The following is a 53,331-nucleotide window of genomic DNA, read 5'->3' as shown; positions in this document are numbered from 1 at the left end:
GCATGCTGCCGCTGGCGCCCGACATGGCGTCGCTCTCGGTTGGGTCGAACAACTTCCCGACGCGGGTCTATGAAAACGACCCCGCGCTGGTGCAATGGTTGGCCTCCGAGATGCGCAAATACGGCGTGAAGCCCGAGATCGAGGCCTTCGACCTCAGCCACATCTTCCAGGCCAAGCTGATGCAGGAGCGTGGCGAGCTGGAAGGCACCCCTTACGTGCAATTCGTCATGGGCGTGAAGAACGCGATGCCCGTCGACCGGCGCGTCTTCGATTTCTATGTCGAAACGGTCCATCGCCTGTTCGGTGAAGACGCCCCGTGGTGCGCCGCCGGGATCGGGCGGCACCAGGCCGATCTGAACGAATGGGCGGCCGAGGCCGGGGGCCATCTGCGCACCGGGCTTGAGGACAATATCCGCCTCGACCGCGACACGCTGGCACCGTCGAACGCGGCGCTAGTCAAGCGCGCCGTGGACATCGTCGAAAAGGCCGGCCGCAGCGTGGCCAGCCCGGCCGAGGCGCGCGAGATCCTCGGGCTGCGCAGCGCAGCCTGAGGCGATCCACGAAGGCTCAGGGGGCTGTCTGCCCCCGAGCCGCCGCCAACCACAGATATCCAAAGACGACGCCCGACCGCCCCTCGCGGCGCGACTTTGTATGTCTCATCATATCAGGGGCATGGGGCAAGTGGCGGAGAGACAGGGATTCGAACCCTGGAGACGGTTTCCCGCCTACACGCGTTCCAGGCGTGCGCCTTCGACCACTCGGCCACCTCTCCGTGCGCGCCGGGATAGCGCCGGAGCGCGGTCTGTGCAAGCCTAAGAAGGGTGGAAAATCATGCGCCCGGGCAGAAGGCCGGGAAGCCTCTGGAGAAAGCGCGCTGAACCGGGGTTCAACGCGCGATGACCCGCAAGGACTGCCGCAAGACAGCAGGTGCGGAATACAAACGGGTGCACTGTCTTGGTCAGGTGAGCGCGATCGTCACGCGGCGGTTCTGCCGCCCCTTTTTCTCGATCTTCGTGATGGTCAGTTTGCCGATCTCTCCCGTGCGCGCGACATGGGTGCCGCCGCAGGGTTGCAGGTCGATCTGGTCCTTGCCCTCGCCGATCCGCACGAGGCGAATGCGCCCTGCCCCGCGTGGTGGCTGCACCGACAGCGTCTTGACCAGCGCCGGGTTGGCGTCGAGTTCTGCCTCGGTGATCCAGTCCTCGGTCACGGGCAGGTCACGGGTGACGAGCGTATTCAGCTGGCCTTCCAGAATGGCCTTGTCGCCCGGCGCGTCGGGCATGTCGAAATCCAGCCGCCCCTTGTCGGCGCCGATGGCGCCTCCGGTCACGGGCAGCGGGATCACGACCGACAGAAGATGCAGGGCGGTGTGGATGCGCATGTGCCCGTGGCGGCGCTCCCAATCGAGGTGCTGGTCGATCTCGGCGCCGACGGGCGGCAAGGCGCCGGGCTCGGACGGCACGAGGATGACATCCTCGCCCTCGCCCTTCACGGCCGTGGCGATGGTCAACTTGCCGCCTTCCCAGACCAGCCGCCCGGAATCGCCCGGCTGTCCGCCGCCGCGCGGGTAGAACACGGTGCGGTCAAGAAGGATGCCCCCCTCGTCCGTCAGGCCGGTCACCGTGGCGGTGGCCGATTTCCGGTAGGGGTCGGTGCGAAACAACATCTCTGTCATGGTCAGGTGTCCTCGGGGCCATCGGGTGCGGCGTCGTCCTGCGTCATGGCCTCTTCGATCTGGGGCTGCTCGGTTTCCACGTCGATCTCCTCGGCATCCTGCCCGACCGTCTTGGGGGTCGGGCGCAGGGCCTCGGGATTGCGCAACCAGATATCGCGCTGCGCGAAGGGAATCTCGATGCCCTCCTCGGCAAAGCGTTCCGCGATGCGATGGTGGATCTCGGTCTTGACCGAAACCAGCTGGTTCACGTCGCGCAGGATCGCGCGGATGCGGAAATCGAGCGAGTCCGCCCCGAAGCCGAGGAAGTCCACCCCCGGTTCGGGAAAGGCCGCGACGACCGGGTTTTCGCGCACGATCTCCATCAGGATGTTCTGCACCTTGCGGGTGTCGGTGCCATAGGCCACGCCCACGGTGATGACCGCCCGCCCGATCGTGTTGCCCCGCGTCCAGTTCGTCACCGTCCCGGAGATGAAATCGGCGTTGGGCACGATCACGTCGGTCTTGTCGAAGGTCTCGATCCGGGTCGAGCGCACCGAGATGCGCTTGACGATCCCCATGTAAGAGCCGACCTCGATCCAGTCGCCTTCGGAGATCGGGCGCTCGATCAGCAGGATGATGCCCGAGACGAAGTTGTTGACCACGTTCTGAAGGCCAAAGCCGATCCCGACCGACAGCGCACCCAGCACGAAGCCGAGCGCCGTGAGGTCGATGCCGCCCGCGGTGATGGCGATCATGGCCGCAAGGCCGATCCCCACGTAGCCCACACCCGAGGTCACGGCATTGCGCGCGCCGGTGTCGAGCTTGGTGCGCGGCAGAACGGTCGAGCGCAGCGCGCCCTGCAAAAGCCGCGTCGCCACGTAACCCACGGCGAAGAACAGAACGACAGCAAAAATATTGCCCGGCGTGATGCGCGCCTCGCCGATGGTGAAGCCTTCCCAGAACCGGGCATAGACCTCGGCCAATTGCTCGGGGCGGACGCCCCACGTCAGCGCGAAGAGCGGCAAGGCCCCGAAGGCGAGCAGGAAATTGACGACGATCGGCAGCAGCGCCTCGGAGGCGGAATCGTGGGTCGTGCGGAAAATGATGGCGTAGAGATCGCGCACCACCGGCTGCAAGGCCACCAGAACACCGAAGATCGCAAGGCTGAGCGCCGTGGGCACCATCAGCGACTCGGCCATGTTCACGTAGCCCACGACCGCCAGCGCCGGCCCCGCGACGCCCACGAGGAGCAGCAGCCGCTGCACGAGGCTGAGAATCCGCCGCATGAACCCGGGCGACTCGTCCTCGCCCGTTTCGGTGCGCCCGCTTTGCAGCAGACGCGAGGCGCGCCAGAAGAACAGCGCAAGGCCAACATAGACGGGCAGTTGCAGCACGCCCTGCGCTGCGGGCGGCACCTCGTCCATAGCCGCGATAGTCTGCATCACGACGGCAAGGCCGACGAAAAAGCCGATGATGAAGAAAATGCGCCGCGCACGGGCACGCTGAGTGCTGTCCAGCTCAAGCACCCCCATCGGCAGATCGCCCTCCGGGAACAGCCGCCCGCCCAGCCAGAGCGCGAAGTAGGACGCCGTCATGAGCGCCGCGAGCGCCTCCAGAAGCGATTGCGCCGACGGGCCGACCAGCCCCGAGGCGACAAAGGCCCCGAGCACCAGGATCAAGCCGACCAACGGGATCAACATCTGCAAGAGCGACACGAAGAAGACCAACGTCGGTCGCCCGCGCTCGCGCGTGCGCGCCTCAAGCCGGTCGGTCAAGCGATGCGTCCATAGCCGACCGCGCAGCAGGGCCACCAGCGCCACCAGCAGCATCACCACCAGCACCGGCGCGCTTTGCAGGAATTGCTCGCGCTGCGCCGGGTTGGTCAACCGGCCCATGAAATCCGATTGCAGCGACCCGGCCAGCGCGGTCAATCCCGTCAAAGCAGGCGTCCAGTTCACCGGATTTGCCGGGCTCGGCGCAAGTTCGAGCAGTTGTTCCTGTTGCCGCGCGCTCAGCAGGTTGTCGATCTCGGTGATCAGCCCGTCGGCGCGGGTATAGGCCTGGCTGGCCTCGACGCGGGGCACCTGCGCTTCCTGGAGTTGCGTGTTCAGCGTCGCGCGGCGTTGGGCAATGGCGTCAGGTTCGGTTTCACCTTCGGCCGGCGGTGCGCCCAAAGCATCGATCTGTGCCTGCAGTGTGTTGATCCGCGTCGAATTCGCGCTTTCGGCGTCAAGAAAGCGGGCGCGCCAATTGACGAGCGTCTCGCGCAGGTTCTCGAAGAACGCGGTCGAGGCCGTCCCGGCCTCGAGCAGGTTCTCGATGCGGGTCGCCTCGGACTCCCACGCCTCATAATCGATCCCCGAGGCCGTCGCGGTCGCGGGGGTTGCCTCTTGCGCGATGACCGGTGCGGCGCTGCCCAGAGCAACCAAGCTCAGCGCAAGCATGACCAACGCGAGGCGCAGAGTTCGCATGACTGCGTTCATGACATCAGTCCTCGAAAACCGAGGGAATGCCGCGCGGCTCGGCCACCAGCCATTCGGGCACCGGCAGGCCTTTTTCGCGCAGGAAGGCGGGGTTCCACAGTTTCGACTGATAGCGCGTGCCGTAGTCGCACAGGATTGTCACGATGGTATGGCCCGGCCCCATCTCTTGCGCCATGCGCACGGCACCCGCCACGTTGACCCCGGACGAGCCACCAAGGCAAAGCCCCTCTTCGGCCAAAAGGTCGAAGACGATCGGCAGCGCCTCGCTATCGGGGATCTTGTAGCAGGTATCGGGGGTGAACCCCTCCAGATTGGCGGTGATGCGCCCCTGCCCGATGCCTTCGGTGATCGAGTCGCCGCCCGCCTCCTGCCCGGTATAGAGCTTGTAGAGGCCGGAGCCCTCGGGGTCCGACAGCGCGACCTTCACGCCCTTGGGCTGGAGCACCATGCCCACACCCGCCAGCGTGCCGCCCGATCCCACGGCGCAGGTGAACCCGTCGATCTTGCCGCCGGTCTGGTCCCAGATCTCGGGGCCGGTGGTGTCGATATGGGCCTGGCGGTTGGCGGTATTGTCGAACTGGTTGGCCCAGATCGCGCCATTCTCCTCGGATTGGGCAAGGCGTTCGGCCAGCCGCCCCGAATAGCGCACGTAGTTGTTCGGGTTGGAATAGGGCACCGCCGGAACCTGGATCAGCTCGGCCCCGGCAAGGCGCAGCATGTCCTTCTTTTCCTGGCTCTGCGTCTCGGGGATGACGATGACGGTCTTGAACCCCATCGACGCGCCCACCAGCGCAAGGCCGATGCCGGTATTGCCCGCAGTCCCTTCGACGATGGTGCCACCGGGCCGCAGCAGGCCCTTGTCGACCGCATCGCGGATGATGAACAGGGCGGCGCGGTCCTTGACCGACTGGCCGGGGTTCATGAACTCGGCCTTGCCGAGGATCTCGCACCCGGTGGCGTCGCTGACCTTGTTCAGCCGGATCAGCGGCGTGTTGCCGACGGCGGCGGCGAGGTCTGCATGAACGGTCATGGCGGGCCCTTTCGGCTCTGGCGTATTGGGGTTCAAGGGATAGGTGCCGCGGGGAGGATGATCAACCCGCCGCAGCCGCGCGCAAGCGGTCGTGATGGGCGATCAGCCATTGCATCGAGATCACCAGCGGCGCGTTCACCATGTCGCCACCCTCCAGCATTTCGACGGCAAGATCGAACGGCACGAGATGGCTGAGAATGTCCTCGCCCTCCCCCGGATGGCCACCTGTGCCGGTCACCTCGTCGGGCAGGTCGGCAAGCCCGATATAGGAGTAAAGCACCTGCGCAATGCCGCCGGGGCTGGGATAGTAGCGCGCAACGAAATGCAGATCCCCGAGGTCGATCCCGGCCTCTTCCTGCGTCTCGCGGCGCGCGCTGACCTCCGGTGCTTCGCCCGCGTCGATCATGCCCGCAACCGGTTCCAACAGCCACGGCGATCGGTCGCCATGGGCCAGCGCGCCGAAGCGCAACTGTTCGATCAGCAGGATCCGGTCGCGCACCGGGTCATAGGGCAGCACGGTGACGGCATCGGCCACGTTGAAGACCGCGCGATCCACAAGGTGATCCCCCGCCCCGTCAAAGCGGCGGAAGCGCGCGCGCATCTCCTCGACGGTGAAGAACCCGTCATAGGGGTGGCGGCGTTCCTCGATCACGACATCCGACAGGTCGAGGCTGGCGCCCACATGGCCCGGGCGTCGCCAGCGGGACGTGTCGAGGCGTGCCTGGGCCCGCGAGCGGATCATGCCGACAACGTGCCCCATATCGCCTGGCGCGACCTTGCCGAAGCGGCGCATGATCTCCTCGGCGGCAAGGCGGGTCAGATCGCCCCATTCGGTCATCCAGTCCGACAGCGACCAATCCGGGCCGTCCAGCTGCGAGCTGCCGCTGGCCGGGCGCCAAAGCTGCGCTTTCACATGAACATCCGCCGTTTCGACGGGCACCTCGACACGCACATAGTCGAATATCGCCTCGTAGAAATCGAGGCGCGCCAAAGCGGTGTCATCGACGCGCACAAGCAAGCCATGCGCCCCGGACCCGGGCACCAGCACCGGCCAATCGCCATCCTGCGCGCGCGCCGCGCGTTCGCCTGGCAGGGTGGCGGCCTCGGCCTCGAGCGGTTGCCCTGCAACCGCCTCGAACAGCGCCGCGTCGCGCAGCGTTCCAAAAAGAAAGACAGGGGTCATGCGGCTATTTCCAGAGCTTCGAGGCGATCTCGACCAATGCCCCGGCGATCATCCCGCCGATCAAAAGCGTTCCCCAGATCGGGATCGTCAGCGATTGCAGGAAATAGTCGCGGAAGAGTTCCAGCGTCGCGATCACGGCCTCGCCCGGGCTGTCGTAGCGCAGGTTGGACGAGCGGCGAAACATCTCGCGCAGGGCAAAGAGCAGGATGCCGAAAAACGCCATCTGGACCGAGGTTCGCGCCCCCTGCCCGACCGAAGCCCCAATGCCGCTGCCCGCATTGCCACCGGCCACCATCCACCCCTGCCACACCCCGATCAGGCCGATGGTCAGGGGAAAATAGGTCGCTGCCATCTCGGGAGGAAACGTGTCGAGCACGAACCCCGCCGCAACCCAGCCGATGCCGAAAAACAGGATGGCCCCGACGAGTTTGGCAGCGGTGGGCATGTCAGGCGGGCCTCTTGATCGTGATCTGCGTCACATCCGTGTTTCCGAAATGAAAGGTCGCCGCGCAAGCGCAGAGATAGAAATTCCACATCCGGCGGAACCGATCGTCAAAGCCAAGGGCTGCCACCTCGTCCCAGCGTCCGTTGAAGGTATCGTACCAGCGCCGCAGCGTTTGGGAATAGCTTTCGCCAAACTCGATGGAATGCGCCACCTCGAGGCCCGCGCGCTCGACCTGTTCGCGCAGCACCTTGGGCGCGGGCAACATGCCGCCAGGAAAGATGTATTTCTGGATGAAATCGACGCCGCGCTTGTAGACCTCCCAGCGGCGGTCCTGCACGGTGATGATCTGCAAGGTCGCCTGTTTGCCGGGCTTGAGGCGCTTGCGCACCGTCTCGAAATAGACCGGCCAGTATTTTTCGCCCACGGCTTCGAACATCTCGATGCTGGCGATGCCGTCATAGGTGCCGGTCTCGTCGCGGTAATCCTGCATCTTGATCTCGACCATATCCGACAGGCCCGCGCGTTCCATGCGGGCGACCGCGTAGTCATGCTGTTCCTGGCTGATTGTCAGGCCGGTAACGCGCAGGCCGCGTTCCTTGGCGGCATATTCGGCAAACCCGCCCCAGCCGCAGCCGATTTCCAGCACATGATCGCCGGGCTGTGCGCCCATCTGGTCGACCATGGATTTGTATTTCGCGATCTGCGCCGCCTCGAGGCTTTCCTGACCGCTTTCGAACAGCGCCGAGGAGTAGGTCATCGTATCATCCAGCCACAGGCCGTAGAAATCATTGCCCAGGTCATAGTGGTGCGAGATGTTCTTTTTCGCCTGCTTCTTGGAGTTGCGCTGCAACCAGAAGCGGAATTTCTCGTAGGCGCGGATCAGGCCCATCCCCATGAACCCGTCGTAGATTTCCTCGTTCTCGGCATGAACGAGATCCATGAAGGCCTGCAGATCGGGCGTGGACCACCATTCATCGAGATAGGCCTCGCAAAAGCCCAGATCGCCCTCGCGGATCAGGCGGCCGAAAATATCGGTGTTGTGGATATGCAATTCGGCCACCGGGCCCGGCTTGGGCCCCTCGGCGCGGAAGGTCCGGCCGTCGGGCAGCACCATGTCCAGCCGCCCGCAATCCATCTTTTGCGCCTGATCGAATACGGCGGTGAAATAGCGCGGCAGGTTGTCTTCGCCCGTGGTCGTCGTCTTGATATCCATCTTGGTCCCTTCGTGCCCACCGTATCCTGCCCGGATCGCGGGTCGTTCCACAAGGGCGGCCTGTTGCATGGCCTGCCCCTGCCCTGTTTCAGAAATCTCGGTTTTCATAAGCGTGTAGCGCGCGTTTGCGCCCCTCGGCGGCGCTGACGATCGGCGCGCTCGGGTAAGCGTCGCTGGCCGACAGTCCCCAGCTTTGCGGGATCGCGTCGAAATAGCTGGTCGCCGTGTCGGGCGGTTGACTGGTTGTTTCGGCCAGCCAGCGGCGGCGATAGCGTCCGTGCTTGTCGAACTTCTCGGCCTGTGTTTCGGGGTTGAACACGCGGAAATAGGGCGTGGCATCGGGGCCGGAGCCGGCCGACCATTGCCAGCCCATCGCGTTGCTGGCCGGGTCCCAATCGACAAGGCAGTGCTCGAACCAATCCAGCCCGATCTTCCAATGACACATCAGGTGCTTGGTCAGGTAGGAGGCCACCAGCATCCGCGCGCGGTTATGCATCCGCCCGGTGACATACATCTCGCGCATGGCGGCATCGACGATCTGCATGCCGGTGCGCCCCTGCTTCCACGCCTTCACCTCTGCCTTGCGCTCATCCTCGTTCCACGGGAAGGCGTCCCATTCCTCGCGCCAGTTGCCCGACGTGATCCGCGGCGTGTGGTAGACGAGGTGATAGGCAAAGTCGCGCCAGACGAGTTCCTTCAGAAAGGTCTCGGCCCCTGTCTTGCCCTCGTCCATGGCACGTTGCCCCGCCCTCCAGCAGGCGCGCGCGCTGATCTCTCCGTAGGTCAGGTTCTCGGAAAGGTGCGAGGTGCCGTCCTTGGCCAGATCGTCCCGCGCCTCGGCATAGGCGTCGATGCCATTGGCCATGAACGCCCCCAGGCGTCCGTGCGCGGCCTCTTCCCCCACGGCGAGATAGGGGCGCACGATCTCCGCCCCGCGCCGCATGTCGGCAGCAAGCGCCCAGTCAGCGGGATCATCGCTCTCGGGCCAGCTTTGGGGGGCGGGAATATCAGGGGGGGACAGCACCGCGCCGGGATCGCGGCCCCGCACGGCTTTCCAGAACGGCGTGTAGACCTTGTAGAACCCGCCCGATCCCGTCTCGACCGTCCAGGGCTCGAACAGGATGTGGCCCGCGTGGCTGACCGCCTCGATCCCGTCGGCTTTCAGCGCGGATTTGACCGCCTCGTCGCGGGTGCGGCTGTCGGGATCATAAAGACGGTTCCAATGCACCGCGACAGCGCCCGTTTCCTCGATCAGGGCGCGCAGAACGTCCAAAGCCTTGCCGCGGCGAAAGATCAGGCGCGATCCGGCGTCGCTCAGCGCCTCGCCGAACGCCTCGGCCCCCAGCCCCAAGCGCCATTTCGGGGCCGCCCCGTGGGTTTCGACCACCTCGTCGCAGATGAACACCGGGATGACCGGCGCGCCGCTTTCGCAGGCGGCCACGAGGGCGGGATTGTCGGACAGGCGGAAATCGCGGCGGGTCCAGTAGAGGACGGGGGCTTGGCTCATGGCGGGGTGAACAGGTCCGTTTCCTTTTCGGTTCCCCGCTATCTAGCGCTCGGTGCGGGCGATCAAGCCGCCCGGCACCTCTTTGTCGCGTGATATCAATCAGGCGGTGACGTCGACCACCACCCGGCCACGCACCCCGCCTTTCAGGATGGCGCGACCCAGATCGGGCAGATCGGCCAGGCCCGCCGGTTCGATCATCGCCTCCAGCTTGTCCATAGGCAGGTCGCACGCGATCCGGTCCCACGCCCTCAGACGGTTGTCATAGGGTTGCATGACGCTGTCGATGCCCAGCAGGTTCACGCCGCGCAGAAGGAAGGGGATGACCGTTGCGGGCAGTTGCGCGCCGCCGGCAAGACCCACCGCCGCGACCGACGCCCCGTATTTCATCTGGCCAAGGACCCGCGCCAGCATGTCACCGCCGACCGCATCGACACAGCCCGCCCATGTCTCGGCCTCGAGCGGGCGCTTGGTGGTCTCCGCCAGCTCAGCGCGCGGCACGATGCGCGACGCGCCAAGCCCTTTCAGGTACCCCTCCTGCTCGGGGCGGCCAGTGACGGCGGCAACCTCGTAGCCGAGATTGGCCAGGATGGCGGTCGCGACCGAGCCGACGCCACCGGCAGCGCCAGTGACAAGAACTTCGCCTTTCTCCGGTGTTAGGCCATGATCTTCAAGCGCCATGACAGCCAGCATCGCGGTGAAGCCCGCGGTTCCCACGGCCATGGCCTGCCGGGTGGTCAGACCCTCGGGCAGCGGCACAAGCCAGTCGGCCTTGACCCGCGCCTTCTCGGCATAGCCGCCCCAATGCACCTCGCCGACGCGCCAGCCGGTCAGCACCACCTTGTCGCCGGGCTTGTAGCGATCATCTTCGCTGGCCTCGACCGTGCCGGCGAAATCGATGCCGGGCACATGCGGATAGACGCGCACCAACCCGCCACCGGGCCCGACACACAGCCCGTCCTTGTAGTTGAGCGTCGAGTATTCGACCGCGACAGTGACATCGCCCTCGGGCAGACAATCTTCGCCCAGCTCCTGAACCGAGGCCGTCGTCTTGCCCTCGTCGTCCTTCTCCACCACCAGCGCGCGGAATGTCATCTTTGCATCTCCTCGTTCATTTCATGGCTGAGCCTCGTCGCCCAACCATATGATATCAATTCCAGAAGCGCTCTTGAACCTGCGCCTCCCTCGGTCCATCGGGGGCCATGACCGTCAAGGCGGTTTCTGGATCCCAATGGGTCATGCGGATCATGGCAATGGCCACGTTGACGTCGAAATCGGGCGAGAAGGCCGCCGAGGACACGCGCCCAACCCGGCGATGACCGGCCATGACAGGCCAGAATTCCTCGACCGCGGGCACCGCTGCGCCGGAGATGGCCAGCGGTCGGATCTGCTGCACCGGGCCTTCCTTTGCCACGCGCAGCAACGCATCTCGCCCGATACAGCCGATGGCCGTCGCCGTGTTGCAAAAGCGCCCAAGCCCGCATTCATGGGGCGTGTTGTCATCCGTCATGTCGTTGCCGTAGCTCAGCAACCCGCTCTCGATCCGTTCGATCAGGTTGGGGCACCCGGCCCGCACATCGAGCGACCGTCCCGCCTCCATCAGGGCATTCCACAGCGGCATGCCCAGATCACCACCTTCGAGATAGATCTCGAAGCCGCCCTGCTTGGAATACCCCGACCGCGCGACGACCATTTGCCGCCCGCCGAAGCCGAACAGGCCAAAGCGGAAAAACCGCAGATCGCACACGGCGTCGCCGAAGACCTCGGCCATCAGGTCATCGGCGCGCGGCCCCTGCACCGCCAGCGGCGACACGTCAGGCTCGTCGACCAGCACGTCGAGGCGATAGCCATGGGCGATGCCCTTGACCCAGTAGAGCAGATCACTGTCGGCGATGGAGATCCACCACCGATCCTCGGCCAGTTTGACCACGACCGGATCGTTGAGCATGCCGCCCGTCTCGTCGACGATGGGCATGTAGTAGCACTGCCCGGGCAGCATCCCGCGCAGGTCGCGCGGGGTCAGCATCTGCACCAGCCGCCCGGCATCCGGTCCCCGCACCTCGACCTGCCGCTGGCAGGATACGTCCCAGACCTGCACGGCGGATTTCAGGTGGTGGTAGTCCTCCTCGACCGAGCGGAACACGGTCGGCAACAGCATGTGGTTGTAGACGGTGTAGCCGGTGACGCCAGCGGCCAGCACGCCCTCGGTAAAGGGGGTGCGGCGCAGGCGGCGCGACAGCGAGAGTTGAGCCATGGCGGGCCCCTTTTCGGCTGACGGGGCCCTAGTGCCCCTGTGGTCCCACCCAGTCGATCTGGCAAATCTCGGCCGAGCGGCCATCGAAATCCCAGACCCGGCCAAAGGCGCGCACACGGCCCTTGGTGGCGGTGGCGACGGTGATGTCGGGGCCCATCCAGTATTGCGTGTTCGTCACCACGATATCGCTGTCGGGATCGCTGCCGCCGACCGGCACGACCTCGCCCTGGATCTTCTTGCCCACCATCAGACGGCGGGCCTTGCCCTCGGTCTCGAACAGGACCGGCGCGCGCTCGGCCCCCAGAAACTCGCTGACCAGCAGGCTGAACAGCCCCGTCGTGCCGCGCGCCGCGCCGGAAAAGATCGCGACCAAGCCGTCATAGGCGGCCTCGCTCGCGCGCTCGTCGATGAAGGCCGCCGCTTGCCAGTTTCCGCGCGCCATCAGGCCGGGGATTTCCAGCAGCAGCCCCACGTTCAGCCCGCCAAGGTCTTCGTCGCCGTAAAACCCCTCGTCGATGCGCACCCCGGCCCAGGCCTGGCAGTAACCCTCGGTCGGCGGGTGCTTCCCAAGGCTGACGACGCAGGGGCAGAACACGGTGCAGTTGCAGTTCAGGATCAACTCCCCCTTGATCGCCCAGGGCGTCTTGCCCGGCTCGGTGCGCGGAGCAGCCTCGGCTTCCATTTGATCGTGCATGTCTTTCTCCTCCCTCTCAGAACCCGGCGGCCAGCATCACCAGCCCGCCCCCGATCAACCCGACGCCAAGGGGCGCGGTCACGTAGCGCCCAATGGACGGCAGCTTTTCCAGCGCCATCAACGCCATGCCGAGCGCCATGAACCCAAGGCTCATCACCCCGCCGACAAAGGCCAGCGCCATCAAGGCGGCGCAGCAGCCGAGGCAATCGGCCCCAAGGCGCAAGCCCTGGCGGAACGCGCCCTCCTCCCAATGCTGCATGAAAAAGGTCAGCGGCGCGCGACAGCGGCTGAGGCAGGCCTCCTTGAGGTTGCTGAACTGGTAGGCGCCGGCCACGACCAGCAACGCGCCGGAGAAGGCCATCGAGCGGCTCTCGCCCAGCACGCCCAACAGGCCAGCCCGCGTGAGCCCAAGTTGCGCCAAGGCCGCCACCGCCGCAAAGCCCACCCAAACCACGAGGTAGCCGCCGACCAGCGCGCCGAAATTCGTACGTCCCGCATGGCGCAGATCGTCATAGGTGGCGAAGGCCGGCAAGGCCGTGGGCGCCATCATGCCCCCTGCCATCAGCGCCCACATCAGCACCAGGCCCGGATACCCCGCGCCGTCCGGCCCTGTGGCGCAAAGCGCGGCGATCAACTCGGCCCCGTAGAGGCCCGCGGCGTCCCGCAGATCGGCAGGCACCGCCATCAGCCACAAAAGCGACCAGCACAGGAGGATGCCGCCATAAAGCACCAGCCAATGCGGCGCGGTCATGGCACGGATGCGCATGGCGATCATCGTGGCCCTCCCTTCCACACCGCGAGTCGTTTTCCCTTGCCAGTCAAAATGTCAGACCTTTAAATGTCTGACAAATGAAAATCGACCCATCCAGCCCCCGCGGCCTGCCCGCCCAGATCGCCGATGCGATCCGCGACTCGATCGTCGAGGGGCGGTTGATCGTAGATGAACGCCTGCCCTCCGAGGCGGAACTCGCCGAGCAGTTCGACGTATCCCGCCCCACGATCCGCGAAGCGCTCAAGCGGCTGGCCGCGCAATCGCTGATCCGCACCACGCGCGGGGCTTTCGGCGGGGCCTTCGTCAACCGCCTGTCCTATGAAGAGGCCTACGCCCAGCAGATCACCACCGCGACGCTGCTTCTGTCGATGAACGGCGTCGCCTTCGAGACCGCCTGCGAGGCGCGCTATGCCCTCGAACGCGCCTGCGCGCCCTTGGCGGCCGAGCGGCGCACCCCCGACCAACTGGCCACGATGCGCGCCGAGATTCACCGCCAGGGCCAGCCCGGCCTGACGGACGAGGCCTTTTGCGCCTCGGACGTGGCCTTTCACCGGGCGCTGGTGGATGCGGCGGGCAATCCGGTCCTGTCCTACCAGTTGGCCGGTGCGGTCGAGGCGATGCAGCCCCTGATGAACATGATCACCTTCACCGCCCGCTCGCGCGAGCGGATCGGCGCGCTCCATACCCGGCTGGCCGACGCGATCGAGGCGCAGGACGGCGCACAGGCCGCCCAAATCCTGAGCGCACTGGAGGCCTATACGCTGGAGCTGGGCCAATCCGTGCGCGCAGCCCGCGCTGCAAGGGCCGAGACGCGCTGATCACGGCGATTTCCCTTGCGAGGCGCCGGGGCGTTTCCTAACGTCCCCGCCAGTCTGTCACCGCAACACCAACAGGGACATCTTGCAGACATGAAAAAGACCTTCACCCTCGGCACGGCGATCACGCTCGCGCTGGCCGCCCCCGCCTTCGCGCAGGACCTGCTTGTTTTCGACTACTCGGGCTTCGAGGATCCGTCCTTCCACCAGCCCTATATCGACCAGCACGGCAGCGCCCCCGAATTCGTCTTCTTCGGCGACGAGGACGAGGCGTTCCAGCGTCTGCTGGCGGGCTTCCGTTCGGACGTGACGCATATCTGCGCAGGCTCCGTGCCGCGCTGGCAGGAGTCGGGCATCATCGAACCTTGGGACACGTCCCGCATCGCGGCCTTCGCCGACCTGAACTCCGATCTCGTCGGGGCCGATGTTCTGGCCGGGTCGTCCGACCTCTACTTCCTGCCGACCGATTACGGTTCCACCGCGCTGATCTACAACAGCGATGAAGTGGCCGACGACGCCGTGGCCTCGCTGGAGATTTTCAACAACCCCGAGTTCGCCGGCCGCCTGTCGATCCCCGACAACGTCGATGACGCCTATGCGCTGGCCTACCTGGCCACCGGCGTCAGCGATTGGTCCGACGTGACCGACGAACAGTTCGAGGCCGCCACCGCGTGGCTGCGCGGCATCCACGAGAACCTGCTGACCTACTGGGTGGACCCGGCCGAGATCCAGCAGCTCATGGCCTCGGGCCAGGTGCTGGCCGCCTGGGTCTGGAACGAGGTGCCGGTCGCGCTGGCCGAGGAAGATTTCCCCGTCGGCTTCGCCCGCAACACCGAGGAAGGCACGAGTGTGTGGCTCTGCGGTTACGTGAACATGACCGAAGGCGAAGGCTCCGAAGACCTCGCCTACGACTATGTCAACGCGCTCCTGTCCGAGGCATCGGCAGGCCCGCTTTTGGAAAACGGCTTTGGCTCGGCCAATGACGCGGCCCTTCAGGCGCTTGGCGCCGAGGCGCTGGAAGCATCGGGGCTTGGCGAAGTGACCGTCCCGGTTCTGGCCCAGTTGCCGATCTCCAACGAACAGCGCGAGCGTCAGGCCGAGGCTTTCGAACGGATCAAGGCCGGCTTCTGATCCAAGCAACCTGCAACGGAAAGGGCGCCCGTCGCGGCGCCCTTTTTCATGCGCATCCGTCGCGGCGAGCGGCCAGGCCGGGGCTTGCCTTGGCCCTTGAACCTGCCCCGCAATACGCCCATATTTGGCATGTTCCTTCGGGAACTATGGGCATAAACGTGCGTGAAATAAGCGGTTCGGACCCGGGGGCGGTACCCGGCGGCTCCACCAAACATCCCGTCGTTGGGGGATCATGGGGCCGAAACAGGATCGACGAGCGTGTAAAGACGTGGCTTTGTCCCGGTGAGGTACCACCGTTATCGGTCCGTAAAGCATAATTGCCAACGACAATCGTGCTCCGGTTGCTCTGGCTGCGTAAGCAGTTCGAGGAATCGAAATTTAAGCCCTTGCGCCTAGCCGCGTAAGGCGGGGTTCGCAGGCACCTGGCAACAGAAGCCTGCACTTCCCCCCCCCTCTCTGCTCTGTCCGGCCGTTACGACGATCGCGCCTCTGATCCGTCGCAGCCCTCCCGCATTGGTTTCACGCGCAAAAAAATCACGGTTGAGTGATCCGGTCCGGCCCGCCGCGCGTTTAAGGGGAAACAGGCTTTGAGAGAGTACCCCATGCTAAGCGCACTCACCGCGATCGATTTCATCAACATGGCCGTGGGCCTTTTGACCATCGGGCTGGGCCTGCTCGGCTGGCTGGCGCCGCGCTGGACGATGGAGCAACTCGACATGGTCGCCGGGCCGACCCACATGGCCTATACCGAGGTGTCCGCCGTCTCGGGCGCGCTGTTCGTCGGCATGGGCCTGGGTGCGATGGTCCTGAACGAACCGCTCGGCTGGGTGGTGATGGGCCTTGCCTATGGCGGCGCGGCCGTGGGGCGCGTAACCTCGATCTTCCGCGACAACGCGGCCTCGCGCCAAAGCTGGACCTTTTTCGGCGCCGAGGCGGCGCTCGCCTCCTGGCTGATCCTGGCCAATATCTGACGCGACATAACACGCCCCGATCCCCCGCACGCCTCGGTTCGGCCCTTCCGCCGTCCGGGGCGTCTTTCGAATCGGAACCAAATCTCTATGGTGGGGGCATCTGTTCCAAGGATGCTCTCAGACATGTCCGACAAATCCCAATCCATCGCCTATGGCCGCCTCATGCATCACGCGATGCGGGGGCTGATCCAGACGGTGTTGTCGGACGTGGCCGCGCATGGCCTGCCGGGGGATCACCATTTCTTCATCACCTTCGACACGCGGGCCGAGGGCGTGGACATCGCGCCGTGGCTGACCGAGCGCTATCCGGACGAGATGACCATCGTCATCCAGCATTGGTACGACGCGCTGGAGGTGGATGATGACGGCTTCGCGATCACGTTGAATTTCGGCGACAGCCCCGAGCGTTTGTCGATTCCCTTCGACGCGATCCTGACCTTCGTCGATCCCTCGGTGGAATTTGGTCTGCGCTTTGAAAGCATCAGCGCCGAGGATGACCCCGAAGACGAGCCGCCCGCCCCCGATGATGGGCCGGACGACCGCGACGAGGACACCGAAGAGCGCGCCGAGCACAAGGATGCCGAGGTGGTCAGCCTCGACACCTTCCGCCGCAACCACTGATCGCACCCGAAACGCCGCAGCGCCGCGATTGGGGGCTTGCCTTGCGCCGCGACCCGTGGCCTTTCACCGTCAAAGGTTTTTCGACGCGGCACAGGCGGATTTCCACATGGCCTCTTCCGATTTCGCGCTGTTCATGGGGCAGCTTTTCCGCAAACCGCACCAGGTCGTGGCGCTTGCCCCCTCGTCGCGATTTCTCTGCGCCGAAATGGTGGCCGAGATCGACCCCGAGGCCGGCCCGGTGATCGAGCTGGGCGCGGGCACGGGCAACATCACCAAGGCCATTCTGGACCGGGGCGTTGCGCCCGAAAACCTCCATTCCATCGAGATGAACCCGGAATTCTGCGACCGACTGCGCAACCGTTTTCCGGGGCTGAACGTCCACCAGATGAGCGCGGGCGACGTCGGCACGCTGCCGGTCGACAGCGCGCAAGCCGTAGTCTCGGGCCTGCCGCTTCTGTCCATGCCGGTGCCGTTGCAGCGCGATATCCTGACCGGCACCTTCCAGCGCGTGAAACCGGGCGGCACCTATGTGCAGTTCACCTACGGCCCGAAACCACCCGTCACCCGCACCGTGCGCGCGGAACTTGGCCTCGACTGGCGCGTCAGCGGCAAGATCTGGTGGAACATGCCCCCTGCCCGCGTCTATCGCTTCTTTCAACCATCCTGAGGCGCGGCCTGCGCCATTTGATGCCGTTGCGCTTGGACCCAACGTCAGGCTAAACGGCATGCAACCGCATACCGGAGAGAGATCATGACCGCGACCCGTACAGAATCCGACAGTTTCGGCCCGCTCGAAGTTCCCTTTGACCGCTACTGGGGCGCCCAGACCCAGCGCAGCCTGATGAACTTTCCCATCGGCTGGGAAAAGCAGCCCGTGGCCATCGTCCGCGCGCTCGGCGTCATCAAGAAGGCCTGCGCCCTGGCCAACAAGGAAAGTGGCAAGCTGGATGCCAAGCTGGCCGACGCCATGATCGAGGCGGCAGGCGAAGTGATCGAGGGCAAGCTCGACGACCATTTCCCGCTCGTCGTCTGGCAGACCGGCTCGGGCACGCAGTCGAACATGAACGCCAACGAGGTGATTTCGAACCGCGCGATCGAGATCCTGGGCGGCGTGATCGGCTCCAAGGACCCGGTGCACCCGAACGATCACTGCAACATGGGCCAGTCGTCGAACGACACCTTCCCCACGGCGATGCATATCGCGGCGGCCACCACCGCGCATGAGGTCCTGATCCCCGGGCTGGAAAAACTGGCCGCGGGGCTGGAGGCCAAATCCGAGGAATTCAAGGACATCATCAAGATCGGCCGCACCCATACGCAGGATGCGACCCCGCTGACGCTGGGCCAGGAATTCTCGGGCTATGCCAAGCAGGTCCGCAACGGGATCGAGCGGATCAAGCTGGCCCTGCCCGGCATCTACGAACTGGCGCAGGGCGGCACCGCCGTGGGCACGGGTCTGAACACGTCGAAAGGCTGGGACACCACCGTGGCCAGCCACATCGCGACGATCACCGGCCTGCCCTTCGTGACCGCGCCCAACAAGTTCGAGGCGCTGGCCGCCCATGACGCGATGGTCTTCATGTCGGGCGCCATCAAGACCGCGGCCATGGCCTGCTACAAGATCGCCAATGACATGCGCTTCCTCGGCTCCGGCCCGCGCTCGGGCCTTGGCGAGTTGATCCTGCCGGAGAACGAACCCGGCTCCTCGATCATGCCGGGCAAGGTGAACCCGACCCAGGCCGAAGCCATGACACAGGTCTGCGCCCATGTGCTGGGCAATGACGCGGCCATCGGCTTTGCCGGCAGCCAGGGTCATTTCGAGCTCAACGTCTACAACCCGATGATGGCCTATAACCTGCTGCAATCCATGCAGCTTCTGGGTGACGCCGCCGACAGCTTCACCGAGCGGATGCTGATGGGCACGCAGGCCAATGTCGAGCGGATCGATCGGCTGATGAAGGAAAGCCTGATGCTGGTGACCGCGTTGGCGCCCACCATCGGCTATGACAACGCCACCACCGTCGCCAAGACGGCGCACAAGAACGGCACCACCTTGAAGGAAGAGGCGATCCGCCTCGGCTTCGTCGACGAAGAAACCTTCGACCGTGTCGTGCGTCCCGAAGACATGATCGGGCCCAAGTGAGCGGGAAGATCGTCAACCTCTCCCGCGTGCGGAAAACCCGCGCGCGGGAGGACAAGCGGCGCCGCGGGGACGAGAACGCCGCGAAATTCGGCCGTAGCAAGGCCGAGCGTGCCATGCAGGACGCGCGCGCGGAAAAGGACAGCGCGCATCTCGATGCCCACAAGCGCGACGGGGCCGACCAGGAATGAGCGAACGTCCGCAGAAACGCTCGCTGACGTTGAAGGGGCATCGCACCAGCGTCTCACTCGAAGATGCGTTCTGGGCCGAGTTCCAGCGGATCGCGGCGGCGCGCGGGCAGTCGGTGAATGACCTCGCAGCCGAGGTGGACGCGGCGCGCGGCCTGAGTTCGGGCCTGGCCTCGGCGATCCGGATTTTCGTTCTCGAAGAAATAAAGGCCGGCCGCTAACCGGACCTTAACCTTTCTCTGGCAGGGTGACGGCATGGAAAAGCTGCCACCGAACCATTCGCCCGAGGCCTTTCTTGCCGACGTTTTCGGCACGCGCCTTGTCCGCGACGGCAAGGTCCTGCGGCGCAGCGCGCGGGATATCGAGCGCTATTTCGGCAAGGAGGCCTTCGTCGAAGAGGTGTATCGCCGTGGCTTTCGCGCCATCGAGAATGCCGGTCAGATCATCATCTTCTGCAACCGCGAACCGGTGCGCATCCTGCGCCCGAAGGAAGCATCGAAAACCCGACATGAAGCTTAGGTGCAGAAAAACTCGAGTTTTTCTGCCCGGAAAACTGCAGTTTTCCGCACGGAAATCTCGAGATTTCCGTTCCCTACCGTCGAGTCAGTTTCAACCAGATCCCGTCCTTCGCGCGCACCGTCAGGTAGGCCACCGGCACCGGGTCCTTGCCCTCGACCCGCTCGAACCGAAACGCGCGCAACAGCATCGCCAGCAACAACGGCCCCTCGACCATCGCAAAGCCCGCCCCGGTGCAGACCCGCGCCCCAACCGAGAACGGGATCCACGCCTCGCGCAGGCATTGTTTGCCGTTCTCCGTCGCCCACCGGTCGGGATCGAACCCGTCGGGGTTCTCCCACAAGCGTTCATGGCGATGCAGGTGCCAGGGCGACAGCACCACCTGGCTTCCCACCGGCAGATCGCGGTCGCGGAAGCATTCCGGCTTGACCGTCTCGCGCACCATCATCGGGACCGGCGGATAAAGCCGCAGGGCCTCGCGGAACACGTCGCGGGCCAGTTTCAGCTTCGACATGACGCCGAACTCCATCCCGCCCGCCAGCGCGGCCTCTGCCTCCGCCGAGAGCTTGTCTTGCCAGTCGGGATGCAGCGCCAGAAGGTACAGCGCCCAGCCAAGCGCGCTGGCACTGGTCTCGTGCCCGGCCAGGAAAAAGATCGCGACCTGGTCCACCATCTCTTCGGTCGAGAATTTCTCGCCCGTTTCGGGATCGGTCGTCGTCATGATCTTCGTCGCCAGGTCGTCCGGCGCGTCACCGGCCTCGATCAACGCCATCCGCTCGACCGTCAACTGCGCGATCAGCCCTCGGATCGCGCGCGCGGTGCGCTTGGTCTCGGCCGAAAACCCGCGCGGCATCCAGCGCGGCAAGGGCACGAAGGCCGCGGCATTCAGGATCGGCTGCGTGCGCTGGTAGGCGCGAAACTGGTGAAAGGTCTCGGCGGCGACCTCGTTCTCGATCGGGATGGAAAAGAGCGTACGGAAGATGACGTCAGCGGCCGCGTGGCTCATCTCCGCCTCGATCTCGACCTCTCCGGTCTCCATGCGGGCCACGGCGGCCTCCCCCGCCGCCCAAATGGCGGGAAACGTGTCGCGCAGCCGCCCGCCCTCGAAGGCCGGGTCGATGATCCGGCGCTGCCGCAGCCATGCCTCGCCATTGGTCAGGAAGACCGAGTTGCCAAGCAACGGGCGCAGTCCCTCGCCCACGCGATCCGATTTCGGGAAATCGAGCGGGCGGGCGCGCAGGACCTCGTCCACGAGGCTTGGCTGGTTCACCATGAAACTGCGGAAAAACGGCGTCCGGAACTCCGCCATCCACGCGCGATAGAGCCGCGCGGGCTGCGCAGACAGGATATCCTGCCGAAACAGCTTCATGTAGCGCCAAAGCGAGACGCGCTCGGGCCTTGCCTTGGGTTTCGGCGGCATCATGGTCATGCCTTGGCCCTCACCACCTGGTCCGTATGACGGTTCACCGGTCGTTCGATCCGGCTGGCCGAGGGCGCGCGCGCCCCGAACCGGTCCCACAGGGTCAGCGGCCCCGCCGTCACGCGGAAGTAGTCATACTCGTCCTCACGCCCCGACAGGTTGTCGAAGGCATTCAGATACTGGAAATGCAGCTCGAACAGGCGCCAGCGCAGGGCCGCCCATGTCTCGGGGCGGAGGGTCTGCGTATAGGCCGCCGAAATCACCAGCGGCCAGCGTTTGCCCTCGGCCGCCATCCCGCTGACCGCCACCGGGTCGCACAGCGCAAAGGCGCACCCGTCGCCCGGTGCGCTGACATCCACCCAGGACAGCTCCTCCCGCACGGCAAGATAGGCGAGGTCAGCGCGCAACCGACCAGCCTGCGGCAGGAACGAGACCATCGGCACGACATGCCCGAGTGTCAGCAGCGACAGGCACGGGCCGTCCGCCGGCACGCGCCCCGCCCGGATCAGGTCGGCCAGGATCGACACCGCGATATAGGCGCCCGAGGAATGGCCGACGACCAGCACCTCGTCAGCCCCGCCCTGCAGCGCCCCGGCGATCCGGTCACCGACCTCGGCCATCCGCACCTCCTGCTCGGCCGGAAACGCCCCGCCGTATCGCGCGGAAAAGGCGTAATCATGCATGAGATACCATTCGTAAAAGGCGTCTCGGCGCTTGAACCCGCGCAACACCAGCCACGCCACCGCGGGCAGAAGGACCAGCACGGCGAACGCCGCCCGGACGATGGAGCCGCCCTGCGCCCCTTCAACCTGCGTCAGCGCCCAGTCCGTGGCCACCATGAACCCCCAGGCGGCCGCATAGCCCAGTCCAAGGGCCAAAAGCAGTTCCAAGAGCAACAGAACAACCGGGTAGAGCGCCGCGATCACCGGCCCCTTGCGCAGCCGCATCAGCCGGAACAGGGCCCCCGATCCAATATAGGCCCAGGCCGTCCGCGCCAGTTGGCCATAGGTTGCCAACACACCCTGGTCCATCGAGTCGCGCACGATATCGGCCCAGTAGGCCACCTCAACCTGGGTCTCGACCGCCGCCCCCTCGATCCGGGCGCTGACATGCCAGCCAAAGCGCGCATCGCCCCGCGCCTTGCCCATCTCGATCCGGTAGCCCGACAAAGCAGCCTGTTTCGCGGCCTCGCGGCGGTAGCGTTCGCGGTACTTGCGGGGCGGCACGGGGTCATATCCGGGGATGTAGATCACCCGGCGGCGGGCCACGCGGCGGCGCGGCTGGTCTGCCTCAACCCTGCTCATGGGCGCAGGTTAGCCGCGAAATCCGGCAAGCCTAGGGCGCAAATCAGCCCAGGTTGCCAAGCGAGGGGAATGTTTCGAGCAGCCAAAACGACATGGCCGAGAACGCCCCGGTCATCAGGGCAAGCCCGACAGCGACCAGAAGCAGGCCCATGGCGCGTTCGATCATCCGCATATGCCGCTTCAACCGGGCCATCACCCCCATGGCCTTGTCGATGAACCCGGCCGCCAGGAGGAAGGGAATGCCAAGGCCCACGGCATAGACCGCCAACAGGACCGTCCCACGGGTCACGCTGGCCTCCGTCGCCGCGATGGACAGGATCGCGCCCAGTTGCGGGCCGATGCAGGGCGTCCAGCCAAAAGCGAAGGCAAGGCCCAGCACATAGGCGCCAAAGGCCGTGCCCCCCTGGTCACCCGCATCCAACCGCGCCTCCCGGTTGAGAAGAGGGATGTTGATCACGCCGAGGAAATGCAGCCCGAAAACGATGATCACCGCCCCCGCGATCCGCGCCAGCAGGATCTGGTTCTGCAAGAAAAACTGCCCGAAGATGGACGCGGTGAAACCAAGGAAGATGAACACGGTCGACAGGCCCAGCACGAAGAACAGCGCAGCCAGAAGCGCCTTTTTCCGGGCCGCGCGGCGCGCGTCCTCGGCGGCATCCTCGGCCATGTCGGCCATGGTGATCCCGCTCATATAGGCGAGGTAGGGCGGTACGATCGGCAGGACACAGGGGCTGAGGAAACTCAGCACACCGGCGGTCAAGGCCACCAGCATCGCCGGCAAAAGCGACGCATCGAACAGATCGATCCCGAACATGGCCCTGACATACGCGGGATTCGGCGCGGCGTCACGTCGCCAACGCTCACATTGGCGTGGACAGGGCGTCGCGCCCGGGGCTAATCGACCCCTCATGGAGTGGGATGTCGAAATTGATGCCGAAGGGTTGAAATGCCCGCTACCGGTATTGCGCCTGAAACAGCGGCTTCGGGGCCTCTCCCCCGGTCAGGTGGCCTGCCTGCGCGCGACGGATCCGATGGCCGCGATCGACGTGCCCCATTTCTGCACCGAAGAAGGCCATGACTTCCTCGGCTCCGACACAAGCGGCCCCTGCCCGGCTTACCTCGTGCGCAAGCGGGCCTGACCGGCACGATCCCCGCCCCCATCTTTATCCTGCAAATATGCAAACGCGCGTGAAACGCGCACGCGGGGCAAGGGGGTCAAGACCCCTTGCCCCGCGACACCGGGCGACGGCAACGCCGGCGCAATCCTTCAGGAAAACAGAACCATCGCCCGGGGATCCCAGGCCAGGTGCGCCGGCGCGCCCCGTTCGAGAACCCGCCGCCCCGGCATGTTGCGCATCGAGACCGACACCTTGTTCGGCGCGCCATCGATCAGCACGTCGTAATAGGTCATGTCCCCGTAATATACGACCTCTTCGACCACGCCTTCCGCGCTGCGCCCGCCCTCTGGGCTCTGGCCTTCGAACAGAATGGTCAGGCTTTCGGGGCGCAGACCGATCCGGGCCGCCCCGACGATGGCACCGCCCGGGCATTGCGCCGCGTCAAGCTCGGCCCGGCCCAGGCCCGCGACCTCCACCTCGGCCCTACCATCCGAGACAGAGATGACATCGGCGGGCAGGAAATTCATCATCCCGATGAACTCGGCCACGCGGCGTGAGTTCGGGCGCCGGTACAGCAATTCCGGATCATCAAGCTGCGCGATCTCGCCCTCGAACATCACCGCGATGCGGTCCGACATCACCAACGCTTCTTCCTGGTCGTGGGTCACCAGGATGAAGGTGATGCCCACCTCGCGCTGCAGTTTGATCAGCTCCACCTGCATCTGCTCGCGCATCTTCTTGTCGAGCGCGGACAGCGGCTCGTCCAACAGCAGCACCTTGGGCTTCAGGATCAGGGCGCGGGCCAGCGCCACGCGCTGCCTTTGGCCCCCGGACAGGGCATGGGCCGCGCGCCGCCCGTAATCCTTCAGCCCCACCATCTCCAACGCCTCGGCCACGGCGCGTTTCTTCTCGTCGCCGGACATGGATGTCCGGCGCAGGCCGAAGGCCACGTTCTGGGCCACGCTCAGATGCGGGAAGATGGCGTAGGACTGGAACACCATGTTGGTCGGGCGCTTGTTGGGCGGCACCCCCTCCATGTTGCGGCCGTTCAACTGGATATGCCCCGAGGAGATATCCTCGAACCCCGCGATGGCGCGCAGAAGCGTGGTCTTGCCGCAGCCCGACGGCCCCAGCAGCGAAAAGAACTCGCCCTGCCGGATCTCGGCCGAGATGCCGCGCAGCGCGTGGTAGTCGCCGTAATACTTGTGCACATCGTCCAGCGTGATGATGGCAGGCGGCGGTGTCGTGTCCTTCACAGGAACCCTCCGGTATCTTCAAGCCCCGCGCGCTTCAGGCCGCGGCGGCGGAAAAACTCGGCCACCACCAGCAGCAGGACCGACAGCGTCACGAGGATCGTGCCAAGCGCCATCACCACCGGCAGCCGCGCCGGGAAGCGCAACTGCCCCCAGAGATAGACGGGCAGCGTCGGCTCGTTGCCCGACAGGAAGAAGGCGATGATGAACTCGTCCAGCGAGATGGTGAAACAGATCAGAAGCGAGGCGATGATGCCCGGCAATACCAGCGGGAAGGTCACGAGGCGAAAGGTCGAGAGCGGCGTCTCGCCCAGGTCGATCGCGGCCTCTTCCAGGCTCTGGTCCATGTTGGCAAAACTGCCCTGCAGGATCGCGATGGAAAACGGCATGCACAAAAGCGAATGGCCAAGGATGATGGTCCACAGCCCGCTGTCGAGGCCAAGCTGCATCAGCACCGCCAGAAGCGAGATGGCGACGATCACCTCGGGCAGGACCAGCGGCAGCATGATGAAGCCAAGGATGCCGGGCTTGCCGGGAAACTTGTAGCGCGTCGCGGCACGGGCGGCGAACAGCCCGAGCGACGTGGCCAGGATCGCGACCGAGACCGCGATGATCAGCGAGTTCAGCGTCGCCTCGTGCAACGCGGGCGTGTCCAGCAGGGCCGCGAACCATTCCAGCGTGAAGCCCTGCAGCGGAAAGGCGATGACCGTCCCGTCGTTGAAGGCAAAGAGCGGCAGCAGCACGATCGGCGCATAAAGGAACGCCAGATACAGGATCGCGTAGACCTTGAGCCCCCCGCCCCTCATCGTTTCGGCCCCGTCCAGAGGCGAGTCAGCAGGATCAACCCGATGGAAATGACGGCCACCGTACCCATGGCGAGCACGGCCAGCGTGGCGCCCATGGGCCGGTTGTTCAGGTCGAAGATCTGCGCGTAGATCATGTTGGCGATCATCGTGCCGCCCGACCCGCCGACAAGGCGCGGGGTGACGTAATCGCCCACGGTCGGGATGAAGACGATAAGGGCGGCCGCCAGCACCCCCGGCATGGCCAGCGGCAGGGTCACGCGGAAGAAGGTCATGGCATGGCTTTCGCCAAGGTCGCGCGCGGCCTCCAGCAGGCTGCGGTCAATGCGTTCGAGGCTGACGAAGATCGGCAGGATCGCGAAAGGCGCGAAGGCATGGGCCAGTGTCACGACCACGGCATTGGCGTTGTAGAGGATGAAGCCAAGTGGCTCGTCGATGATGCCGAGGCCCAGAAGCGTGCCGTTTACCGGCCCGTCATAGGCCAGGATCACCCGCCACAGGAAGACGCGGATCAGGTAGCTGGTCCAGAACGGGATCGTGATCAGGAACAGCCACAGCGACTTGCGGTTCGGCGCCACGCGAAAGCTGATGAAATAGGCGATGGGAAAGGCCGTCACCACCGTGACCAGGGTCACCATCCCCGAGATCCGCAGCGAGCGGAACATCAGCTCTCGATATAGCGGGTCGCTCAGCGCCTCTTCGTAATTTGCGAAGGTGAAGGTGCGGTCGATGGTCAGGAATTGCTGCGTCCAGAAGCTCAACAGCACGATGGTCGCCAGCGGCGCCGCCAGCAGAAGCAGGGAATAGACCAAGGGCGGGCTGACGATGGTCAGGCCCTTTCCCGCTTCGCTGCGCAATGCTCGTCTCAGCCCCGAATGGCTCTCGCCCATGTTGCGGGTGTCCCTTTCCGCACGGGGCCTGTTCGCATCCCCGGTTCCCGACGATGGCGACATGCTGGCGAAGCTGCAAGAGGAAGCTTGCGGTGCAGGCTTTCTTCGACGGCGTTTTTCGGAGGGACCGGCGCGAAAGGATCACTTTTTGAGCGTCTCGAAAAGGGCTCCACCCCGGCAGGTTGCAACGTCGTGGACGGGGGGCTTTTCGTGGGTGCCGTGGCGCGCCCGGACGGGCCGGTGCGCGCCACGAGCATGGCAACGCGGTATCAGAGGCTGGTCTCGACCCGGGTCGGATTTGCCATCGACGCGTTCGGCTTCGGCAGATCGCTGTCTGCGTCGGTCAACAGGGCGTTGTCGAAAAGGCCCTTCTTGCCTTGCAGAGCCTCGGCCGCGTCCGTGGGAAGGGTCTCGACGGCTTGCGCGGGTTTTGCCAGGTTGCCCTGCTGGCCGTCCGGCATCGCCGACGTGGTAGCCAGCGCCAGGCCGGGCGCGGCAAGGATGAACAGAGAAGAAAGAACCATGCGTTTCATGATCATGTCTCCAAGGTCCAGAGGTGGTGGTGTTGAACCGGCGGAGCGATGGCACATCGGCCTGCTGCCCCGCACGCCGAAAGATTTGGAAAACAGTGCCCCGGGTTGAAGACCCGCTCACGCATCTGTGAGTGAGCATCCGGCTGCCGGGCAAAAGGCCGCTCACGACAGGCGTTCGGTGACGCACAGCACGGCCTGTGCCTCCTCCACGCGGGGATTGAAAGGGTATGTCATGGGGGCCGCCGCAGCCGGCGGCTCCCTGTGATCCCAATGAGCAAGCGTACCCGTTGACTGCGCGGGTCGCACAGGGTCAGAACGAGGGATGAAAAGCCCTATCGCCGTCGGTGCCGCCCTTCTGCAATGGCTGATCAGCGCGATGCTGCTGTTGCCGGCGCTCGACCCCGCCCTCGCCGCGCGGGTCGACATCGTGATGTTCCTCGCACCCGGCCTGCTTTTTCTGGGCAGTGGCCTTTACCTGTTCGTCCGGGCACCCAGACCTGGTGAAGATCCAAGGACTTGGCAGATGATCCTGGCGTTTTTTCCGCCGTATCTCATCTTGGTGATCACGCTGCCCTTCATCTTGACCGCAATCGCGCGCTAGCCCTCCCGATACACTCAAGTAATCGCTGTTCACGCATATCCCGAAGCGTTTGTTTTTCAAAAGAAAAAAGGCCGCCCAAACGAGCGGCCCTTTCCGAAATCTGTCTGACGCCGGATCAGCGCTTGGAGAACTGGAAGCTGCGGCGAGCCTTGCGGCGGCCGAACTTCTTGCGTTCCACGACGCGGCTGTCACGGGTCAGGAAGCCAGCGGCTTTGAGCGCGCCCCGCAGGGACGGTTCATAGAGCTGCAGCGCCTTCGAGATGCCGTGCTTGACCGCACCGGCCTGACCGGACAGGCCGCCGCCCTTGACGGTGGCCATGACATCGAACTGGTCCTCGACACCGGCGACGGTGAAGGGCTGGCGCAGGATCATCTGCAGCACGGGACGTGCGAAATACGCGTCCATCGGCTTGCCATTGACCACGACCTTGCCGGAACCGGGCTTGATCCAGACGCGGGCAACCGCGTCTTTCCGCTTGCCGGTGGCGTAGGAGCGGCCAAGCGCGTCGCGCTGCGGCTCCCGCGGGGTTTCGTCCATGGTGACGGCGGCGGGGGCATCCGCCCCGTCCACGGCGCCTTTCAGCGCATCGAGCGAAGAGAGAGTCTCGGCCATTGTCATGCGCTCCGGGTGTTCTTGGGGTTCATCGACTTGACGTCGAGCACTTTGGGCTGCTGGGCCTCGTGCGGGTGCTCGGCACCGGCATAGACACGCAGGTTGGTCATCTGCTGGCGCGACAGCTTACCGCCCGGCAGCATGCGCTTGACGGCCTGCATGACGACGCGCTCGGGATGCGCCCCTTCAAGGATCTGGCCGGTGGTGCGGGACTTGATGCCGCCCGGATAGCCGGTGTGCCAGTAGTTCGGCTTGTTGCGCTTGTTGCCCGTCAGCTGCACCTTGTCGGCGTTGATGACGATGACGTTGTCGCCCATGTCCATGGACGGCGTGAAGGTCGGCTTGTGCTTGCCGCGCAGCCGCATGGCGATGATCGAGGCGAGACGGCCGAGTACGACGCCTTCGGCGTCGATCACGATCCATTCCTTCTCGATATCCGCCGGGGTAGCGGTGAAGGTTTTCATCGGGTCAGTCCTTTCGGGGGCCGGGATCCGGCCGGAAACACATGGGGGCACGCATGCAAATACGCGCCCCTTGGGTGGATGGCGGTGTTCTAAGCATTTCCCGCGCCCCGTCAAGCGGCACTTTTTGCCTAAAATCACGCAATTTCCGTGGCTTATGATTACGGTACTATTTTACCCCATATCATCGCAGCCCTTTTTGCCTCCCAAAAGCAAAGCACCGCCCCGGTTTCGGGGCGGTGCGCTGCAGTCACGTCCAAATCAGGCCGGGGCTCAGTCGCCCAGTTTGTCGCGGAAAAACAGCGATTCCACGGTGTAGACGAGGATCGACATCCCGATCGCCCCCATGACAGCGATGCCGAGAAAGACGATGACGTCCACTGGCCCACCGATATCGCTGAGGTTCGAGCTTGTCATGAACATCACGAACCAAACGGCAAGGACTGCCCCCACCGGCATGAAGAGTTGCGCGATCAAAAAGCGCCGCATGCCAAGGTTATGATCCCGGATCAGCACGTACAGATATCCGACCGTGATGATGGCGGCGACAGCCACCATGCTCCAGAACAGGCCAGTTCCGAAGATCTCTTCGAACACGGCGATCATTGTCTCAAGGGTTAGTTCTTCCATGTTCCGGTCTCCTCAGGCCTGGCCGCGCAGCATGGCGTTATAGGTGGCTTTCAGGGCGACTTCCTTCATCAGCCAGCTGATCCACAGCTCTTCCAGCGGGGCGATCACGCCGGGGAAGGACGGGGTCAGGTTGTTGTTGTAGTCGAACTCGATCAGCATGGCGCGCCCGATCCGCGTGATCAGCGGGCAGGAGGTGTAGCCGTCATAGGTTTCCGTGCCGTCCTCGCCCTGGATGGCAGCGACGAGGTGATCCTCGACCACCGGCACCTGGAACTTGACGCTGGCTGCGGTCTTGCCCTTGGGCACACCCGCTACATCGCCCACCGCCCAGATATTGTCATAGCGATTGTGGCGCATCGTATATTGGTCGCAATCGACCCAGCCCTGGTCCGTCCAGCGATCGGCCCAGCTGAGGCCCGAATCGCGGATGAACTGCGGCGCGCGCTGAGGCGGGATGATGTGGATGTAGTCGTAATCCTGCTCTTCGGTGCCGTCGGGCGTCTCGAAGGTCGCAATCTTTCGCTCAGCGTCGATGGCGCGCAGCGTGCGCTGGTAGCTGTAGTCGATATCACGGTCGCCAAACAGCATGCGCACGCGTTCGGACACGATCGGCACGCCGAACAGGCTGGTCTGCGGGGCTGCATAGAGGATCTCGGCCGCGCCGCGATTGTCGGCCCGGCGCAGGCGGTCGTCGATCAGGAACGTGTGCTTGAGCGGCGCGCCGGCACATTTCATCTCGGTTTCCGGACGGGTGAAGAGCCCCCTGCCCCCTTCCTCGACGAAACGCGACGCCGCTTCCCAGGTTGCCGCGGCATCTTCGGGCCCGCCATAGAGCGCGCCGATGCCGTTGGTGCCGATCATGTCGCGCGAGAACCCCTCGATGGCCTCATGGTCGAGCATCAGGCCCGGCGCGAGCACAAGGAAATCATACTCGACGCTTTCGCCACCTTCGGTGTCCACGCGCTGCACTTCCGGGTCCACGGCCGAAACCGCGTCCTCGACAAGGGTCACGCCATCGGGCAACCATTCGGTCGTCGTGCTGACGACGTAGTCCGCCGGTTTCAAGCCCGCCGCGACAAGCGACAGGCCCGGTTGATACAGGTGGCGCACCCGCGGGTCGATCAGCGTGATCTGAGCCCCGTCCAGGCGGTCGACCAGCCGGTTGACCAGCGCCGTGCCGGCGGCCCCTGCCCCGATGATCACGATGCGGGCAGTGGTCTGCACGGTTTGCGCCCGCGCCTCGGCGCCCGGCAGGGTGGCGGCAGCGCCCCCCGCAGCGGCCATGGCCAGAAAGGCCCGGCGGCTGGTGTTGAAATTCTCTGTCATTCGCATGTCTCCCGAGTCCGTGACGCGTCTCTGATTTGGCATGCAATAGTGTGCAAGGTTAAATTACGACTTTGACATATATCAAATCACTCGCCTTCAGGGCGAATTTGTCGCGACCTGTGAAAATTCCCTCTTGATCCGACTCAGGCGCGGCCTTAGGTGCCCCCTCACGAACCGGGACCGATCCCAACTTCGGCAGCTGCCGGGGGGGCGCTAAGGACCCACCACATCACTCTACTGGTAAGAAGGGGGAGCGCCATGGACAGCGCCGACCTCTTCCAACTGGGGACTGGTCTGGAGACAGGCGCCCATGCGGAAGAATCCCGCAGCCAAACGGCTGCACGCGATATTTTTGACGACACCCGTGACGATCACTTCATCCGCCGTGATGGCGCGGTGTTTGCCGGCACGCACCTGATCATCGAAGTCGAGAACGGCCACGGGCTGGATGACGAGGATCGCATCCAGCAGGCGTTCCGTGACTGCGTGGATGAATGCGGCGCCACGCTGCTGCACATCCACACGCACAAGTTCTCGCCCCAGGGCGTGAGCGGCGTCGCCGTTCTGGCCGAAAGCCATATCTCGGTGCACACTTGGCCCGAGATCGGCTACGGCGCCTTCGACGTGTTCATGTGCGGCGACGCGCAACCGTGGAAAGCCGTGGACGTGCTGCGCCGGGCCTTCGGCACCGAGACCGTGCACGTCAAGGAACTGCGCCGCGGCGAAGGCCTCGTGAGCGAGGTCGTGGCCGCCTGATCGCGGCTGTCATCCTCGAAAGAACCGGGCCGCGCGCACCCCGCCGCGGCCCGCATCCGTTTCAAGCCATAACATCCGGGGGACACATCATGACCGATCGCACCGACTGGCCCGCCGACTGGAACATCGAGCGTCTGCACGACGATCACCTGCAGGGTCTGCGCATCACGACCGAGTTCTACGACAGCGCGACCGAGCACCAGCGTATCCGCGTCTTCGAGAACCCGACCTTTGGCCGGATCATGACGCTCGATGGTGTGGTGCAGGTCACCGAGGCCGACAATTTCATCTATCACGAGATGCTGACCCATGTGCCGATCCTCGCCCATGGCAACGTCAAGCGCGTACTGATCGTCGGCGGCGGCGATGGTGGCATGGCCCGCGAGGTGCTGAAGCATGACGGGGTCGAGCAGGTCACCATGGTCGAGATCGACGGCGGCGTGGTGGACTTCTGCAAGCAATACCTGCCCGGCATCTCGGCGGGGGCCTTCGACGACCCGCGCCTTGATCTCGTGATCGCGGACGGCGCGGGCTTCATGAAGGAGAACGCCGATTTCTACGACGTCATCATCGTCGATTCCACCGATCCGGTCGGCCCCGGCGAGGTTCTGTTCACCGACACCTTCTATGGCCACGCCCGCGCCCGCCTGGCCGAGGGCGGCATCCTCGTGACCCAGAACGGGGTGCCCTTCCTGCAGGGCGAAGAGCTGACCAACACGATGCGCGCCTTCCGCGCGTTGTTCTCGGATGCCACCTGCTACCTCGCCACGATCCCGACCTATGCGGGTGGGCCGATGGCCTTCGGCTGGGGCACCAACGGCACGGCGCGTCAGACGGACCTCGCCACCTTGCGCGCACGGTTCGAGGCGGCGGGACTGTCGACCGACTACTACACGCCCGAAGTGCACCAGGGCGCCTTTGCCCTGCCCCCCTACGTGGCGCGGCTTATCCCGTAAACGGGGCGTTTTCCTCGAGGAAAACGGACGAAAATCTCGAGATTTTCGGCGGGGCGGAGACCGGGAGGTCTCCGCCCCGTTCAGTCATTCCGGAACGCAGATCTCGCCCCGCCCGATCGCCAGCGCCGTGCGCAGGATCAGGCCCGCCACGACAAGCACCAGCACGCCCAGAACGATCAGACCGATGGCGTCATGCACCGTGCTCCCGGTTTGCGCGCCGTAAAGGAAGGACGAGATGGACAGCGCCGCCAGGGGAAAGCTCAGCGCCCACCAGCTGAGCGCGAACGGCAGTTTGGCAAGTTTGGGCAGTTCCATGAACACCAGCGCGGCAAAGACATAGCCCATGTTCACCAGCAGGATGCCGAACGTATCGACCTCACCCACCAGCCGGAAATAGGAGACGAAGCCCACGGCGGGCGGCGCAATCAGGATCAGCATGGTCGGCAACAGCTTGCCCGGCAGCGGATTGTGAAAGATCAGCCGGTTGAAGACCAGAACCAGCAGCACGATCCAGAAGATCAGACCGGCGGAAAAGAACAGCCAGCTGATGTCGGTATAGCCCATCTGCGCACCGGCCACCGGCACGATGATGTTGCCCACCGCCGGGATGAACCACGCGGGGTTCAGGTGCCCGACCTCGAAAGCGCGGTGGCTGATCCAGCTATGGATGACCGACAGCGTCAGAACGCCCTGCAGGACCGTCCCGATCACCCAGAAGATCCGCGCGATCGCGGGGAAATCGGTGTTCATCGCCGTCGCCATCAGAAGCAGCGAGATCGAGATCGTGGGGAAGAAGGCCAGTTTCACCGGGTGATGCCATTCGGCCACCACCGCGCTTGGGTAGCGCAGGACCTTGGTCAGGTAGACCAGCGCTATGGCGGCAAAGGCCGCGATCCCGACCCAGAGCATCCCTTGCGCCAGCGGCTCGGCCCAGCTGTGTGCGTGCGAGGCCGCGCGCAAGGCCAGCGTCAGGCCGAAAAGGCCCATCAGGATGGCGTGGAATGTCACGGGCAGATGCTCCAGCCGGCTATGGCTGGCGGCGGGGGCGGTGGTGTCGGTCATGTCGGTCCCTTCCCGGCAATTCGATTGCAGGTGTCAACTAGATCTTCTAGCGGGATTGTACCACGGGTGCAGCGTCACAGGGTGTCGCAGCCAGGACGGCTCAGCGTTCGGGCGGAATCGAATAGGTCAGGGAGGCGCGCGCGACCGGCGCGTCCGAGCCTTCCGAGAACATCAGGCATTCGCCCACCGCCAGCACGCGGCCCAGCTTCAGCAGGCGGCACACGCAGATCAGGTCGGCCCCCGCCGCCGGTTTGCGCATGAAATCGATCGAGCAATTGGTCGTCACGGCCAAGGCCTTGGGCCCGATCATCGCCAGCACGGCAAGGTAGACCGACACATCGGCCAGCGCGAACATCGAGGGCCCCGAAACGGTGCCGCCGGGGCGCAGGTGCCGCTCGGCCACGGGCAGGCGGACACGGATCGCCTTCTCGCCAACCTCTTCGATGATGAAATCTCCGGCGGTCTGCGGAAACTCCCGCTCCAGAAACGCGTGCAGATCGGCCTCGGTCATCACGACTGGCATGAATGGCTCCCTTCCTGTTTCCCCCACCCTCGATTGCCGCTAACGTGCCGCCGGGATGGGACGGTGGCAAGGGAGGCATCCACCATGACGGACGATATTCTTCTGCGCGAGGACCGGGGCGCGATCACGCACCTGACGCTGAACGCACCGGGCAGCCTGAACGCGCTGTCTGACGCCATGCTGGCGCGGCTGACCGAAACCTTCACGGACCTGATCCAATCCAGGACACAGCGCGTGATCGTGCTGAAGGGCGTGGGCAAGGCGTTTTGCGCGGGCCATGACCTGAAAGAGATGAAGGCCAAGCGCGAGGGCGGCAATGGCGCGGCCGAGTTGCGCGACCTTTTCGACCGCTGCGCGCGCATGATGCAGTTGATCCCCCGCCTGCCCCAGCCGGTCATCGCGCAGACCCACGGCATCGCAACGGCCGCCGGGTGCCAGCTTGTCGCCTCCTGCGACATGGCGGTCAGCGCCGAGAGCTGCCGCTTCGGGGTGAACGGCGTGAATATCGGCCTCTTCTGCTCGACGCCGATGGTGGCGCTCAGCCGCAACGCCCCGCGCAAGCAGGTGTTCGAGATGCTGACCACGGGCGAGTTCATCGACGCCCACCGCGCGCGGGAGTTGGGCCTTGTGAACCGCGTTGTTCCCGACAATGCGCTGGACGAGGAAACCGAGGCGCTCGCCGCGCTTGTCGCCAGCAAGCTGGGCAGCGCAGTGCGGATCGGCAAGCGCGCCTTCTACGACCAGATCGACCTGCCGCTGGACAAGGCCTATGAGCTGACCGGCGCGGTGATGGTCGAGAACATGCTCGACAAGGGCACGGCCGAAGGGGTGGATGCCTTCATCGAAAAGCGCAAACCCGACTGGAACCAGCCCGGCTGAGCGAAACCCCGCGCCGCGATCCTTGGGCCCTTACACCCCGTAGATCGCGGCGAATTTCGCGTCGAGATAGTCGAGCAGCGGCGCTTCGCTGATCTCGCCTCCCGTGGCTTCCATGATCGTCTCGCGCGGCGGGCGTAGCCCGCCATGGCGTTGCAGCCGTTCGCGCAGCCAGAAGGTCGCCGGCGACGGGTCGCCCTCGGCCAGATGTGCGTCGAGATCGGGAATGTCGCGGCGCATCGCCTCGTTCAGGCAGCCTGCGTAAACGTTTCCGAGGCTGTAGGTCGGGAAATACCCGAACAGGCCTACCGACCAGTGCACGTCCTGCAACATGCCATGGCTGGGCCGGTCGACCTTGACGCCGAAATCGGCCTCGAACCGGTCGTTCCAGGCCGCCTCCAGGTCCGCCACCGCCAGATCGCCCGAGATCAGCGCACGTTCCAGATCGAAGCGCAGCATGATGTGCAGGTTGTAATGCACCTCGTCGGCCTCGGTCCGGATGAAGCCCGCGTTCACGCGGTTGACCGCAGCGTGGAAGGCCGCCTGATCGTGCAGGCCGATATCGTCGAAATGCGCCCGCATGCGGTTGAATAGCCAGCTGGTGAAAGGGGCCGACCGGCCCAGCTGGTTCTCGTAGATGCGGCTTTGGCTTTCATGCACCCCCATCGACACGCCCTGCCCCAGCGCGGTCAGGCCATAGGCCTCATCGATATTCTGTTCGTAGGTGGCGTGGCCGACCTCGTGGATCGTGGAGTAGAGGCAGCCGAGCGGTTCGCCTTCGTCCACGCGGGTGGTGATGCGCACGTCCTTGCCCGACCCCGAAGAGAACGGGTGCACCGCCTGGTCGATCCGGCCATGCAGGAAATCGTAGCCAAAGGCCCCCGCGACCTCGTGGGCGAGCGCCAGTTGCCTGTCTTCAGGGAAGGCGCCGGTCAGGCCCTTGGGCGGCGTGCCCTGCCCCAGCACCCGTTCACGCAACGCGACAAGGCGCGGGCGCATCCGATCGAACAGCGCCGCGATCTCGTCGCCGCTCATGCCCGGCTCGTAATCGTCGAGAAGCGCGTCGTAGAGAGTGCCGTCGGATCCGGCCAGCGCCGCAGCTTCCTGTCTGCGCAGGTTCACGACCTCTTCCAGGGTGGGCAGGAAATGCGCCACGTCATCGGCCGCGCGGGCCCGCGCCCAGATGCCCTGCGCCAGCGAGGTGGTCCGCGCCAAGGCCGTGGCCAGATCTGCGGGAACCTTCATCGCCCGCTCGTATCCGCGCCGGATCAGGCGAAGCTGTGCCGCCTCGGCTTCGGTCGTCGCCTCGGCCTTTTCCAGCCACTCCCCGACCCTCGGGTCGGTGCGGCGGGCGTGCAAAACCGATTCCAGTGCCGCCATCTCGTCCGAGCGCTGCTCGGCCGCGCCCTTAGGCATGACCGTTTCCTGGTCCCAGCCGAGACGGCCCATGACCTGCGCCAGCGCTTCGGTCTCGCGTTGAAAGGCGAGAAGATCGGTCAGTGCACTCATAAGCTCAGCCTCGGACAGATTGTTTCAGGGGATACATCGACAGGAACCGCGCGCGCAGGATCAGCACCATCAGCACCACCGCCCCGAACTGGTGCAGGATGGCGAGGTACCACGTGGCCGAGGTCATGACCGTCACCACGCCAAGAAAGATCTGAACGACCATCATCGCCATCATGTCGTTGAAGGCCGTGCGCGTCGCCTTGCGCGCCGATCTCAGGCTCGCGATCCAGGCCCCGAGCGCCACAAGCACCAGCAGGTAGCCCAGCATGCGGTGGATGAACTGCACCGTGCCGTCATTCTCGAACAGGTTCCGCCAGACCGGTTCGATCGCCCACATGCCCGGCGGGGTCAGGCCACCGGCCATCAAGGGCCAATCGGTGTAGTTGCGGCCCGCGTCGATCCCGGCCACCAGCGCGCCCACGATGATCTGCAGGAAGGCCAGGTGCATCACGCCGGTCGACATGCCCTTGAGCTTGCGGTCCCCCTCGCGCCGGGCCGAGAACAACTCGGCCTGTTCGCGGCCAAGGCGCATGACATACCACGCGATCAGCGACAGGATCAGGAAAGCCAGCCCCAGATGCGTCGCCAACCGGTAGGAGGCGACATCGAGCATCCCCTCCTGCAGGCCCGAATGCACCATCCACCAACCGATCGCGCCCTGCGCGCCGCCAAGCGCGCCAAGAAACAGCAAGCGTCCCGTCCAGCCCTTCGGGATATTGCGCGTCGCCAGCAAACCGAGGAAGCCCACCGCCCAGACCAGACCGATGAACCGGCCAAGCTGGCGGTGGCCCCATTCCCACCAGTAGATGAACTGGAACTCCGCCATGCTCATGCCACGGTTTTGCAACTGGTATTCCGGGATCGCGCGGTAGGCGTCGAACTCGGCCTGCCAGTCGGCCTCGGACAGGGGCGGGATGGCGCCCGAGAGCGGCGCCCATTCGGTGATCGACAGGCCCGAATCCGTCAGGCGCGTCAGACCTCCGACGGCGATCATCACGACGACCAGCGCGAACAGGATCATCAGCCAGCCCCGCACCAGCCGCCGCGCGCGTGACCGGTCGCGACTGACGCCGCCCGGCGTGGCGGCGGGCTTCTGTGTTTCGGTGACCTCTTCGAAAATGCTGCGACGCTCGGCCATGGCCCGTCTCCCCTCACATCTCGGGGTCAGACCTATCCCGCGCCCGCGCGGCCTTCAAGCGCCTGCGACGGCCTGACCACGCCCGGCCCGACCCTTCATCTTGGCAAAAAACCTCCGGGGGAGCGCGCGGCCCGCGCGCGGGGGCAGAGCCCCCTACCCGTCACGGCGCTTCTCGGCCCAGCGGACCATCTGGCGCAGCATCCCGTGAAGCACCTGAACATCGGCCCGCGTCAGGGGCAGGCGCGACCACATGTTGCGCAGGTTCAGCTTCATCCCCTCGGCCTTCAACTCGGGAAAGAAGAAACCCGCCTCCTCCAGCCGCTCCTCGAAATGATCGCCCAGCTTCTCGATCTCGAGGCCCGTCGCGAATTCGGTCTTCGCCATTTCCATCACCTCGGGCGGCGCCTCGACCGTCTCACGTCGCCATTCATAGGCGGTCAGGAGCACGCATTGCGCGAGGTTCAGGGAGGGGAAAGCCGGGTTCACCGGCACCGACACGATGGCATTGGCGAGCGCGATATCGGCGTTTTCCAGCCCCGCGCGTTCCGGACCGAAGAGGACAGCCACCTTGCCGCCCTCGGCGGTGATCGCGCGGGCCTGCTGCATGGCGCGCTCGGGCGTGACGACGGGTTTGGTCAGGCCGCGCTCGCGGGCGGTGGTCGCGAAGACGTAGGTGCAATCGGCCACCGCTTCCTCCACGCGGTCGAAGAGGCCCGCCTCGTCCAGCAACCGCCCCGCCCCGCTGGCCAGCGCAACGGCGCGTTCGTTCGGCCAGCCGTCACGCGGGCCCACGACCCGCATCCGGTCGAGGCCGAAATTCCACATCGCGCGCGCGGCGGCGCCGATATTCTCACCCATCTGCGGGCGAACAAGGACAAAGGCGGGCTGGCCGCCGGGATCACGTGGTTCCATGGGGCCGGCGATACCGCGCAGGCTGCATAGGCGCAAGCGTCCCCCTTGCGAGGACGCCCCGGGGCGCGTATCGACGCGGGCGCAACGTGAAGGAACCCCGCATCATGGCCGAGACCGAGCGCCCGCAGATCTACCTCGTGACGCCCCACAGCTTCGACCCCGAGGCCTTTGCGCCGGAGCTTGCGCGCATTCTCGATTCAGTCGAGATCGCCTGTGTCCGGCTGGCCTCGACCAGCGAGGATGAAAGCGAGGTGGCCCGTGCCGCCGATGCCTGCCGCGAGGTGGCCCATGCCCGCGACGTGCCGCTTGTGATCGAACGCCATATCGCGCTGGTCGAGCGGCTTGGCCTCGATGGCGTGCACCTGGCCGATGGCGCGCGCTCGGTGCGCGCGACGCGCAAGGCCCTGGGCGGCGATGCGATCCTCGGCAGCTATTGTGCGGCCTCGCGCCATGACGGTCTGGTCGCGGGCGAAGCGGGCGCCGATTACATCAGCTTCGGCCCTGTCGGGGAAACCGGCCTTGGGGACGGGACGCGCGCCGAGCGGGATCTCTTCGCATGGTGGTCGCAGATGATCGAATTGCCGGTCGTGGCCGAAGGGGCGCTCGATGTGGAGCTGATCGCCGAGTTTGCCCCGGTCGTGGATTTCTTCGCACTTGGCGCAGAGATCTGGCGCGCCGACGATCCGGTCACAGCCTTGAACGACCTGCTCAAGCCGCTGGGGTGAGCCGCGAGGCAATCGGGCCACGCTCGGGCCGCCAGCGGCCGTCGCGCGCCCCGGTCGGCGCGTCACGCGCCTCTGCGCCTCCGGCGGGCATATTTTCGGGATAAAGATGCAACCAGGGTGGGCGAACGGGCCTCAGCCTTGGCTTTGACCACTGTCGAAGCCAGCCCTGACCTTGGCCTCCGCCGCGCGGGCAAGCGATTTGCGGTCGGCGAACTCCGAGACCTTCAGCGGCGCGTGATAGATCACATCGACCGCCCCCTGGCGCGGGGCGGCAAGGATTTGCAGCAGGCTTGCACCGAACTCCATCTCGCCCCACCAGCCATAGAAACGCGGATCCGCCCCCTCGGGCGCGTGGTAGCGCAAGGTGATCGGCTGCACCCACAGGATGTCGCGCAGGCGATCCGAGAAGAAGGCCGCGAAGAGCGTCGTCTTGAACGGCAGCACGCGGCGCGAATCCGTCGAGGTGCCTTCGGGAAAGAACAGGAGCTTGTGGCCCGCGCGCAGGCGGTCTTCGAAGAGCCGCGTCTGCGCCGCCGCCTCGGCCCGGTCGCGGCGGATGAACACCGTGCCCGTCCCGCGCGCAAGCCAGCCGATGCCCGCCCAGCCACGCACCTCGGCCTTGGACACGAAATACAGCCGTTTCGACGCGTTCAGCGTGAAGATGTCGAGCCAGCTGGAGTGATTGGCGACGAAGGCCCCGCGTTGCGCCATCGGGGCGCCGATCACGCGCCGGCGAAGCCCCATGGCCCTGCACGACCAGATGCAGACGAATTGCGTGATGAAGGGCGTGACCGGCCGGTTCAGACCGAAAACCAAACGCTCCGGCAGCCGCAGAAGAAGGAGCAGAGGAAAACAGATCGTCAGCAAGAGCAGTATCGGCCCACCGCGCCGGATCACGCGCAACCAGTCGCCCAGCCCCAGCTTGCGGGGCGGCGGCGGCGGGGCATCGCCCTCCCAGGTCACGCTCATGAACGGATCTCCGCACCGCGTTGATAGATCGCGCGGTGTTTTTCCGACATGCGCGCCACGTCCATGACGAGGCAGACGTCGATGCAGTTGAAGGGATGGTCGATGAAGGCCCCCTCGCCCACGAAGCCGCCCAATCGCAGATACGCCTTGATCAGCGCCGGCATCTGGCGGACGGCGACCGGACGATCCAGCGCCTGTTCCGCGATCAGGTCCATGCGGGACGCGCCGGGCGGCTTGGCGCGCGGGCGAATATCGGGCGGGGCCAGGTGGCGATGATGCAGGAGCGACAGGGGCGCGGCCAGCGGCGCCGGATCGGTGCCGTGGAAACTCGCCACGCCGAACATCACCTCGATCCCGTGATCGGCGATATACTCGGCCAGCCCGTTCCAGAGATGCATCATCGCGGTGCCGCCGCGATAGTCGCGATGCAGGCAGGACCGCCCGAGCTCCAGCAAGGGCCGCCCCGAGGCGCGCAGCGGCGTCAGGTCATATTCATCCTCGGAATAGAATTGGCCCGCCGCTTCGGCCTGGTCGCAGCGCATGACACGGTAGACGCCCACGACCTCGTCCTCGGGCGCGCGCCGGTGATCGAGGAGAAGCAGGTGATCGAAGAACGGGTCGAACCGGTCGGCCTCCAGCCTGGCGTCGTGATCGACCAGCGGGCCGTCACCGCCCAGTTCCGCGACGAACACCTCGTAGCGCAGCCGCTGCGCGGCCCTGCGCTCGGCCTCGGTGTTGGCCAGGCGCAGTTCGAAATGGGGATCGTCGATCTGCATCCGGGGTCGTCAGGTCACTTCGTGCATGGGCGCGTCCGGCGCGCGGCGTTGTTCAGGACCTATCCTACCGATGCCACCGCGCGCAAGCGACGCGCGGCAGGGGCGGCGTTAAGCCCGTGTTAACCGCCGGCGCGTAGGATAGGTTCAGACACAGGAATAAACCGGCTTTAGGGGAGGAATTCCATGATCAGCGTCACGCGCCGACCGTCGATGACAACCTTGCCCTCATGCTCGAAATTCACCGTGATGCGGCCGTCGATGTTGGACTGCACCTGCCCCAGCCCCCAATCGGGGCGATCGGGGTGGCGCACGAACATCCCCGGTTCCAGCATCGCGTTCAGCGCATCAGACATGGGATCCCTTTCATGATGGATGACCACAGCCATACCGTGCATCCGACGCAGACGCTTGCCGAATTGATTGGTTCGCGGCTCTGCCACGATCTAAGTAACCCTTTGGGGGCGATCGGCAACGGGGTCGAGTTGATCGAGATGACGGGCGCGGCAGACGGGCCCGAGATGGAGTTGATCCGCGATGCCGTGGCCGATGCGCAAGCGCGAGTGCGGTTCTTTCGCCTCGCCTTCGGCGCGGCCGGCCCGGACCAGGTGACCAGCACGCGCGAGGCGGCGGCGGCCTTGACCGGTTATCACCGCGCCGGACGCATCAATTCCAGTTGGAACGTTGCCCCGGATCTGGCGCGTCGCGATGTGAAACTGGCGTTCCTGATGGTCCTGTGCGCCGAGTCCGCCCTGCCGATGGGGGCCGAGCTGGAGGTCAGCCATACCGCATCGGGCCAATGGCAGGTGCGGGCCGAGGCTCCGCGCGTCGCCATGGACGAGGCCTTGTGGTCTGTCCTGCGCTTTGGCCCCTCCGCCGCGGGCCGCGCCTTGCGCCCCGCCGAGGCGCAGTTTCTCGCGCTGCACGTACTGGCAGAAACCCTTGGCGTGACGATCAATTACGTGGCTGACGACGGCGGGCTCAGGATGTCGACGACTTAGGCCGATCAGGACACGGGACGCATCCCCTCGCGGAACCGGCGCATGCGCTGGCGGTAATGCTCGGCCGAGGCCAAAAGTTTTTCCTGCGCGGCGGCATCCAGGTCGCGCACGACCTTGCCCGGCATCCCCATGACGAGGGATCCATCAGGGATTTCCTTGCCTTCCGGGATCAGCGCACCGGCGCCGATCAGGCAGCCCTTGCCGATCTTCGCGCCGTTCAGAACCGTCGCGCCCATCCCGATGAGGGACCCGTCGCCGATGGCGCACCCGTGCAGCATCGCCTTGTGCCCGATGGTGCAGTTCGCGCCGATGGTCAGCGGATAGCCCATATCGGTATGGAACACGCAGTTTTCCTGCACGTTCGACCCGGCGCCCACGCGGATTTCCTCGTTGTCGCCGCGCAGGGTCGAGCCGAACCAGACGGATGCGCCCGTCTCCAGCACGATGCGGCCGATCAGGTTGGCATCGGGCGCCACCCAGCTGTCCTCGGCAATCTCGGGGGCAACCCCGTCCAGCGCGTAGATCATGCTTCTCCCTCCTCGAATTCTTCGTGCAACCGGCGCACATGGCCCGCAAGACCCGGCTGCTGTTCGCGACGCAAACGCTCGGCGGTGACGATGGTTGTCAGACGCTCGAAGGTCGCGTCCAGATCGTCATTGACCAGAACGTAGTCGTAGCCGTCCCAATGGCTGATCTCGTCCCAGCTTTTCTGCATCCGCTTGGCGATCACGTCAGGGCCGTCCTGCCCGCGCGAGATCAGCCGCCGCTTCAACTCGGGGATCGAGGGCGGCAGGATGAAGATCGACAGCGTGTGACGGCCCAGTGCGGAATTGCGGATCTGCTGCGCGCCCTGCCAATCGATGTCGAAGAGCACGTCGCGCCCCGACTCGATCGCATCCGACACCGGCGCCATGGGCGAGCCGTAGAAATTGCCGAAGACATGGGCGTGTTCCAGCATTGCCCCACCCGCGACCATGGCCTTGAACTCCGCCTCGCTGAGGAAGCGGTAATCCTTGCCGTCCACCTCGCCGGGGCGCGGTTCGCGCGTCGTGGCCGAGACCGAGAAGCTGAGCGTCGGGTCCCAGCCCATCAAGCGCTTGGCCAGGGTGGACTTCCCGGCGCCCGAGGGCGAGGACAGGATGATGAGCAGGCCGCGTCGGGCCACGGGGTCGGCGGGCATGGTCACTCCACGTTCTGAACCTGCTCGCGGGTCTGGTCGATGGCGAGTTTGAGGTCAAGGCCGATGGCCGTCAGCGCGGCATCGCCCGATTTGGAGCAGAGCGTGTTGGCCTCGCGGTTGAACTCCTGCATCAGGAAATCGAGCTTGCGGCCCACCGGCCCGCCCTTGGCGATCAACGCGCGCGCAGCCTCGACATGGGCGCGGAGGCGGTCGAGTTCCTCGGTCACGTCCGATTTCACGGCGAGCAGCGCGAGCTCCTGGGCCAGCCTTGCCTCGTCGAGATCGCTTTCCTCGATCAATTTCGCAAGGTTCGCGCGAAAGGTGTCCTTCTGCGCCTCGGCGCGGGATTTGGCGGCCTCCTCGGCGGCGTCGGTCAGGGCGGCGATCTGGTCGATCTGGGCAGTCAACACCTTGGCCAAGGCGGCCCCTTCGGATGCGCGCATCGCCTGAAACGCATCGATAAGTGGGCCAGCATCGGCCAAAAGGACCTCCGGCGACGGCAGGTTGGGCCCCTCCCCCGCATCGGCAACGCCGCGCAGCGATAGGATATCGGCGGGGCTGGGATCGGTCAGCACCATGCCCTGCGCTTCGGCGGCGGCGCGCACCTGCGCTATGGCGTGCAGCACGGTCTCCAGCGCGTCGATGTTCAACCCGGCGCCACTCCCGGTCGCCGTTTTGGCAAGGCGCAGGTTCAACGTGACCGACCCGCGGGCGAGCCGCCGGGACAATTCCTTGCGCAAGGGCGCTTCCAGCGCGCCCAACCCATCGGGCAGGCGCAGGCGCAGGTCCAGGCCGCGGGCATTCACGCTGCGCAATTCCCAAGACCAGGCCGCCTCGGCCGACGCGCCCTCGCGCGCGGCATAGCCGGTCATCGACGCGATCGCGCCAGCCGATACATCGTTAACCAATGGTAAACTCTCCCTCTGCCCCGGTTAAGCACTCCGGGCTATCCTTGGATGGGACCGGAAAAGCCCGCCTGCGTCAACCGGCCCACAAGCCGCGCACCGCAGCCAAGCCGGGGATGGAGGCCAAGCGACATGGGACAGGACAGCACGATCGCCGATCTCGGAGCGCACCCCGCCATCGCGGCCCTTCACGGCGATGCCATGCTGCGCGACGCGGTGGTGTATTGGAATGGGCTGCGGCAAGGCCGCCTCGTGCCGGCGCGGTCCGAGATCGACCCCGGGGCCTTGTCCGATCTGCTTGGTCACGCGGCCATGCTGGAACGCCCCCGCCCCGGCACGATCCGGTTTCGCCTGGCAGGCGGGCGCATCTCGGCCCTGATGGGGCTGGAGGCGCGGGGCATGCCGTTTCGCACGCTTTTCGACCTGGATCAGCGCCCGCGTGTGACCAAGGAGGTGGAGGCGAGTTTTGACACCGTATCGCTCTTGTTCGGGTCACTGATCCCGCGCGACGCGCCGCCGGGTGAACGCCCCGAAACCCACATGGTGCTGATGCCCTTGAGCGATACGTCGGGCGCCGTGACGCGGGCCCTGTTTCTGCTTGGCGAGGGGGCCTGTCGCACCGTGCCGTCGGTGCCCTGCCGCTGGCGTGTGACACACACCCTGCACGTTCCCTTGCGGCCCGGGGTGTCGGTGATGCCCGGGCGCCCCGCGCCCCTGCCCCCGACCGCACGCCAGTTCCGCGTTATCCAGGGCGGGCTGGCCTGAACAGCAAACCGCCGCGCCCTTTCGGACGCGGCGGTTTCATTCCGGGCTATGGGCTATGCGTCAGCTGACGGCACGCATCCCTTCGCGGCTTTTCTGCAGTTCCTCGGCCACGAGGAAGGCCAGTTCCAGCGACTGGTTCGCGTTCAGGCGCGGATCGCAGGCGGTGTGGTAGCGCGAGGACAGGTCCTCGTCGCTGAGCGCATGCATGCCGCCGGTGCACTCGGTCACGTCCTTGCCGGTCATCTCGAAATGCACGCCGCCGGGAACGGTGCCCTCGGCGCGGTGGATCTGGAAGAACTCCTGCACCTCGCGCAGGATCGAGTCGAAGGGGCGCGTCTTGTAGCCGGTGGAGGACTTGATGACGTTGCCGTGCATCGGGTCGCAGCACCACAGGACGTTGGCACCTTCTTCGCGCACCGTCTGGATCAGACGCGGAAGGTTGTCGCCGACCTTGCCCGCGCCGAACCGCGCGATCAGGGTCAGGCGGCCGGCCTCGTTATTCGGGTTCAGCTTGGCCATAAGGACCTTGAGGTCCTCCGCCGTGGTGGTCGGGCCGCATTTCAGGCCGATCGGGTTCTGCACGCCGCGGCAGAACTCCACATGCGCGCCGTCGGGCTGGCGCGTCCGGTCGCCGATCCAGATCATGTGGCCAGAGCCCGCCAGCCATTTGCCCGAGGTGCTGTCGAGACGGCACAGCGCCTCTTCGTATTCCAGCAGCAGCGCCTCGTGGCTGGTGTAGAAATCGACCGTGCTGAGCTCGTGGTTGGTTTCGCCCGTCAGGCCCGCCGCCGACATGAAGTCGAGGCTGTCCTGGATACGGTTGGCCATGTCCCGGTAGCGTTCGGCCCCGTCGCCGCCGATGAACCCCAGCGTCCAGCTGTGAACGCGATGGATATCGGCGAAACCACCCGTCGAGAAGGCGCGCAGCAGGTTCAGCGAGGCAGCCGCCTGCGTGTAGGCCTGCAACATGCGGGTCGGGTCCGGGATGCGCGCCTCGGGCGTGGGCGCGATATCGTTGATGATATCGCCCTTGTAGGACGGCATCTCGACGCCACCGATCACCTCGGTCGGCGCGCTGCGGGGCTTGGCGAACTGACCGGCCATGCGGCCGACTTTGACCACGGGCACCTTGGCGCCATAGGTCAGCACCATCGCCATTTGCAGCATGACCTTGAAGGTGTCGCGGATCGTGTCGGCGGAAAACTCCGAGAAGCTTTCGGCGCAATCGCCGCCCTGCAGAAGGAAGGCTTCGCCCCGGCTGGCCGCGGCCAACTCGTCGCGAAGGCGACGCGCCTCACCGGCGAAGACCAGCGGCGGATACTGGCGCAACTTCGCTTCCACGCCGTCGAGGGCAGCGGCATCCGGATAGTCGGGCATCTGGATCCGGGGCTTGTCGCGCCAGGTCGATTTGGTCCAGGCTTGGGTGGTCATCGTGGCCTCCACATCTCTCTTCGAGGGCCGTCTATACGCGACGTGGACCACGGGGCCAATCCCGCATTTGGCGTTTCGCGGGGATTGCGCCCGCCGAAAAATGGTGCTTTCGCTGTTTGAACGGGCAAAGGACAAGCGCGGGGCGAACGGTCCCCACGACAGGAGGCGCAACCAGGCCATGACGACACGGAACGAGCCATTGCACTCGGCGCTGCCGACCAAACGTTTCGTTTTCGTCCTGCTCGATCAGTTCACGATGCTCTGCTTTTCCAGCGCGGTCGAGGCGCTGCGGATCGCCAACCGCATGTCCGGCCGTCCGCTTTACAGTTGGCTGCTGGCTGGAGAAGGCGGCGATTTCGCCCAATGCAGCGCGGGGATCAGGTTCCAGCTCGACTGCGACCTGGACGAGGTCAACCGCGACGATACCATCCTGGTGTGTGGCGGGATCGACGTGCAAGGCGCCACCACCAAGCGCGTGGTCAGCTGGCTGCGCCGCGAGGCGCGAAAAGGGCCGGTCATCGGCGGGCTGTGCACGGCGGGCTACACGCTGGCCAAGGCCGGTTTGCTGGACGGCAAGCGCGCCACGATCCACTGGGAAAACCAGGACAGCTTCACCGAGGAATTCGAAGAGGTGACGCTGACCAAGTCGGTCTTCGTGATCGACGGCAAGCGCATCACCACGGCGGGCGGGACGGCCTCGATCGACCTGATGCTCAAGATCATTGCCGAGGATCATGGCGAGGACCTCGCCAATCTCGTGGCCGACCAGCTGATCTATACCTCGATCCGGACCGACCAGGACACGCAGCGCCTGTCGATCCCCACCCGCATCGGCGTGCGCCACCCGAAACTGGGTCAGGTGATCCGGATGATGGAGCAGAATATCGAGGACCCGATCAGCCCGGCGCAACTGGCCGCCGAGGTGGGCATGTCCACCCGGCAGTTGGAACGCCTGTTCCGGCGCTATCTCAACCGCTCCCCCAAGCGGTATTACATGGAACTTCGCCTGGCCAAGGCGCGCAACCTGCTGATGCAGACCGACATGAGCGTCATCAACGTCGCCATGGCCTGCGGCTTTGCCAGCCCGTCGCATTTCTCGAAATGCTACCGCGCGCATTACGACACGACGCCCTATCGCGAGCGCGGATCGCAAGCCGGGCGCGTCAAGGCCACCGAGGCCTGAGCCGCTCTCAGCCGTCGGTCACGCGCGCGCCCCGCCCCCCGCGACGCCGGGCCTTGGGCGGTTTGCCCAACCCCTCCTCAAGCACCTTGCGCATCGGATGGTCCGCGGGTGCGGCGGCATGGCGCGCGATCAACGTCCTGATCAGGTCGCGCGGCGGGCTGTCCCCGATGGAGAGGGCCCAGTCGACGAAGATCGACCGGCATTCGGGTTCGGTGATGCCGTCGATGCGAAACGCCTCGTGGATCAGGCCCTTGGGGTCGGCGGGGTCATTGGGTCGAAGGGGCATAAAGGCACCTCACGTGTTCATCCGGCGCGTCAAGGCCGCCTCGATCACCGATCTGGCCTGTGCACGCGTCTTGTCCAGCGCGTCAGCCAAAGCATCCGCGTCCGCTTGCTCCGCCTGTTCCGACAAGAAACGGCGTCCGCCCAGGCCGATGGCCTCGGGGTCCAGCGCCTCGTCGGTCAGAAGACGGCCGGATTGGTTGATCGTGGCAAAGAGCTTGTGCGCGGCGCAGAGTGTTTCGGCCTCGTCCCGGCCGAGCCAGCCGATGGCCGCCCCGGCCTTGATCTGTTCGGACACGGGGCGCAGCGGCACGCCGGCGATCAGGGCAGCGGCCTGCGCGACCAGTTCAATGTCCTGCATGCCGCCCGGCCCTTCCTTCACCGCCCATGTGCCCCCGCTGCGGCCCGCGGCGGCCAGGCGGTCGCGCATCTCGGCGGCATCGGGAATGACCTTGGCGGGGTCGGCCTTGGCCTCGATCACCGCGCAACGGATCGCCTCTATATCTGACAGAAGCGTCGCCTCGCCCGCCAGCGCGCGGGCGCGCGTCAGGGCCATATGCTCCCACGTCCACGCCTCCTCGCGCTGGTAGCGGTCGAAGGCCGATAGCGCGGTGGCCACCGGCCCCTGCCGCCCCGAGGGACGCAGGCGCATGTCCACGTCGTAAAGCTTGCCCGCTGCCGTCGGCGCGGACAGGGCCGTGACCAGCGCCTTGGTGGCCTTGGCGAACCAGCCGCGCGGATCGAGCGGGCGGCGCCCCTCGGTCATCTCGACGCCACCGGCATCGTAAATCACGATCAGGTCGAGATCCGAGGCCGCCGTCATCCGCCCCGAGCCAAGGCTGCCCATCGCCACGACGGCCCCGCCCCGTCCCGGCGCGGGACCATGTCGGCGCGCAATGTCCTCGCAGACGGCAGGCCAGAGAGCGATCAGCACCGCATCCGCAAGATCGGTGTAATGGGCCCCCGCCGTCTCGGCATCAATCATGCCGCGCAGCTGGTGGACGCCGGTGCGGAAATGCCATTCCTTCTGCCAGCGCCGCGTCTCGTCCAGCCGGTCCTCGTAATCGAGACCATCCAGCGCCTCTTGCAGGTCGGCCACGAGCGCGTCGCGCCCGGGCCAGGGCGCGAAGAAGCGTCCGTCCAGCACCGCGTCCAGCACGGCGGAATGGCGCGACAGGTAGCGCGACAGGCCCGGTGCCGTGGCGCAGATATCGACGATCAGGTCCACGAGTTGCGGGTTCGCCTCGAACAGCGAGAACAACTGCACCCCGGCGGGAAGGCCACGCAGGAATCCGTCGAAATTCTGAAGCGCTTCCAACGGCTTGGCGGCTTTCTCGAAGCGGGCAAGGAAGCCGGGTTTCAGCCGTTCGAAAATCTCCTGCCCGCGCACCGAGCGGAGCGCGGCATAGCCGGGCCAGCGCGCGACGATCTCGGCGGCTTCCTCGGAGATGTCGGACGGACCCTCGGCGACCTCGCTGCCCATCGGGGCAAAGAACTCCCCGCAGATGCGTTCCGTGCGCTCCAGCCGCTCGGACAGCGCCTTGCGGAACGCCTGCGTGTCGCCTTCGCCACAGAAACGCGCCAGCCGGTCGAACCCCTCGGCGGATTTGGGCAGCGCGTGGGTTTGCGCATCGTCGATCATTTGCAGCCGATGCTCGACCTCGCGGTGCTGTGCGTAAAGCTCGGCCAGGTCGCTGGCCGCCCCCCGGTCGATCCAGCCCGCGCGCGCCAGCGCCTGAAGCGCCTTGACCGTTCGCCGCTGTCGCAAGCTGTCGTCGCGCCCACCGGCCACCAGTTGCCGGGTCTGGGCGAAGAACTCGATCTCGCGGATACCGCCCGCGCCGAGTTTCATGTTGTGCCCTTCGAGGACGATATCGCCCGTGCCGCGATGCAACCCCTTGTGCTCGCGAATGCGGCGGCGCATGTCCATCGTGTCCTGCACCATCGCGAAATCCAGGTGCCGCCGCCAGACAAAGGGCGTGAGCGTGTGGAGAAACCGCTCGCCCGCCGCGACATCGCCCGCCGCCGCGCGCGCCTTGATATAGGCCGAGCGTTCCCAACTGCGCCCCTCGGCCTCGTAATAGCGTTCCGCCGCCGCCATCGAGATGCAGACCGGCGTGACCGAGGCATCGGGGCGCAGCCGCAGATCCGTGCGAAAGACGTAGCCCTCGGCGGTGGTTTCCGAAAGGGTCGCCGCCATTCGGCGCGTGGCACGGATGAAGCCGGCACGCGCCTCCATCTCGTCGGCATCGTCGAAGCGGGTCTCGTCGAACAGGCAGATCAGGTCGATGTCGGAGGAGTAGTTCAACTCCCCTGCCCCCATCTTGCCCATCGCCAGTGCCACCATGCCGCCCGCGTCCTTTAGCGCCTCCTCCTCGGTCACGCCGGGGATCTTGCCGCGCCTGGCCTCGTTGGCGACATGGGTGTGCAAGGCGACCTCCACGCAAGCATCCGCGAAATCGGTCCAGGCCTGCGTGACGGTGGAAAGCCCCCAGACACCGCCCAGATCAGCCAAGGCGACGATCAGGGCCGCGCGCCGCTTGAGCTGCCGCAAACCGGGGCCGAGATCCTTGAGGGTCAGTTCCCCCGCCTCCTTGATCAGCGCGGCGATCATGTCCTCGGGCGGCTCTTCGAGCGCGTGCGACAGCCAATGGCCCTCCTTGGCCATGAGCCCCGCGAGATAGGGTGAGCATCCCGCCGTGCCCTCGATCAACGGGCGCAGCTCGGGCGGAAGATGATGCAGATGGGCCAAGGCCTCGGCGCCGCGCTCGGGCGCGTAGGGAATCGGGTGGCGCGTGATACGGGAGGCGAAACTCATGGAACCTGCTGGCCGGTCAACGGCGTGTCCTGGCTGAAGATGTTGACAAGATGCCCGTTCTCGATGCGCCAGATCGAACTGACCAGCATGGTCTCGGGCGTATGGCCGGGGCGGGCGTAGCGCACCTGGTAGGCATAGAGGAAATGTCCCGGCCCCAGGCTGCGGACATGATCTTCGCCGATTTCATAGGCCAGAACGGACGGGCCGAAGGACAGTTGCTCGGCATGGGCCTCGCGCCCGGCGAAGCCGTCGGGGTAAACACCGAGGAAATCGCGCGACAGCATCGCCTGATCGGCGGCCGCATCCCCGCGCCTCAGCGCCTCCCACACGGCGCGCTCGGCCCCGCGGATCGCGTTCTTCGTCGCCTCGTCCACACGCCCCTCCCCGGCCCTTGCAACTCTCGCTGCGACCTTGCAAGTGTCTGGCGGCAACGACAAGGGGGCGTGACATGTCGAAAAGTCTCAAGCGGGTGAAACGCGCCCTCGAAGACGGCGGCGTGCCTGCCGAGGTGCTGGAAATGGCCGAAGGCACCCGCACCGCCGAAGAGGCCGCCCGCGCCGCCGGGTGCGAGATCGACCAGATCGCGAAATCCATCATCTTCCGCGCCGAAGAACATGGCACGGCCGTGCTGTTCGTCACCGCCGGTGGCAACCGCGTGGATGACGCCAAGGCCAGCGCCTTGGCGGGCGAGGCGTTGGGCAAGGCCGATGCCGCGCTGATCCGGGCGCAGACCGGCTTCGTGATTGGCGGCGTGTCCCCCGTCGGGCACCTGTCGCCGATCCGGGCGTGGTTCGACCCGCGCCTCTTGGCCTTCGATACCGTCTACGCCGCCGCCGGCACCCCGCGCCACATCTTCGCGATTGCCCCGCAGGACCTGCTGCGCCTATCGGGCGCAACCGAGGCGGATTTCACCGCCTGACGGGTCACAGAACCGACAGGACCGAGCGCGCCGCGCGCAGGCCCGGGTCTTCGCCACCGCGCCCGAGGCGCAACATGGTCGCCGCCATCGCGTCGAGCTGGTCGGTGCGCGCCTGCGACTCGTCGAGAATGCGGGACAGGGACGGTGCGATCAGATCGGCCCGGCAGTTGGGCCCGAGAAATTCCGGGACCGCGCGCGTGTCCGAGACCAGGTTGACCAGCGTCACGGTGTCCACGCGCAACATCGCCCCGATCATCTTGCGGGTGAGCCAGCTGAAATCATAGGCGATCACCATGGGAACCGCGTTGGCCGCCAGTTCAAGGCTGACCGTGCCCGAGGCCGCCAGCGCCGCATCCGCCGCCGCGAAGGCCGCGCGTTTTTCGGCAAGAAACGCCTCGCCCGATTGCCCGCGCGGATCGAGGATCAACGGATCGCCCGGCCAATCGGCCAGCCTGTCGGACAGGGTTGCGGCCACGGCCTCGGTCGTCGGCACCACCACGCGGGCGCCGGGATGCTCGGCCTTCACCTTGCGGAGGGTGTCTCCGAAAACGGGGGCGAGGCGATCCACCTCGGACCGGCGCGACCCCGGCAGGGCAAGGATCAGCGGTGCGAGGTCGGCGATGCCGTATCGGGCGCGGAAAGCCGCCGCCGCATGCTCGCTGGCGACGGGTTCGGTCGTCACGGGGTGTCCCACGAAATCGCAGCTCATGCCGACGGCCTGCATATAGGGCGGCTCGAACGGCAAGAGCGCCAGAACGTGGTCGATGGACTTGGCCATCTTCGCCGCACGCTTGGGCCGCCACGCCCAGACCGTGGGCGCGACATAGTGGATCGTCGGCATGTGTTCGAGGCGCGCCTTGACCTTGGCGGCGACGCGCAGGGAAAACTCGGGGCTGTCGATAGTGATCAGCGCGTGGGGCCGTTGCGCCACGACCTCGTCTGCGGTCTGGTTGACGCGGGCCAGCAAGCTGCGCAGGCGCGGCAGGATCTCGGTCAGGCCCATGACCGACAGTTCCTCCATCGGGAACAGGCTTTGCAGCCCCTCGGCCTGCATCAGCGGGCCGCCGATCCCATGAAGCTCCAGCGGCTCACCGGCGAGTTCTTTCAGGCCACGGATCAGCGCCGCGCCCAGCCGGTCGCCGGAGGGTTCGCCCGCGACCATGAAAAGCCGGAGGGTCACTGCGCGGCCCAGAGAGACAAGCCGGTTTCGGCGCAGGCGTCCAGGACAGCGTCCCGGTCCAGCATCAGAACGGCCCCGGCGGCGATCTCGATCCCCGCTAGCCCCGCCTCGGCGGCAAGGTGGATCGTCTCCGGCCCGATCGCCGGCATGTCCACGCGCAGGTCCTGGCCCGCTTTCGGCCGCTTGACCATTACACCGCCAGACCCAGGGGCGCTGCCGATGATGAAGCGCAGCATCGCGTCGGTTCCTTGCAACGTCTCGATGCCGATGACCTGCCCCTTGGCCGCTGCCGCCGCCTGCCCGACATCGAGCGGCCCGAGCGCGTCGAGGACCGCGCGGGCGCGCGCGACATCCGCCTCGGGCAAGGCCTCTCCGGCGAGGCAACCCGGCTCGGCCACGAGGTCGGGGCGCAGGTCATGCGCGCCGAGGATCCTGAAACCGCGTTCTTGAAACAGCGCCATGACATCGCGCAGCAGCGCATCATCGCCTTGCCCCATCGCGGCCATGAGGCGCGGCATCAGCGCCGCGGTGGCGGCGTCAAGCTGGGCCGGGTCCAGGCTCGGGCGGCTCATCGCGCCCGCGAAGGTCACCTCACGCACGCCGGCCACGGACAGATCGTAGAAAAGCTTGCCCAGCTTCTCGAACCGGGCCGGGATATGCCCCGCCGCGCCGGGCAGGTCGGGGGCGTCCTCGCTGAAGGTCACGATCTTGGCCGGACCACCGGCCAAGAGCAGAGCCGGCAGCGATCCAGATCCCGCGATGATGGCCCGCTTCGTCATTCAGCCCCCGGCCTACGGCGTCAAATACGAACGGTCGCTGTCACCCAGCACGAAATCCATGATCTCGCGGACATAGGCGCTGTCACCCAACTCGCTTTCGCCCAAGCGCCGCGCGCGGTCCTG

Annotated in this window: 60 protein-coding genes, 1 tRNA gene and 1 other RNA gene (2 of these 62 running past the window's edge); 21 read left to right on the top strand and 41 right to left on the bottom strand. The window is 65.9% G+C overall.

The features are described from left to right. Nucleotides 1–551: the 3' portion of a 3-keto-5-aminohexanoate cleavage protein gene (locus KUV65_RS02240; protein WP_222187230.1), read on the top strand. The gene continues 286 nt to the left of window position 1, outside the view; only the last 551 of its 837 coding nucleotides appear in the window; its start codon lies off the left edge, out of view; the stop codon is at nt 549–551. Nucleotides 552–682: 131 nt separating this feature from the next. Here KUV65_RS02240 and KUV65_RS02235 read toward each other — a convergent pair. From KUV65_RS02235 to KUV65_RS02180, 12 genes are all read right to left on the bottom strand, one after another. Beyond that, nucleotides 683–772, bottom strand: a tRNA-Ser gene (locus KUV65_RS02235). Nucleotides 773–958: 186 nt separating this feature from the next. Beyond that, on the bottom strand, nt 959–1,675 hold the full coding sequence (locus tag KUV65_RS02230) for an alanyl-tRNA editing protein (RefSeq protein ID WP_222187229.1): 717 nt from the start codon (nt 1,673–1,675) through the stop codon (nt 959–961). Nucleotides 1,676–1,677: 2 nt separating this feature from the next. After that, on the bottom strand, nt 1,678–4,137 hold the full coding sequence (locus KUV65_RS02225) for a DUF3772 domain-containing protein (RefSeq protein WP_222187228.1): 2,460 nt from the start codon (nt 4,135–4,137) through the stop codon (nt 1,678–1,680). A gap of 4 nt (nt 4,138–4,141) precedes the next feature. Then, nucleotides 4,142–5,167, bottom strand: coding sequence for a cysteine synthase A (locus KUV65_RS02220; protein WP_222187227.1), 1,026 nt, complete (start codon nt 5,165–5,167; stop codon nt 4,142–4,144). A gap of 61 nt (nt 5,168–5,228) precedes the next feature. Beyond that, a complete protein-coding gene (locus tag KUV65_RS02215; protein ID WP_222187226.1) occupies nt 5,229–6,350 on the bottom strand; it encodes a gamma-glutamylcyclotransferase in 1,122 nt (373 codons plus the stop codon). A gap of 4 nt (nt 6,351–6,354) precedes the next feature. Beyond that, the gene (locus tag KUV65_RS02210; RefSeq protein ID WP_222187225.1) at nt 6,355–6,795 is read right to left on the bottom strand and encodes a TrgA family protein; all 441 of its coding nucleotides are present in this window, start codon (nt 6,793–6,795) and stop codon (nt 6,355–6,357) included. A gap of 1 nt (nt 6,796) precedes the next feature. Continuing rightward, nucleotides 6,797–8,077, bottom strand: coding sequence for an SAM-dependent methyltransferase (locus KUV65_RS02205; protein ID WP_222187224.1), 1,281 nt, complete (start codon nt 8,075–8,077; stop codon nt 6,797–6,799). Nucleotides 8,078–8,096: 19 nt separating this feature from the next. Beyond that, a complete protein-coding gene (locus tag KUV65_RS02200; RefSeq protein WP_222187223.1) occupies nt 8,097–9,515 on the bottom strand; it encodes a cryptochrome/photolyase family protein in 1,419 nt (472 codons plus the stop codon). Between the two features lie 99 nt (nt 9,516–9,614). After that, the gene (acuI, locus tag KUV65_RS02195) at nt 9,615–10,607 is read right to left on the bottom strand and encodes an acrylyl-CoA reductase (NADPH) (RefSeq protein ID WP_222187222.1); all 993 of its coding nucleotides are present in this window, start codon (nt 10,605–10,607) and stop codon (nt 9,615–9,617) included. 55 nt (nt 10,608–10,662) lie between these two features. Continuing rightward, nucleotides 10,663–11,766 (bottom strand): dimethylsulfoniopropionate demethylase, encoded by a 1,104-nt coding sequence (locus KUV65_RS02190; RefSeq protein ID WP_222187221.1) that lies wholly within the window; start codon nt 11,764–11,766, stop codon nt 10,663–10,665. 28 nt (nt 11,767–11,794) lie between these two features. Further along, entirely contained in the window at nt 11,795–12,460 is a 666-nt protein-coding gene (locus tag KUV65_RS02185; RefSeq protein WP_261331569.1) for a DUF1326 domain-containing protein, read from the bottom strand. Nucleotides 12,461–12,476: 16 nt separating this feature from the next. Then, nucleotides 12,477–13,235, bottom strand: coding sequence for a DUF2182 domain-containing protein (locus tag KUV65_RS02180; protein ID WP_222187220.1), 759 nt, complete (start codon nt 13,233–13,235; stop codon nt 12,477–12,479). Between the two features lie 74 nt (nt 13,236–13,309). Here KUV65_RS02180 and KUV65_RS02175 point away from each other — a divergent pair, with 74 nt between their 5' ends. The 10 genes from KUV65_RS02175 to KUV65_RS02130 all read left to right on the top strand — a co-directional run bounded on the left by KUV65_RS02175 (nt 13,310) and on the right by KUV65_RS02130 (nt 19,617). Next, nucleotides 13,310–14,050, top strand: a complete 741-nt coding sequence (locus KUV65_RS02175; protein WP_222187219.1) for a FadR/GntR family transcriptional regulator — start codon at nt 13,310–13,312, stop codon at nt 14,048–14,050. Nucleotides 14,051–14,140: 90 nt separating this feature from the next. After that, on the top strand, nt 14,141–15,178 hold the full coding sequence (locus tag KUV65_RS02170) for an extracellular solute-binding protein (RefSeq protein ID WP_222187218.1): 1,038 nt from the start codon (nt 14,141–14,143) through the stop codon (nt 15,176–15,178). 92 nt (nt 15,179–15,270) lie between these two features. Then, nucleotides 15,271–15,621: a transfer-messenger RNA gene (ssrA, locus tag KUV65_RS02165) on the top strand. Between the two features lie 159 nt (nt 15,622–15,780). After that, nucleotides 15,781–16,149: a DUF4345 family protein gene (locus KUV65_RS02160; RefSeq protein WP_222187217.1), complete on the top strand. Its 369-nt coding sequence runs from the start codon at nt 15,781–15,783 to the stop codon at nt 16,147–16,149. Nucleotides 16,150–16,272: 123 nt separating this feature from the next. Further along, nucleotides 16,273–16,770 (top strand): SspB family protein, encoded by a 498-nt coding sequence (locus KUV65_RS02155; protein WP_261331568.1) that lies wholly within the window; start codon nt 16,273–16,275, stop codon nt 16,768–16,770. A 106-nt stretch (nt 16,771–16,876) separates the two neighbouring features. Next, nucleotides 16,877–17,437 carry a class I SAM-dependent methyltransferase gene (locus tag KUV65_RS02150; RefSeq protein ID WP_222187216.1) on the top strand — a complete coding sequence of 187 codons (561 nt, stop codon included), beginning with the start codon at nt 16,877–16,879 and terminating at the stop codon, nt 17,435–17,437. 84 nt (nt 17,438–17,521) lie between these two features. Continuing rightward, a complete protein-coding gene (fumC, locus tag KUV65_RS02145; protein WP_222187215.1) occupies nt 17,522–18,913 on the top strand; it encodes a class II fumarate hydratase in 1,392 nt (463 codons plus the stop codon). Continuing rightward, nucleotides 18,910–19,101, top strand: a complete 192-nt coding sequence (locus tag KUV65_RS02140) for a DUF4169 family protein (protein WP_222187214.1) — start codon at nt 18,910–18,912, stop codon at nt 19,099–19,101. The genes fumC and KUV65_RS02140 overlap by 4 nt, the downstream gene beginning before the upstream one ends. Continuing rightward, complete coding sequence (locus KUV65_RS02135) at nt 19,098–19,319, top strand: ribbon-helix-helix domain-containing protein (RefSeq protein ID WP_222187213.1); 222 nt, start codon at nt 19,098–19,100, stop codon at nt 19,317–19,319. The genes KUV65_RS02140 and KUV65_RS02135 overlap by 4 nt, the downstream gene beginning before the upstream one ends. Nucleotides 19,320–19,353: 34 nt before the next feature. Further along, on the top strand, nt 19,354–19,617 hold the full coding sequence (locus tag KUV65_RS02130) for a hypothetical protein (protein WP_222187212.1): 264 nt from the start codon (nt 19,354–19,356) through the stop codon (nt 19,615–19,617). A gap of 73 nt (nt 19,618–19,690) precedes the next feature. Here the strand turns inward: KUV65_RS02130 and KUV65_RS02125 are convergent, their stop codons facing one another. The 3 genes from KUV65_RS02125 to KUV65_RS02115 are packed head-to-tail and all read right to left on the bottom strand — an operon-like array spanning nt 19,691 to nt 23,152. Further along, nucleotides 19,691–21,043, bottom strand: a complete 1,353-nt coding sequence (locus KUV65_RS02125) for a cytochrome P450 (RefSeq protein WP_222187211.1) — start codon at nt 21,041–21,043, stop codon at nt 19,691–19,693. Then, nucleotides 21,040–22,338: a hypothetical protein gene (locus tag KUV65_RS02120; RefSeq protein WP_222187210.1), complete on the bottom strand. Its 1,299-nt coding sequence runs from the start codon at nt 22,336–22,338 to the stop codon at nt 21,040–21,042. The genes KUV65_RS02125 and KUV65_RS02120 overlap by 4 nt, the downstream gene beginning before the upstream one ends. Before the next feature lie 43 nt (nt 22,339–22,381). Beyond that, the gene (locus tag KUV65_RS02115; protein ID WP_222187209.1) at nt 22,382–23,152 is read right to left on the bottom strand and encodes a cytochrome c biogenesis CcdA family protein; all 771 of its coding nucleotides are present in this window, start codon (nt 23,150–23,152) and stop codon (nt 22,382–22,384) included. 94 nt (nt 23,153–23,246) lie between these two features. Between KUV65_RS02115 and KUV65_RS02110 the strand changes: the two genes are divergently transcribed. After that, nucleotides 23,247–23,477 (top strand): sulfurtransferase TusA family protein, encoded by a 231-nt coding sequence (locus KUV65_RS02110; protein WP_222187208.1) that lies wholly within the window; start codon nt 23,247–23,249, stop codon nt 23,475–23,477. 128 nt (nt 23,478–23,605) lie between these two features. Here the strand turns inward: KUV65_RS02110 and KUV65_RS02105 are convergent, their stop codons facing one another. The 4 genes from KUV65_RS02105 to KUV65_RS02090 all read right to left on the bottom strand — a co-directional run bounded on the left by KUV65_RS02105 (nt 23,606) and on the right by KUV65_RS02090 (nt 26,941). Continuing rightward, entirely contained in the window at nt 23,606–24,712 is a 1,107-nt protein-coding gene (locus KUV65_RS02105) for an ABC transporter ATP-binding protein (RefSeq protein WP_308124483.1), read from the bottom strand. Beyond that, nucleotides 24,709–25,515, bottom strand: a complete 807-nt coding sequence (locus KUV65_RS02100; protein WP_222187207.1) for an ABC transporter permease — start codon at nt 25,513–25,515, stop codon at nt 24,709–24,711. The genes KUV65_RS02105 and KUV65_RS02100 overlap by 4 nt, the downstream gene beginning before the upstream one ends. Further along, nucleotides 25,512–26,402, bottom strand: a complete 891-nt coding sequence (locus KUV65_RS02095) for an ABC transporter permease (protein WP_222187206.1) — start codon at nt 26,400–26,402, stop codon at nt 25,512–25,514. Before KUV65_RS02095 ends, KUV65_RS02100 begins: the two co-directional genes overlap by 4 nt. A 269-nt stretch (nt 26,403–26,671) precedes the next feature. Next, nucleotides 26,672–26,941, bottom strand: coding sequence for a hypothetical protein (locus tag KUV65_RS02090; protein ID WP_222187205.1), 270 nt, complete (start codon nt 26,939–26,941; stop codon nt 26,672–26,674). A gap of 316 nt (nt 26,942–27,257) precedes the next feature. Between KUV65_RS02090 and KUV65_RS02085 the strand changes: the two genes are divergently transcribed. After that, nucleotides 27,258–27,536, top strand: coding sequence for a hypothetical protein (locus tag KUV65_RS02085; RefSeq protein WP_222187204.1), 279 nt, complete (start codon nt 27,258–27,260; stop codon nt 27,534–27,536). 115 nt (nt 27,537–27,651) lie between these two features. Here the strand turns inward: KUV65_RS02085 and rpsI are convergent, their stop codons facing one another. The 4 genes from rpsI to KUV65_RS02065 form a co-directional block, all read right to left on the bottom strand. Then, a complete protein-coding gene (gene rpsI / locus KUV65_RS02080; RefSeq protein ID WP_222187203.1) occupies nt 27,652–28,149 on the bottom strand; it encodes a 30S ribosomal protein S9 in 498 nt (165 codons plus the stop codon). A gap of 2 nt (nt 28,150–28,151) precedes the next feature. Then, a complete protein-coding gene (gene rplM, locus KUV65_RS02075; RefSeq protein WP_222187202.1) occupies nt 28,152–28,613 on the bottom strand; it encodes a 50S ribosomal protein L13 in 462 nt (153 codons plus the stop codon). Nucleotides 28,614–28,883: 270 nt separating this feature from the next. Continuing rightward, nucleotides 28,884–29,240, bottom strand: coding sequence for a DUF5368 domain-containing protein (locus KUV65_RS02070; RefSeq protein ID WP_222187201.1), 357 nt, complete (start codon nt 29,238–29,240; stop codon nt 28,884–28,886). 12 nt (nt 29,241–29,252) lie between these two features. Then, complete coding sequence (locus KUV65_RS02065; RefSeq protein ID WP_222187200.1) at nt 29,253–30,572, bottom strand: NAD(P)/FAD-dependent oxidoreductase; 1,320 nt, start codon at nt 30,570–30,572, stop codon at nt 29,253–29,255. A gap of 252 nt (nt 30,573–30,824) precedes the next feature. Between KUV65_RS02065 and speD the strand changes: the two genes are divergently transcribed. Further along, nucleotides 30,825–31,322 carry an adenosylmethionine decarboxylase gene (speD, locus tag KUV65_RS02060; protein ID WP_222187199.1) on the top strand — a complete coding sequence of 166 codons (498 nt, stop codon included), beginning with the start codon at nt 30,825–30,827 and terminating at the stop codon, nt 31,320–31,322. An 89-nt stretch (nt 31,323–31,411) separates the two neighbouring features. Further along, entirely contained in the window at nt 31,412–32,278 is an 867-nt protein-coding gene (gene speE / locus KUV65_RS02055) for a polyamine aminopropyltransferase (RefSeq protein WP_222187198.1), read from the top strand. Between the two features lie 84 nt (nt 32,279–32,362). Here the strand turns inward: speE and KUV65_RS02050 are convergent, their stop codons facing one another. Continuing rightward, complete coding sequence (locus tag KUV65_RS02050) at nt 32,363–33,340, bottom strand: SLAC1 anion channel family protein (RefSeq protein ID WP_222187197.1); 978 nt, start codon at nt 33,338–33,340, stop codon at nt 32,363–32,365. 100 nt (nt 33,341–33,440) lie between these two features. Next, nucleotides 33,441–33,863, bottom strand: coding sequence for a PaaI family thioesterase (locus KUV65_RS02045; RefSeq protein ID WP_222187196.1), 423 nt, complete (start codon nt 33,861–33,863; stop codon nt 33,441–33,443). 84 nt (nt 33,864–33,947) lie between these two features. Between KUV65_RS02045 and KUV65_RS02040 the strand changes: the two genes are divergently transcribed. Next, complete coding sequence (locus KUV65_RS02040) at nt 33,948–34,742, top strand: enoyl-CoA hydratase (protein WP_222187195.1); 795 nt, start codon at nt 33,948–33,950, stop codon at nt 34,740–34,742. A 30-nt stretch (nt 34,743–34,772) separates the two neighbouring features. Here the strand turns inward: KUV65_RS02040 and KUV65_RS02035 are convergent, their stop codons facing one another. From KUV65_RS02035 to KUV65_RS02025, 3 genes are all read right to left on the bottom strand, one after another. Beyond that, entirely contained in the window at nt 34,773–36,248 is a 1,476-nt protein-coding gene (locus KUV65_RS02035) for a carboxypeptidase M32 (protein WP_222187194.1), read from the bottom strand. A 4-nt stretch (nt 36,249–36,252) separates the two neighbouring features. Further along, nucleotides 36,253–37,386, bottom strand: a complete 1,134-nt coding sequence (ctaA, locus tag KUV65_RS02030; RefSeq protein WP_222187193.1) for a heme A synthase — start codon at nt 37,384–37,386, stop codon at nt 36,253–36,255. A 153-nt stretch (nt 37,387–37,539) separates the two neighbouring features. Continuing rightward, a complete protein-coding gene (locus tag KUV65_RS02025) occupies nt 37,540–38,298 on the bottom strand; it encodes an RNA methyltransferase (protein WP_222187192.1) in 759 nt (252 codons plus the stop codon). A 104-nt stretch (nt 38,299–38,402) separates the two neighbouring features. On the opposite strand from KUV65_RS02025, the gene KUV65_RS02020 reads away from it, so the two are divergent. Further along, entirely contained in the window at nt 38,403–39,023 is a 621-nt protein-coding gene (locus KUV65_RS02020; RefSeq protein WP_222187191.1) for a thiamine phosphate synthase, read from the top strand. Nucleotides 39,024–39,155: 132 nt separating this feature from the next. Here the strand turns inward: KUV65_RS02020 and KUV65_RS02015 are convergent, their stop codons facing one another. From KUV65_RS02015 to KUV65_RS02005, 3 genes are all read right to left on the bottom strand, one after another. Continuing rightward, on the bottom strand, nt 39,156–39,992 hold the full coding sequence (locus KUV65_RS02015; RefSeq protein ID WP_222187190.1) for a lysophospholipid acyltransferase family protein: 837 nt from the start codon (nt 39,990–39,992) through the stop codon (nt 39,156–39,158). Next, nucleotides 39,989–40,768, bottom strand: a complete 780-nt coding sequence (locus KUV65_RS02010; RefSeq protein ID WP_222187189.1) for a GNAT family N-acetyltransferase — start codon at nt 40,766–40,768, stop codon at nt 39,989–39,991. Before KUV65_RS02010 ends, KUV65_RS02015 begins: the two co-directional genes overlap by 4 nt. Nucleotides 40,769–40,935: 167 nt before the next feature. Beyond that, nucleotides 40,936–41,121, bottom strand: a complete 186-nt coding sequence (locus KUV65_RS02005; RefSeq protein ID WP_259554135.1) for a DUF3553 domain-containing protein — start codon at nt 41,119–41,121, stop codon at nt 40,936–40,938. A 12-nt stretch (nt 41,122–41,133) separates the two neighbouring features. Between KUV65_RS02005 and KUV65_RS02000 the strand changes: the two genes are divergently transcribed. Further along, complete coding sequence (locus tag KUV65_RS02000) at nt 41,134–41,766, top strand: histidine phosphotransferase family protein (protein ID WP_222187188.1); 633 nt, start codon at nt 41,134–41,136, stop codon at nt 41,764–41,766. Nucleotides 41,767–41,771: 5 nt separating this feature from the next. On the opposite strand, the gene KUV65_RS01995 is transcribed toward KUV65_RS02000, so the two are convergent. From KUV65_RS01995 to KUV65_RS01985, 3 genes are read right to left on the bottom strand one after another with little or no spacing between them, the layout of a single operon-like run. Next, nucleotides 41,772–42,293 carry a gamma carbonic anhydrase family protein gene (locus KUV65_RS01995; protein ID WP_222187187.1) on the bottom strand — a complete coding sequence of 174 codons (522 nt, stop codon included), beginning with the start codon at nt 42,291–42,293 and terminating at the stop codon, nt 41,772–41,774. After that, complete coding sequence (gmk, locus tag KUV65_RS01990) at nt 42,290–42,946, bottom strand: guanylate kinase (protein WP_222187186.1); 657 nt, start codon at nt 42,944–42,946, stop codon at nt 42,290–42,292. The genes KUV65_RS01995 and gmk overlap by 4 nt, the downstream gene beginning before the upstream one ends. A 2-nt stretch (nt 42,947–42,948) precedes the next feature. Then, nucleotides 42,949–43,854 (bottom strand): YicC/YloC family endoribonuclease, encoded by a 906-nt coding sequence (locus tag KUV65_RS01985; protein ID WP_261331567.1) that lies wholly within the window; start codon nt 43,852–43,854, stop codon nt 42,949–42,951. A 129-nt stretch (nt 43,855–43,983) separates the two neighbouring features. Here KUV65_RS01985 and KUV65_RS01980 point away from each other — a divergent pair, with 129 nt between their 5' ends. Further along, nucleotides 43,984–44,616 (top strand): PAS domain-containing protein, encoded by a 633-nt coding sequence (locus KUV65_RS01980; protein ID WP_222187185.1) that lies wholly within the window; start codon nt 43,984–43,986, stop codon nt 44,614–44,616. 60 nt (nt 44,617–44,676) lie between these two features. On the opposite strand, the gene KUV65_RS01975 is transcribed toward KUV65_RS01980, so the two are convergent. Continuing rightward, complete coding sequence (locus KUV65_RS01975; protein WP_222187184.1) at nt 44,677–46,047, bottom strand: class II 3-deoxy-7-phosphoheptulonate synthase; 1,371 nt, start codon at nt 46,045–46,047, stop codon at nt 44,677–44,679. Between the two features lie 178 nt (nt 46,048–46,225). Between KUV65_RS01975 and KUV65_RS01970 the strand changes: the two genes are divergently transcribed. Further along, nucleotides 46,226–47,230, top strand: a complete 1,005-nt coding sequence (locus KUV65_RS01970; protein WP_261331566.1) for a GlxA family transcriptional regulator — start codon at nt 46,226–46,228, stop codon at nt 47,228–47,230. A 7-nt stretch (nt 47,231–47,237) separates the two neighbouring features. Here the strand turns inward: KUV65_RS01970 and KUV65_RS01965 are convergent, their stop codons facing one another. Genes KUV65_RS01965 through KUV65_RS01955 form a run of 3 tightly spaced genes read right to left on the bottom strand, consistent with a single transcriptional unit; the run spans nt 47,238 to nt 50,704 of the window. Next, the gene (locus tag KUV65_RS01965; protein WP_222187183.1) at nt 47,238–47,516 is read right to left on the bottom strand and encodes a hypothetical protein; all 279 of its coding nucleotides are present in this window, start codon (nt 47,514–47,516) and stop codon (nt 47,238–47,240) included. Nucleotides 47,517–47,525: 9 nt separating this feature from the next. Continuing rightward, nucleotides 47,526–50,330: a bifunctional [glutamine synthetase] adenylyltransferase/[glutamine synthetase]-adenylyl-L-tyrosine phosphorylase gene (locus KUV65_RS01960; protein ID WP_222187182.1), complete on the bottom strand. Its 2,805-nt coding sequence runs from the start codon at nt 50,328–50,330 to the stop codon at nt 47,526–47,528. Beyond that, complete coding sequence (locus KUV65_RS01955; protein WP_222187181.1) at nt 50,327–50,704, bottom strand: nuclear transport factor 2 family protein; 378 nt, start codon at nt 50,702–50,704, stop codon at nt 50,327–50,329. The genes KUV65_RS01960 and KUV65_RS01955 overlap by 4 nt, the downstream gene beginning before the upstream one ends. A gap of 74 nt (nt 50,705–50,778) precedes the next feature. Between KUV65_RS01955 and KUV65_RS01950 the strand changes: the two genes are divergently transcribed. Further along, nucleotides 50,779–51,249 (top strand): YbaK/EbsC family protein, encoded by a 471-nt coding sequence (locus tag KUV65_RS01950; RefSeq protein WP_222187180.1) that lies wholly within the window; start codon nt 50,779–50,781, stop codon nt 51,247–51,249. A gap of 4 nt (nt 51,250–51,253) precedes the next feature. Here KUV65_RS01950 and lpxB read toward each other — a convergent pair whose 3' ends face one another. The 3 genes in view from lpxB to lpxA are tightly spaced (at most 12 nt apart) and all read right to left on the bottom strand, a layout consistent with a single transcriptional unit that may run on beyond the window. Beyond that, on the bottom strand, nt 51,254–52,429 hold the full coding sequence (gene lpxB, locus KUV65_RS01945; protein ID WP_222187179.1) for a lipid-A-disaccharide synthase: 1,176 nt from the start codon (nt 52,427–52,429) through the stop codon (nt 51,254–51,256). After that, on the bottom strand, nt 52,426–53,208 hold the full coding sequence (locus KUV65_RS01940) for an LpxI family protein (RefSeq protein ID WP_222187178.1): 783 nt from the start codon (nt 53,206–53,208) through the stop codon (nt 52,426–52,428). The genes lpxB and KUV65_RS01940 overlap by 4 nt, the downstream gene beginning before the upstream one ends. Before the next feature lie 12 nt (nt 53,209–53,220). Further along, nucleotides 53,221–53,331: the end of an acyl-ACP--UDP-N-acetylglucosamine O-acyltransferase gene (gene lpxA / locus KUV65_RS01935; protein ID WP_374107063.1), read on the bottom strand. It continues 693 nt past the right edge of the window; 111 of the gene's 804 nt are visible here — the last part of the coding sequence; its start codon lies beyond the right edge, outside the window; the stop codon is at nt 53,221–53,223.

Origin of the sequence: Maritalea mobilis (assembly GCF_019800885.1) — a bacterium.
In the GTDB taxonomy this organism is placed as follows: Bacteria; Pseudomonadota; Alphaproteobacteria; order Rhodobacterales; family Rhodobacteraceae; genus Roseibacterium; species Roseibacterium beibuensis.
This window is presented reverse-complemented; position numbering and strand designations above follow the sequence as displayed.

What these genes read in the sequence shown, in the direction of transcription:
- KUV65_RS02050 (WP_222187197.1), bottom strand. Translation starts at nt 33,340, where the DNA reads ATGACCGACACCACCGCCCCCGCCGCCAGCCATAGCCGGCTGGAGCAT.
- acuI (WP_222187222.1), bottom strand. Translation starts at nt 10,607, where the DNA reads ATGACATTCCGCGCGCTGGTGGTGGAGAAGGACGACGAGGGCAAGACG.
- KUV65_RS02190 (WP_222187221.1), bottom strand. Translation starts at nt 11,766, where the DNA reads ATGGCTCAACTCTCGCTGTCGCGCCGCCTGCGCCGCACCCCCTTTACC.
- KUV65_RS02005 (WP_259554135.1), bottom strand. Translation starts at nt 41,121, where the DNA reads ATGTCTGATGCGCTGAACGCGATGCTGGAACCGGGGATGTTCGTGCGC.
- KUV65_RS02125 (WP_222187211.1), bottom strand. Translation starts at nt 21,043, where the DNA reads ATGACCATGATGCCGCCGAAACCCAAGGCAAGGCCCGAGCGCGTCTCG.
- KUV65_RS02225 (WP_222187228.1), bottom strand. Translation starts at nt 4,137, where the DNA reads ATGAACGCAGTCATGCGAACTCTGCGCCTCGCGTTGGTCATGCTTGCG.
- KUV65_RS02045 (WP_222187196.1), bottom strand. Translation starts at nt 33,863, where the DNA reads ATGCCAGTCGTGATGACCGAGGCCGATCTGCACGCGTTTCTGGAGCGG.
- KUV65_RS02230 (WP_222187229.1), bottom strand. Translation starts at nt 1,675, where the DNA reads ATGACAGAGATGTTGTTTCGCACCGACCCCTACCGGAAATCGGCCACC.
- KUV65_RS01980 (WP_222187185.1), top strand. Translation starts at nt 43,984, where the DNA reads ATGGGACAGGACAGCACGATCGCCGATCTCGGAGCGCACCCCGCCATC.
- KUV65_RS02040 (WP_222187195.1), top strand. Translation starts at nt 33,948, where the DNA reads ATGACGGACGATATTCTTCTGCGCGAGGACCGGGGCGCGATCACGCAC.
- KUV65_RS01965 (WP_222187183.1), bottom strand. Translation starts at nt 47,516, where the DNA reads ATGCCCCTTCGACCCAATGACCCCGCCGACCCCAAGGGCCTGATCCAC.
- KUV65_RS02205 (WP_222187224.1), bottom strand. Translation starts at nt 8,077, where the DNA reads ATGCAACAGGCCGCCCTTGTGGAACGACCCGCGATCCGGGCAGGATAC.
- KUV65_RS02020 (WP_222187191.1), top strand. Translation starts at nt 38,403, where the DNA reads ATGGCCGAGACCGAGCGCCCGCAGATCTACCTCGTGACGCCCCACAGC.
- KUV65_RS02150 (WP_222187216.1), top strand. Translation starts at nt 16,877, where the DNA reads ATGGCCTCTTCCGATTTCGCGCTGTTCATGGGGCAGCTTTTCCGCAAA.
- fumC (WP_222187215.1), top strand. Translation starts at nt 17,522, where the DNA reads ATGACCGCGACCCGTACAGAATCCGACAGTTTCGGCCCGCTCGAAGTT.
- KUV65_RS02135 (WP_222187213.1), top strand. Translation starts at nt 19,098, where the DNA reads ATGAGCGAACGTCCGCAGAAACGCTCGCTGACGTTGAAGGGGCATCGC.
- rpsI (WP_222187203.1), bottom strand. Translation starts at nt 28,149, where the DNA reads ATGGCCGAGACTCTCTCTTCGCTCGATGCGCTGAAAGGCGCCGTGGAC.
- KUV65_RS02160 (WP_222187217.1), top strand. Translation starts at nt 15,781, where the DNA reads ATGCTAAGCGCACTCACCGCGATCGATTTCATCAACATGGCCGTGGGC.
- KUV65_RS02035 (WP_222187194.1), bottom strand. Translation starts at nt 36,248, where the DNA reads ATGAGTGCACTGACCGATCTTCTCGCCTTTCAACGCGAGACCGAAGCG.
- KUV65_RS02185 (WP_261331569.1), bottom strand. Translation starts at nt 12,460, where the DNA reads ATGCACGATCAAATGGAAGCCGAGGCTGCTCCGCGCACCGAGCCGGGC.
- KUV65_RS01970 (WP_261331566.1), top strand. Translation starts at nt 46,226, where the DNA reads ATGACGACACGGAACGAGCCATTGCACTCGGCGCTGCCGACCAAACGT.
- KUV65_RS02110 (WP_222187208.1), top strand. Translation starts at nt 23,247, where the DNA reads ATGGAGTGGGATGTCGAAATTGATGCCGAAGGGTTGAAATGCCCGCTA.
- rplM (WP_222187202.1), bottom strand. Translation starts at nt 28,613, where the DNA reads ATGAAAACCTTCACCGCTACCCCGGCGGATATCGAGAAGGAATGGATC.
- KUV65_RS02015 (WP_222187190.1), bottom strand. Translation starts at nt 39,992, where the DNA reads ATGAGCGTGACCTGGGAGGGCGATGCCCCGCCGCCGCCGCCCCGCAAG.
- KUV65_RS02175 (WP_222187219.1), top strand. Translation starts at nt 13,310, where the DNA reads ATGAAAATCGACCCATCCAGCCCCCGCGGCCTGCCCGCCCAGATCGCC.
- KUV65_RS02180 (WP_222187220.1), bottom strand. Translation starts at nt 13,235, where the DNA reads ATGATCGCCATGCGCATCCGTGCCATGACCGCGCCGCATTGGCTGGTG.
- KUV65_RS02120 (WP_222187210.1), bottom strand. Translation starts at nt 22,338, where the DNA reads ATGAGCAGGGTTGAGGCAGACCAGCCGCGCCGCCGCGTGGCCCGCCGC.
- KUV65_RS01975 (WP_222187184.1), bottom strand. Translation starts at nt 46,047, where the DNA reads ATGACCACCCAAGCCTGGACCAAATCGACCTGGCGCGACAAGCCCCGG.
- speD (WP_222187199.1), top strand. Translation starts at nt 30,825, where the DNA reads ATGGACAGCGCCGACCTCTTCCAACTGGGGACTGGTCTGGAGACAGGC.
- KUV65_RS02065 (WP_222187200.1), bottom strand. Translation starts at nt 30,572, where the DNA reads ATGCGAATGACAGAGAATTTCAACACCAGCCGCCGGGCCTTTCTGGCC.
- KUV65_RS02170 (WP_222187218.1), top strand. Translation starts at nt 14,141, where the DNA reads ATGAAAAAGACCTTCACCCTCGGCACGGCGATCACGCTCGCGCTGGCC.
- KUV65_RS02000 (WP_222187188.1), top strand. Translation starts at nt 41,134, where the DNA reads ATGATGGATGACCACAGCCATACCGTGCATCCGACGCAGACGCTTGCC.
- KUV65_RS02200 (WP_222187223.1), bottom strand. Translation starts at nt 9,515, where the DNA reads ATGAGCCAAGCCCCCGTCCTCTACTGGACCCGCCGCGATTTCCGCCTG.
- KUV65_RS02115 (WP_222187209.1), bottom strand. Translation starts at nt 23,152, where the DNA reads ATGTTCGGGATCGATCTGTTCGATGCGTCGCTTTTGCCGGCGATGCTG.
- KUV65_RS01940 (WP_222187178.1), bottom strand. Translation starts at nt 53,208, where the DNA reads ATGACGAAGCGGGCCATCATCGCGGGATCTGGATCGCTGCCGGCTCTG.
- KUV65_RS02130 (WP_222187212.1), top strand. Translation starts at nt 19,354, where the DNA reads ATGGAAAAGCTGCCACCGAACCATTCGCCCGAGGCCTTTCTTGCCGAC.
- KUV65_RS01995 (WP_222187187.1), bottom strand. Translation starts at nt 42,293, where the DNA reads ATGATCTACGCGCTGGACGGGGTTGCCCCCGAGATTGCCGAGGACAGC.
- KUV65_RS02025 (WP_222187192.1), bottom strand. Translation starts at nt 38,298, where the DNA reads ATGGAACCACGTGATCCCGGCGGCCAGCCCGCCTTTGTCCTTGTTCGC.
- KUV65_RS01950 (WP_222187180.1), top strand. Translation starts at nt 50,779, where the DNA reads ATGTCGAAAAGTCTCAAGCGGGTGAAACGCGCCCTCGAAGACGGCGGC.
- KUV65_RS02085 (WP_222187204.1), top strand. Translation starts at nt 27,258, where the DNA reads ATGAAAAGCCCTATCGCCGTCGGTGCCGCCCTTCTGCAATGGCTGATC.
- KUV65_RS02155 (WP_261331568.1), top strand. Translation starts at nt 16,273, where the DNA reads ATGTCCGACAAATCCCAATCCATCGCCTATGGCCGCCTCATGCATCAC.
- gmk (WP_222187186.1), bottom strand. Translation starts at nt 42,946, where the DNA reads ATGCCCGCCGACCCCGTGGCCCGACGCGGCCTGCTCATCATCCTGTCC.
- KUV65_RS02100 (WP_222187207.1), bottom strand. Translation starts at nt 25,515, where the DNA reads ATGAGGGGCGGGGGGCTCAAGGTCTACGCGATCCTGTATCTGGCGTTC.
- KUV65_RS02090 (WP_222187205.1), bottom strand. Translation starts at nt 26,941, where the DNA reads ATGATCATGAAACGCATGGTTCTTTCTTCTCTGTTCATCCTTGCCGCG.
- KUV65_RS01960 (WP_222187182.1), bottom strand. Translation starts at nt 50,330, where the DNA reads ATGAGTTTCGCCTCCCGTATCACGCGCCACCCGATTCCCTACGCGCCC.
- KUV65_RS02070 (WP_222187201.1), bottom strand. Translation starts at nt 29,240, where the DNA reads ATGGAAGAACTAACCCTTGAGACAATGATCGCCGTGTTCGAAGAGATC.
- speE (WP_222187198.1), top strand. Translation starts at nt 31,412, where the DNA reads ATGACCGATCGCACCGACTGGCCCGCCGACTGGAACATCGAGCGTCTG.
- KUV65_RS02010 (WP_222187189.1), bottom strand. Translation starts at nt 40,768, where the DNA reads ATGCAGATCGACGATCCCCATTTCGAACTGCGCCTGGCCAACACCGAG.
- KUV65_RS02210 (WP_222187225.1), bottom strand. Translation starts at nt 6,795, where the DNA reads ATGCCCACCGCTGCCAAACTCGTCGGGGCCATCCTGTTTTTCGGCATC.
- KUV65_RS02215 (WP_222187226.1), bottom strand. Translation starts at nt 6,350, where the DNA reads ATGACCCCTGTCTTTCTTTTTGGAACGCTGCGCGACGCGGCGCTGTTC.
- ctaA (WP_222187193.1), bottom strand. Translation starts at nt 37,386, where the DNA reads ATGGCCGAGCGTCGCAGCATTTTCGAAGAGGTCACCGAAACACAGAAG.
- KUV65_RS02220 (WP_222187227.1), bottom strand. Translation starts at nt 5,167, where the DNA reads ATGACCGTTCATGCAGACCTCGCCGCCGCCGTCGGCAACACGCCGCTG.
- KUV65_RS02095 (WP_222187206.1), bottom strand. Translation starts at nt 26,402, where the DNA reads ATGGGCGAGAGCCATTCGGGGCTGAGACGAGCATTGCGCAGCGAAGCG.